Source organism: Rothia sp. HMSC072B03 (genome assembly GCF_001809565.1).
GTDB classification, from domain to species: Bacteria; Actinomycetota; Actinomycetes; order Actinomycetales; family Micrococcaceae; genus Rothia; species Rothia mucilaginosa_A.
Genome location: NZ_KV797963.1, coordinates 1 through 54429 on the forward strand (window position 1 = coordinate 1; position 54429 = coordinate 54429).

At 63.6% G+C, this 54429-nt stretch carries 43 protein-coding genes; 5 read left to right on the forward strand and 38 right to left on the reverse strand.

Going from position 1 to position 54429, the window contains the following annotated elements; all coding sequences use genetic code 11:
- Positions 1–394 precede the first annotated feature (394 nt).
- From tyrS to infC, 19 genes are all read right to left on the reverse strand, one after another.
- Positions 395–1699: a tyrosine--tRNA ligase gene (tyrS, locus tag HMPREF2630_RS00200; RefSeq protein WP_049344455.1), complete on the reverse strand. Its 1305-nt coding sequence runs from the start codon at positions 1697–1699 to the stop codon at positions 395–397.
- 120 nt (positions 1700–1819) lie between these two features.
- The gene (locus HMPREF2630_RS00205; RefSeq protein WP_371440185.1) at positions 1820–4045 is read right to left on the reverse strand and encodes a HelD family protein; all 2226 of its coding nucleotides are present in this window, start codon (positions 4043–4045) and stop codon (positions 1820–1822) included.
- Positions 4046–4333: 288 nt separating this feature from the next.
- A complete protein-coding gene (locus HMPREF2630_RS00210; RefSeq protein WP_049344450.1) occupies positions 4334–4885 on the reverse strand; it encodes an adenine phosphoribosyltransferase in 552 nt (183 codons plus the stop codon).
- Positions 4886–5158: 273 nt separating this feature from the next.
- Positions 5159–6775, reverse strand: a complete 1617-nt coding sequence (locus tag HMPREF2630_RS00215; protein ID WP_049344448.1) for an AMP-binding protein — start codon at positions 6773–6775, stop codon at positions 5159–5161.
- 171 nt (positions 6776–6946) lie between these two features.
- The gene (locus tag HMPREF2630_RS00220) at positions 6947–7432 is read right to left on the reverse strand and encodes an arginine repressor (RefSeq protein ID WP_049344446.1); all 486 of its coding nucleotides are present in this window, start codon (positions 7430–7432) and stop codon (positions 6947–6949) included.
- 369 nt (positions 7433–7801) lie between these two features.
- Complete coding sequence (locus HMPREF2630_RS00225) at positions 7802–8590, reverse strand: hypothetical protein (RefSeq protein WP_049344444.1); 789 nt, start codon at positions 8588–8590, stop codon at positions 7802–7804.
- 212 nt (positions 8591–8802) lie between these two features.
- Complete coding sequence (pheT, locus tag HMPREF2630_RS00230) at positions 8803–11373, reverse strand: phenylalanine--tRNA ligase subunit beta (RefSeq protein ID WP_049344442.1); 2571 nt, start codon at positions 11371–11373, stop codon at positions 8803–8805.
- Positions 11374–11376: 3 nt separating this feature from the next.
- On the reverse strand, positions 11377–12504 hold the full coding sequence (pheS, locus tag HMPREF2630_RS00235; protein WP_049344440.1) for a phenylalanine--tRNA ligase subunit alpha: 1128 nt from the start codon (positions 12502–12504) through the stop codon (positions 11377–11379).
- 317 nt (positions 12505–12821) lie between these two features.
- Positions 12822–13343, reverse strand: coding sequence for an ABC transporter ATPase (locus tag HMPREF2630_RS00240; protein ID WP_049333108.1), 522 nt, complete (start codon positions 13341–13343; stop codon positions 12822–12824).
- 185 nt (positions 13344–13528) lie between these two features.
- Entirely contained in the window at positions 13529–14869 is a 1341-nt protein-coding gene (gene efeB / locus HMPREF2630_RS00245; protein WP_049344438.1) for an iron uptake transporter deferrochelatase/peroxidase subunit, read from the reverse strand.
- Between the two features lie 146 nt (positions 14870–15015).
- Positions 15016–16239 (reverse strand): iron uptake system protein EfeO, encoded by a 1224-nt coding sequence (gene efeO / locus HMPREF2630_RS00250; protein ID WP_049344436.1) that lies wholly within the window; start codon positions 16237–16239, stop codon positions 15016–15018.
- A gap of 124 nt (positions 16240–16363) precedes the next feature.
- Positions 16364–17245 (reverse strand): iron uptake transporter permease EfeU, encoded by an 882-nt coding sequence (efeU, locus tag HMPREF2630_RS00255; RefSeq protein ID WP_049344434.1) that lies wholly within the window; start codon positions 17243–17245, stop codon positions 16364–16366.
- 414 nt (positions 17246–17659) lie between these two features.
- Positions 17660–18154 (reverse strand): (deoxy)nucleoside triphosphate pyrophosphohydrolase, encoded by a 495-nt coding sequence (locus HMPREF2630_RS00260; RefSeq protein WP_049344432.1) that lies wholly within the window; start codon positions 18152–18154, stop codon positions 17660–17662.
- 16 nt (positions 18155–18170) lie between these two features.
- Positions 18171–18986 (reverse strand): DUF421 domain-containing protein, encoded by an 816-nt coding sequence (locus HMPREF2630_RS00265; protein ID WP_049344430.1) that lies wholly within the window; start codon positions 18984–18986, stop codon positions 18171–18173.
- Between the two features lie 18 nt (positions 18987–19004).
- Entirely contained in the window at positions 19005–19931 is a 927-nt protein-coding gene (locus tag HMPREF2630_RS00270) for a cation diffusion facilitator family transporter (RefSeq protein ID WP_049344429.1), read from the reverse strand.
- Between the two features lie 172 nt (positions 19932–20103).
- The gene (locus tag HMPREF2630_RS00275) at positions 20104–21018 is read right to left on the reverse strand and encodes a TrmH family RNA methyltransferase (protein WP_239663173.1); all 915 of its coding nucleotides are present in this window, start codon (positions 21016–21018) and stop codon (positions 20104–20106) included.
- A 201-nt stretch (positions 21019–21219) separates the two neighbouring features.
- The gene (gene rplT, locus HMPREF2630_RS00280) at positions 21220–21600 is read right to left on the reverse strand and encodes a 50S ribosomal protein L20 (RefSeq protein WP_005507127.1); all 381 of its coding nucleotides are present in this window, start codon (positions 21598–21600) and stop codon (positions 21220–21222) included.
- 114 nt (positions 21601–21714) lie between these two features.
- The gene (gene rpmI, locus HMPREF2630_RS00285; protein WP_004006287.1) at positions 21715–21909 is read right to left on the reverse strand and encodes a 50S ribosomal protein L35; all 195 of its coding nucleotides are present in this window, start codon (positions 21907–21909) and stop codon (positions 21715–21717) included.
- Positions 21910–22107: 198 nt separating this feature from the next.
- Positions 22108–22833, reverse strand: a complete 726-nt coding sequence (gene infC / locus HMPREF2630_RS00290) for a translation initiation factor IF-3 (RefSeq protein WP_371326325.1) — start codon at positions 22831–22833, stop codon at positions 22108–22110.
- A gap of 268 nt (positions 22834–23101) precedes the next feature.
- On the opposite strand from infC, the gene HMPREF2630_RS00295 reads away from it, so the two are divergent.
- Positions 23102–23524, forward strand: coding sequence for a DUF1844 domain-containing protein (locus tag HMPREF2630_RS00295; RefSeq protein WP_049332734.1), 423 nt, complete (start codon positions 23102–23104; stop codon positions 23522–23524).
- A gap of 160 nt (positions 23525–23684) precedes the next feature.
- On the opposite strand, the gene HMPREF2630_RS00300 is transcribed toward HMPREF2630_RS00295, so the two are convergent.
- From HMPREF2630_RS00300 to HMPREF2630_RS00310, 3 genes are all read right to left on the reverse strand, one after another.
- Positions 23685–24467, reverse strand: coding sequence for a HisA/HisF-related TIM barrel protein (locus tag HMPREF2630_RS00300; protein WP_049344427.1), 783 nt, complete (start codon positions 24465–24467; stop codon positions 23685–23687).
- A complete protein-coding gene (locus HMPREF2630_RS00305; RefSeq protein WP_049344425.1) occupies positions 24467–25207 on the reverse strand; it encodes a type 1 glutamine amidotransferase family protein in 741 nt (246 codons plus the stop codon). The genes HMPREF2630_RS00300 and HMPREF2630_RS00305 overlap by 1 nt, the downstream gene beginning before the upstream one ends.
- Before the next feature lie 91 nt (positions 25208–25298).
- Positions 25299–25871, reverse strand: coding sequence for a LysM peptidoglycan-binding domain-containing protein (locus HMPREF2630_RS00310; RefSeq protein WP_246822715.1), 573 nt, complete (start codon positions 25869–25871; stop codon positions 25299–25301).
- Between the two features lie 720 nt (positions 25872–26591).
- Here HMPREF2630_RS00310 and lexA point away from each other — a divergent pair.
- The gene (gene lexA / locus HMPREF2630_RS00315) at positions 26592–27254 is read left to right on the forward strand and encodes a transcriptional repressor LexA (RefSeq protein WP_049332741.1); all 663 of its coding nucleotides are present in this window, start codon (positions 26592–26594) and stop codon (positions 27252–27254) included.
- Between the two features lie 239 nt (positions 27255–27493).
- On the opposite strand, the gene HMPREF2630_RS00320 is transcribed toward lexA, so the two are convergent.
- On the reverse strand, positions 27494–29566 hold the full coding sequence (locus HMPREF2630_RS00320) for an ATP-dependent DNA helicase (RefSeq protein ID WP_070482790.1): 2073 nt from the start codon (positions 29564–29566) through the stop codon (positions 27494–27496).
- A 12-nt stretch (positions 29567–29578) separates the two neighbouring features.
- Entirely contained in the window at positions 29579–31258 is a 1680-nt protein-coding gene (hflX, locus tag HMPREF2630_RS00325; RefSeq protein ID WP_070482792.1) for a GTPase HflX, read from the reverse strand.
- A gap of 198 nt (positions 31259–31456) precedes the next feature.
- Between hflX and HMPREF2630_RS00330 the strand changes: the two genes are divergently transcribed.
- Positions 31457–32080, forward strand: a complete 624-nt coding sequence (locus tag HMPREF2630_RS00330; RefSeq protein ID WP_049332745.1) for a class I SAM-dependent methyltransferase — start codon at positions 31457–31459, stop codon at positions 32078–32080.
- Positions 32081–32245: 165 nt separating this feature from the next.
- Here the strand turns inward: HMPREF2630_RS00330 and dapF are convergent, their stop codons facing one another.
- The 3 genes from dapF to miaB form a co-directional block, all read right to left on the reverse strand.
- The gene (gene dapF / locus HMPREF2630_RS00335; RefSeq protein WP_049344416.1) at positions 32246–33181 is read right to left on the reverse strand and encodes a diaminopimelate epimerase; all 936 of its coding nucleotides are present in this window, start codon (positions 33179–33181) and stop codon (positions 32246–32248) included.
- Positions 33182–33278: 97 nt separating this feature from the next.
- On the reverse strand, positions 33279–34199 hold the full coding sequence (gene miaA / locus HMPREF2630_RS00340) for a tRNA (adenosine(37)-N6)-dimethylallyltransferase MiaA (RefSeq protein WP_049344411.1): 921 nt from the start codon (positions 34197–34199) through the stop codon (positions 33279–33281).
- Positions 34200–34284: 85 nt separating this feature from the next.
- Positions 34285–35799 carry a tRNA (N6-isopentenyl adenosine(37)-C2)-methylthiotransferase MiaB gene (miaB, locus tag HMPREF2630_RS00345; protein WP_049344409.1) on the reverse strand — a complete coding sequence of 505 codons (1515 nt, stop codon included), beginning with the start codon at positions 35797–35799 and terminating at the stop codon, positions 34285–34287.
- 35 nt (positions 35800–35834) lie between these two features.
- Between miaB and HMPREF2630_RS00350 the strand changes: the two genes are divergently transcribed.
- Positions 35835–37292: a hemin ABC transporter substrate-binding protein gene (locus HMPREF2630_RS00350; RefSeq protein WP_246822717.1), complete on the forward strand. Its 1458-nt coding sequence runs from the start codon at positions 35835–35837 to the stop codon at positions 37290–37292.
- 151 nt (positions 37293–37443) lie between these two features.
- Here the strand turns inward: HMPREF2630_RS00350 and HMPREF2630_RS00355 are convergent, their stop codons facing one another.
- The 11 genes from HMPREF2630_RS00355 to dapB form a co-directional block, all read right to left on the reverse strand.
- The gene (locus HMPREF2630_RS00355; protein WP_070482795.1) at positions 37444–39381 is read right to left on the reverse strand and encodes a regulatory protein RecX; all 1938 of its coding nucleotides are present in this window, start codon (positions 39379–39381) and stop codon (positions 37444–37446) included.
- Positions 39382–39588: 207 nt separating this feature from the next.
- Positions 39589–40695 carry a recombinase RecA gene (recA, locus tag HMPREF2630_RS00360; RefSeq protein ID WP_049332756.1) on the reverse strand — a complete coding sequence of 369 codons (1107 nt, stop codon included), beginning with the start codon at positions 40693–40695 and terminating at the stop codon, positions 39589–39591.
- Between the two features lie 405 nt (positions 40696–41100).
- Positions 41101–41322 (reverse strand): DUF3046 domain-containing protein, encoded by a 222-nt coding sequence (locus tag HMPREF2630_RS00365; RefSeq protein ID WP_049344463.1) that lies wholly within the window; start codon positions 41320–41322, stop codon positions 41101–41103.
- Positions 41323–41498: 176 nt separating this feature from the next.
- On the reverse strand, positions 41499–41903 hold the full coding sequence (locus tag HMPREF2630_RS00370) for a helix-turn-helix domain-containing protein (protein WP_049332759.1): 405 nt from the start codon (positions 41901–41903) through the stop codon (positions 41499–41501).
- A 300-nt stretch (positions 41904–42203) separates the two neighbouring features.
- Positions 42204–42797 carry a CinA family protein gene (locus HMPREF2630_RS00375; protein WP_049344404.1) on the reverse strand — a complete coding sequence of 198 codons (594 nt, stop codon included), beginning with the start codon at positions 42795–42797 and terminating at the stop codon, positions 42204–42206.
- 143 nt (positions 42798–42940) lie between these two features.
- A complete protein-coding gene (gene pgsA, locus HMPREF2630_RS00380; RefSeq protein WP_049332762.1) occupies positions 42941–43597 on the reverse strand; it encodes a CDP-diacylglycerol--glycerol-3-phosphate 3-phosphatidyltransferase in 657 nt (218 codons plus the stop codon).
- Between the two features lie 210 nt (positions 43598–43807).
- Entirely contained in the window at positions 43808–46945 is a 3138-nt protein-coding gene (locus HMPREF2630_RS00385; RefSeq protein WP_049344402.1) for a DNA translocase FtsK, read from the reverse strand.
- A 240-nt stretch (positions 46946–47185) separates the two neighbouring features.
- The gene (locus HMPREF2630_RS00390; protein WP_049344400.1) at positions 47186–48901 is read right to left on the reverse strand and encodes a ribonuclease J; all 1716 of its coding nucleotides are present in this window, start codon (positions 48899–48901) and stop codon (positions 47186–47188) included.
- Between the two features lie 503 nt (positions 48902–49404).
- Entirely contained in the window at positions 49405–50340 is a 936-nt protein-coding gene (dapA, locus tag HMPREF2630_RS00395; protein ID WP_049344398.1) for a 4-hydroxy-tetrahydrodipicolinate synthase, read from the reverse strand.
- A gap of 245 nt (positions 50341–50585) precedes the next feature.
- Positions 50586–51254: a tetratricopeptide repeat protein gene (locus HMPREF2630_RS00400; protein ID WP_070482798.1), complete on the reverse strand. Its 669-nt coding sequence runs from the start codon at positions 51252–51254 to the stop codon at positions 50586–50588.
- 9 nt (positions 51255–51263) lie between these two features.
- The gene (dapB, locus tag HMPREF2630_RS00405; protein WP_070482801.1) at positions 51264–52022 is read right to left on the reverse strand and encodes a 4-hydroxy-tetrahydrodipicolinate reductase; all 759 of its coding nucleotides are present in this window, start codon (positions 52020–52022) and stop codon (positions 51264–51266) included.
- 294 nt (positions 52023–52316) lie between these two features.
- On the opposite strand from dapB, the gene HMPREF2630_RS00410 reads away from it, so the two are divergent.
- Complete coding sequence (locus tag HMPREF2630_RS00410) at positions 52317–54284, forward strand: acyltransferase family protein (protein WP_070482804.1); 1968 nt, start codon at positions 52317–52319, stop codon at positions 54282–54284.
- Positions 54285–54429: the final 145 nt, after the last annotated feature.

The following is a 54429-nucleotide window of genomic DNA, read 5'->3' on the forward strand; positions in this document are numbered from 1 at the left end:
CCGAATACAGGTGAAGTAGAACACAAATAAGGCCTTGAATGGGCGTCAACCACCCTCTTGAGTAACAAAATACCTAGTCAGAACGTTTTAAGGGTGCCCAAAAAATTTCTGAAAAACCTCAAAATCTGCGATATTCCCCTCTCTGGAGCCCCAAAACAGGGTCGAAAGGTGCCCAAAGCCCTCGCGAACAAAGACAAACCAAGAAAACCCAGAGCCAGAAGAGGGCAGCAGAACGATACAAGAAGAGCCCCTCCTGACGGATGGGCTCTGTATATAAAGGGAACGTATATAGGGAACAGAAAAGGAGGGGCACTCCCCCACCGAACATTCAGTAATGAATACTTCAGCAGAGAAGAACCCCTCCCCCTCTATGTATAGAGAAAGTCAGAAGAGACTAGACCAGCTCAACCGCGCCCTGGTTCTTCTTGCCACGGCGAACCATCGCAAAACGACCGTGCAGCAGGTCATCCTTGGAGATGGTGGCGTCCTCACCCTGAACCTTCACGCCGTTCACCGAAGCGCCGCCCTCCTTCAGAATGCGACGAGCCTCAGAGTTAGACTTCGCAAAGCCCAGCTCGGTCAGCACCGAAATCAGGTCCAGGCGGTCCTCGGTCAGCTTCGCCGAAGGAAGCTCCGCAACCACAGATTCCAGGGTAGCCTCGTCCAGAGCAGCGAAATCGCCCTTGCCGAACAGAGCCTCCGAAGCAGCCACGGCCTGATCGGTAGCCTCGGTGCCGTGCACCAGCGAAGTCACCAGGTACGCCAGAGTCTTCTGAGCCTCACGCTTAAACGGTTCCTTCTCAACCTTCTCGGCAAACTCAGCAATCTCAGCGCGAGTCAGGAAGGTGAACACCTTCAGACGATCCACAACATCCGCATCCGCGGTGTTCAGCCAGAACTGGTAGAACGCGTACGGCGAGCACATCTGCGGGTTCAGCCAAATAGCGTTACCCTCGCTCTTACCGAACTTGGTGCCGTCAGAGTTAGTAATCAGCGGGGTACCAATAGCGTGAACGCTCTTACCCTCGACCTTACGGATCAGCTCGGTACCGCTGGTCAGGTTGCCCCACTGATCAGAACCACCGGTCTGCAGAGTGCAGCCGAAACGACGGTTCAGCTCCAGGAAGTCCAGGCCCTGCAGAATCTGGTACGAGAACTCGGTGTACGAAATGCCCTCGTCGGAGTTCAGGCGCTTCGCCACAATCTCCTTCTTCACCATGGTGCCCACGCGGAAGTGCTTACCAACATCGCGCAGCAGCTGCAGAGCAGACATCTGACCGCTCCAGTCCAGGTTATTCACCATCCGAGCAGCGTTCTCACCCTCGAAAGACAGGAAACGCTCAATCTGTGCGCGCAGGGACTTCACCCACTCAGCAACAACATCAGGAGAGTTCAGCACACGCTCAGACGTCTGACGCGGATCACCAATCAGACCGGTGAAACCCCCCACCAGGCCCAGCGGCTTGTGACCTGCCAGCTGCAGACGACGCATCACCAGCAGCTGCACCAGGTGGCCCAGGTGCAGCGAAGCCGCGGTCGGATCATAACCCGTGTAGAAAGTCAGGGTCTCCTCACTCAGCGCCTTCTCCAGGGCAGCCTCATCGGTGCTCACGTGCACCAGGCCGCGCCACTTCAGCTCCTGCCAAATATTCTCGAAGGTATCGTCATTATGCTGCGCGTTGAGGATCTCGGCAGACATGCTTCTCCCATTCACAAGGTAACGACGCACGAGGCGTCCGAACAAAATATGTACTAAGCCTAACACCGCACCGGCACAAACGCTCAGAACAAGCGCCCGGCGGCGGGTGCATGGATGCGGCTACAGGCCCGCGGGCATGCGCGAGCCCACCAGATACAGGCGCTGGGTGGGACGGGTCATCGACACGTACACGTCACCCACCGCGCCATCCGCATCATCAATCAGCTGCTGCGGTTCAACAATCACCACAACGTCGAACTCCAGGCCCTTCGCCTCCCACGGGGTCAGCACCAGCACCTGGTTTTCCAGAGCCGTCTGCGCGGTACCCGTGCGGTCGGCGTGCGCACGAGCCACCGCCCGAGCCGTCTCAAGGTACAGGCTCGACGGGCAAATCACGCCAATCAGCGCGCCGCCGGACTGGGCAACCTCATCGCTCACCACGGACACGGTCTGCTCCACCACGGCATCGGGGGCAACCTCGCGAATCAGTGGAGGCCACTGACCCTCACGAACCGCGCGAGGAGCCGACACCTCGTAGCCGGCAGCCCGAGCCACCGAAGCCGCCGCCTGCGCAATCTGCGCCGGAGTACGGTAGTTAATCGTCAGCTCGTCCAGGGTGAAGCGCTCCCCCACGAACGGTTCCAGGGCCTGCGCCCACGACGAAGCCGCCGCCGGCGACGAAGCCTGCGCAATATCGCCCACAATCGTGAAGGACTTCATGGGGCAGCGTCGCATCAACAGACGCCACTGCATCGGCGAGAGCTCCTGCGCCTCATCCACCACCACGTGACCGTACGCCCAGGTGCGATCAGCCGACGCCGCGGCCGCCGCGGTCATCCGCTCGCCACGCACCTCGTTCATCATCGCAATCTGCTCGGGGGTAATCACGCCATCGGCGCCAATATCCTCCAGGGACTGATGTACGTTCTCCAAAGCCTTCGTCGCGTTCTCAAGGTTCGCGCGATGCTCGGCTGCCGCACGCGCCGCCGCAGCGGCACCCGTCACCTTCGAGAAATCGCCCAGCAGCTCCGCGGCCTCATCCAGCAGGGGGACATCGGCCTCGGTAAAGGGAGCATCCGCAGGACGGGTCAGAAGCTCTCGCTCCGCCTTCGACAGACTACGGGTAGCCGACTCCAGGTAGTGCGGCTTCGAATACAGCGAGCGCAGCAGGGTCTCGGGCGAGAGCGGCATCCACGCCAGGTTCAAGGCGCGACGCACGTCCATGGAGGCGCGCACGTCATCCTGCAGGTAAGGGCGCTCCACCACGCGGCCCGCCGCGCGGTTCAGCTGCTCATCAAGCTTGGCCGTCAGTTCCTTCAACAGAATCTTCACGAAGGTTTCGCGGGCCTCGTTGTGCGGCTTACCAGTCGAGCGGGCGCGGGAACGAGCCGAACGCACCATCTCGGGGGTCAGCTCGACGTCCGTTCCCTCAACGTTCAGAAGCTGCGCCCGTGCGGGAACCTTCTGACGGTCCGCCACAGCGCGCTTGATGACCTTGACCATACGCAAATCGCCCTTAAGGGCGGCCACCGCGCGGTCTTCCTCGGGCACGGCGCGCAGGCCCGGGTACAGGGTCGCCAGCGAAGCCATCACCACGCCGGTTTCGCCCAGCGAAGGCAACACACGCTCGATGTACCACATGAAAGAATTCGAGGGGCCCACCACGAGCACACCCGCCTTCGACAGGCGCTCACGATTTGTGTACAGCAGATAGGCCGCGCGGTGCAGAGCCACCGCGGTCTTACCGGTACCGGGACCACCCTGGACCACGCGCACGCCCGGCAGCTCCGAGCGGATGATTGCATCCTGCTCGGCCTGAATGGTCGCCACGATATCGCCCATGCGGCCGGTACGCTTCTTATTCAGCGCAGCCAGCAGCGCTCCCTCACCGTGCAGGGCGTCCGAGTCCTCCAGCATGGCCTCGTCGAAGACCTCGTCCTCAATATTTACGACGGTGCGGCCCTCCAGCATCAGGTGACGACGGCGACGCACGCCCATCGGCTGAAACGCGGTGGCCTGGTAGAAGGTACCCGCCTCGGGGGCACGCCAGTCCATGAGAAGGCGACGCTGGTTATCGTCGGTAATGCCGATGCGGCCGATGTAGCGCACAGCATCCGCACCCTCGCGGTCCATGTCCAGGCGGCCGAAGGTCAAGCGAGAATCCACGGCGTTCAGCTGAGCCAGGCGATCCTCGTAATAGGTTGCGAAGGAATCACGCTCCGAACGGTTCTGGTGCCCGCCCACCGCCTGGTTCTTGCGCACATCCGCCAGCTTCTGAGCGGTCTCTTCGCGTAGCTCGTCCAGACGAGCGTATACGCGGGACACGTACTCGCGCTCAGCAGCCATCTGCTCTGCAAATAGCTGCTCAGCCTTCGACGATTCCTCAGGCCGGTGGGACAGGGGTTCAGATGACACGCAAGCTCCTTAAACATAGTGCGTCTCAGTGCGGCACCGTGAGCGGCACCTAAAAATACGGGTCACTATTCTACAGGATGGGCTCTCGAGCCCAGAAATATGACGGCTTCCGGTAGCACCGGTCAGACAGCGAGGTGCCCCTCCCGAAAGCATCGGAAGGGGCACCTTTGGTTCTACCCTACGGCAGGAAGAAATAATGCGGAATCCGCTATCGGGCCGCTACTCGGAGACCAGGCTCAGGGTCTCAACGCGGTAACCGGCCAGCGCATCGCGGCCGCCCAGGCCTTCCAGCTCCAGCAGGGCAGCCACGCCGGCAACCTTAAGCTTGGCGCGCTCCACGAGCTTCACCGCGGCCTCCAGGGTACCGCCGGTTGCCAGAATATCGTCAAGAATCAGCACTCGGGTACCCGGCGCGAAGTCGCTGCAGTGAATCTCGACGGCCGCGGTACCGTACTCGAGCGCGTACTCCTCACGGTAGGTTTCGCGGGGAAGCTTGCCGGCCTTGCGAATCGTCATGATGCCCTTGCCCGTAGCGTAAGCCAGGGCCGATGCCAGCAGGAAGCCGCGGGCCTCCACACCGGCGACCACATCAAACTCGCCCTCGAAGCGGTGGGCCAGCTCATCGATGCAGGCCTTGAATACCTCGGGATTGGCGAAGAGAGTCGTCACATCGTAGAAGAGGATGCCCTCGTGCGGGTAATCCTGAATCGTGGCGCAGGCCGCGGGGATGCGCTGTTCGATGGGGGTAGCCTCAGAAGCGGGAACGCTCATGCTCTCTCTTTCGTGGGGTGGCGTCGGGCCCGAACGGCCCGGAATCGTCTGCGGCGGCACAGGCCGCCTAGAGAATTCTACTCTGTTCCAGCGCTTTTTTCCTCTGTACACCCGCCGGTCACCCACATTAGCCCGCATCAACGCGAGATTGACGCGAGGTTCACGCGTAAAGCCCCAGCCGTTTCCTCATTTCGAGGGGCCGGGGCTTTGAAGCGCGGGAAGCATCGGAGGTTAGGGCCCCGCGTTCTAGGACTCTACGCTCTCAGTATGCTCTTAGGACTCCGCCAGCTTCGAACGCAGGTCCCGCTTCAGAATCTTTCCGGTCGGGCCCAGCGGCATCGCATCCACCGCAATGTAGCGGCGCGGGTACTTGTAGGCCGCAAGGCGGGTTCGGGCCAGGGCGTTGAGCTCCGCCTGCACCACGCCCCAGTCGGCTCCGGCCCGCGGCACGACGACGGCGACGATCTCCTCGCCCACGCGTTCATCCGGCACGCCCAGCACCGCCACGGACTGCACCAAATCATGGGTGTACAGCACATCCTCAATCTCGCGCGGGTACACCGAGTAGCCGTTGCGCAACACCATGTCCTTGATGCGGTCCACGATAAAGATATTGCCGTCGGCATCCACGCGAGCCACGTCCCCGGTCGCAAACCACTCACCGTCGAACACTCCGGCGGTTGCCTCGGGGTTATTCCAGTAACCGAGCATCACGTTCTCGCCGCGCACCCACAGCTGGCCGCTCTCCCCCGTCGGGCGCTCAACGCCCGCCGAGTCGCGCACCTGAACCTGCACACCCGGCAGGACGCGGCCCACCGAACCCAGCACCATGCCGAAGGCCGCCTGGTTGAAGGAGACCACGGGCGAGGTTTCGCTCAGGCCGTAGCCCTCGTACACGGTACAATCGGCCAGCTCCTTCCAAGCCTCGTGCACCGGAGCGGGCAGAGCCGAACCACCCGAAATGCCGAAGCGCACCGTACCGCGCAGGTGGGCGCAACGCTCCGGCTGCTCAGCCATGAGGGCCGCAAGAGAGATGTACATGCTCGGCACGGCCGCCAGGACCGACACCCGGGCCGCCTCAATCAGGCTCAGCGCGTGATCGGGCGTAAAGCGCGGAAGCAAAGCCACCGTCGCGCACGCGGCAAAAGCCGCGTTCATCGACACCGTCTGGCCGAAAGCGTGGAATAGAGGGAGGCCGCCAAAGATGACGTCCTCGGCGGTGAAACCAAAAACCTTCACGCAGCTGCGGGCGTTCGAGAGGATATTCGCGTGGCTGAGGGTGGCTCCCTTCGGGCGGCCGGTCGTGCCCGAGGTGTACAGGATAACCGCGGGATCCTGCTCTTTCACCACGGCGGGTGCCAGCGGAACGTCCACACCGTCAAAGGGGGCCAGGGGCGAGGCGGAGGGCTCAAAAATTTCGCACCGCACCGAACCGTTCTTCACCGGCACCGTCGAGGCGGCCTCCTGCGCCAGGCGAGTGCCGGCAAAGGCGAAGAGAACCTTTGCGCCGCTGTCTTCAAGGTGGTACTCCAGCTCCGCACCCGACAGCAGGGGGTTGAGCGGCACGCAAATCGCACCGCGCGCGGCAATACCGTAGTAGAGGGCGGGCATCAGCGGCACGTTCGGCATGGACAGGGCCACTCGGTCACCGGGTTCCACGCCCAGGGTTCCCAGGTATCGCTGCACCTCTGCCGCGGCGGAGGCCAGTTCGCCGTAGCTAATATTCAGCAGCGAGGAGGACTCTGCGGAGTCCCCCGCGGCGGGCAGTGCGAGCGCGACCTTGCGTGGGGAGGCTGCGGCCGCCTCCGCCAGAATTGAGGCGGTATTATTCCGGGCCGAGGGCTCGGCCTGCGAGGGGTGACGGGGCGCAGAGCTGGGTGTCGAAGTCATCGTTGAGTTCTCCTGCGGTATTGTTCGAATCGTCTTCGTCTGTAGGCGAGAGGCCCTCGTGCGGGCGGCTCCCGCTGCCCGGAGTCGCTTGCCGCGGCGTGGGCACACAACAGGGGTGCGTCCGGGACCGCCGATTCTTCATCGGACGGTCCGGGGCGCACCCCTCGCACGCTACTGGGCTGCCGACCAGTCCAGGAAGCTTTCAGCCAGCGCAGCCCCGCCATTGGGGTCGCGGGTAACCACCATCACGGTGTCGTCTCCGGCAATCGTACCCAGGATGGCGTCCATGCCACTCTGGTCAATCGAGGAAGCCAGGAACTGAGCCGCACCCGGCGGGGTACGCAGCACCGTGATGTTCGCCGAACCCTCAGCGGTAATCAGTAGCTCCTTGAACAGGGAAATCATGCGGGCGTCCGGCGCGGTGCCGCCACCGCGGCGAGCCGGATAGTTCGGAACAGCGTAAATCAGACCGGCGCCCTCATCGCGGATGCGCTCGGCTCCAATTTCAACGAGATCGCGGGAAAGGGTGGCCTGAGTAACCTTCATACCGTCATCGGTCAGGTACTGCGCCAGTTCAGCCTGGGAACGTACACGTCGGGTCTGCAGCAGCTCAACGATGCGGGCCTGACGCGCGATCTTGGTCGAGGGGAAAGGCATGTTATCTCTTCTTCCTACGGTGCCAATCACGAGTACGGACCTTCCCGTCCGTCGGTGGAACGGGTAGCGTCCTCTCTACCCAAGATAATACATATGCACATAAATATGCGTCATAAATATGGATTATTCTCATATTTATAGGGAAATCCGCCCCGGAATCTCACGATATGTACGTTCCAGCCGCCGTATCTCCGCGTGCAAATACGCACCCGGACGTATAACCTCGCGTGCTATGCATAGGCGCCGCCCCCTCTTTGGGGAGCATCTTCCGGGAGCACAGCGAAAGCCCGCCTACCGCACCGACTACGCTCATCACGTACCGGCGCGGGAGGCGGGCCCCCACAAAATCGTTATGGAAGGACTGATCGGTTAGTCCTCGTTATCCACCAGACCGTCCAGGTCCTCGTATTCCACGTTACGGGAACGGCGGTTCAGCCACACGGCGAACACCATACCGCCCAGCAGCACCAGGATCGCGCCGATAATGCTTGCGATGCCGGCCACGCGATGACCGGTCACCTGCCCCTCGGTTACGGGCTTCAGGGTGCCCTTCTCTGCGGTGTAAACAACCTCCAGCTGACCGTTGTTTTCAACCAGTAGGCCATCCACCTCACGCGGGAAATCGGCCGGAACGTCACCGGTCTGCGAACCGCGGAACTCCACCGTAGCGCTGGAATTGACCTTGTACTTATCCTTCAGATTCGACACGTACGTCTTGCCGTTGAGCGCATCATCGGCGGGGAGGTTGCCCTTATAGCGCGCCACGTTCTCCTTGGTAATCAGGTCGGGAGTCAAATCCTGGTAGGTGCCCTGCACAACCCAGCTGTGGCCGGCGTAGTCGGCATTCGCGTTCACCCAGGCGAAGGAACGCACGCCCACGACCGCCAGAATAATGGCCACAACCACCGCGACGACGGCCGAGAGCACCGACAGCCAGTTCACGCCGGGGCGCTCCTCCAGCTCATCCTCGCTCATCGCAAAAAGGGAGGCGTTTTCCTCGTCATCCTCGTCGTCATCGTACTCTTCGTAGTCGTCGTACTCGTCGTACTCTTCATACTCTAGTTCTTCGGGCTCCTCGTAGCGGAAATCCTCGGAATGATTAGTCGCAGAATCCTCGTTCTGCGGACGGCGATCGTGCGAGCTTTCTCGGTTAGCCATTATCTCTCCCTCAAATCGTCTACCTTCTAGGGTACCCATTACCGCGGAGCATCACCAATAAAAGAACAAACTTGTGCTTTATTCTTTATCTGACGAGGCCAAACGCGCATATTCAGATACAAATTCGGCGGATGCGCCGTCGAACGCGCAGGTGTTCACGCAAACGGGGCGGGAGCCGAAGCCCCCACCCCGTCAGCGTCACTTGGTCTCGACTAGACGCGAGCCTCCGCGCCCAGCTGCTCGACGGCGGCCGCCACGGCTGCCTCTCGAGCGGCGGAAGCCTCGTCCGCGGTCAGAGTGCGATCCGGTGCGCGGAAACGCAGCGCGAACGCCAAGGACTTCTTCGACTCATCGATGCCGGTACCGCGGTAATCGTCGAACACGCGGATATCCTCCAGCAGCTCGCCGGCGCCCTCACGCAGCACGCGCTCCACCTCAGAAGCGGGCAAATCGCGGTCCACCAGCAGGGCTACGTCCTGGGTTGCCGCCGGGTAGGTCAGCACCGGAACGGCCTGGTGTACCTCGACGCGGTGCGCGAACAGGGCGGAGAAGTCCAGCTCAAAGGCGCAGGTGCGCTCCGGCAGGTTCAGCTCCTGCAACAGCTTCGGGTGCAACTCACCGGCAAAACCGATGCGCTCGCCGTTCGCGTCCAGGACCTCGGCCACGCGCCCCGGGTGGAACGCGGTATGAACGCCGTTACGCACGGTAATCGGCGCGGATACGGCATCCGCAATCAGACGCACGGCGTCCAAGGCATCGCGCCAATCGTAAGCACGAGGAGCCGCACCGGGCATCACCTCGTGCTCGGTGCCGGCGAACAGGCCGGCAATAAACGAGGGCTGCTTCGGGATGCCAGCGTTCAGGTCCGCCAGAACCTCATCCGAGGGGCGAACGCCCAGCGGCGGGATAGAGTCCGACCCCAGCTTCTCACCCGGGATGAACACGTGGCCGGATTCGAAGATGGCCAGGTTCTTGAAGCCGCGGGAAAGGTTGCGCTTGAGCACCTCGACCAGGCCGGGCAGCAGCGAGCGGCGCATCCAGCCCTCAGCCGAAGAAATCGGGTTCTCCAGGCGAATTGAGGGCACCTCGGTCACGGGGTTCTCGGGGGTGCTGACCCACGGAGCCGACCACAGGTTGTTCGCCTCAGCCGACACGAAGGGGTAGGCGAAGACCTCGGTCAGGCCAGCTGCGGCCAGCGCGTTCAGGGCGCGGCGCTTGCCTGCCTGCTCGGGGGTGTAGCCGCGGCCGGCGGGGGCCACCGGCAGGGTCGAGGGGATGTTCTCGTAGCCGTCGATACGGGCGATTTCCTCGGTCAGGTCTTCCTTCGCGCGCAGGTCGGGGCGCCAGGAAGGAACGGCCACCAGGTAGCCGGACTCGGTGCGCTCCACCGAGCAACCAATCTCGCGCAGGCTGGACTCAATCTGCTCCGGGGAGTAGTCCACGCCGATGCGGCCGGCGGTGTACTCGGCGGGCAGCTCGATGACGACCGGCTCGTAGCCGAGGGACACGTCGGTAACGCCCGGCTCAGCCTGGGCGCCGGCCAGCTCGACCAGTAGCTCCACGGCACGCTGGGCGGCAGCTGCCTGAATCTGCGGGTCCACGCCGCGCTCGAAACGCTTGGAGGCCTCGGAAATCAGCTTGTGGCGGCGGGCGGTGCGAGCCACCGACACCTCGTCAAAGCGTGCGGCCTCAATCAGGATGCGGGTGGTCGAGTCGGTCACCTCGGTCGAGGCTCCTCCCATCACACCGGCCAGGCCGATCACGCCCGAATCATCGGCAATCACGATGTCCTCGGGGTGCAGGGTACGCTCCACGCCGTCCAGGGTCACCAGCTTCTCACCGGCCACCGCGCGGCGCACCACGATTTCGCCCTGAACCTTATCGGCATCGTAGAAGTGCAGGGGCTGACCGGTCTCCAGCATCACGTAGTTGGAGATGTCGACGGGCAGCGACAGCGAGCGCACACCGGCCAGACGCAGACGCGAGGACATCCACGTCGGAACCGGCGCATCCGCCTTCACGCCGGATACCTCGCGCATCACGAAGCGCACGCAACCCGGATTACCGTGAATCGGGGCATCGTCGCGCAGGGCCACCGGGTGACCGGAGGAGTTCGCTTCGGGAGCGCGCTCACCGTAGGCGAGCACGAAGTCCTCGAAGGGGGTTCCGGTAGCGTGGGACCATTCGCGAGCAATACCACGCAGAGAGAATGCGTAGCCGCGGTCCGGGGTCACGTTCACCTCGGCCGCCTGGTCGTACAGGCCCAGCAGCTCCATCGCGTCGGTGCCGACCTCGGGGTCCAGGCCCAGGGTCGAGAGCACCAGGATGCCGCCGTGGTCGTCGCCGATGCCCAGCTCGCGGGTCGAGGCAATCATGCCGGCCGACTTGTGGCCGTAGGTCTTACGGGCGGTAATCGCAAAACCGCCGGGCAGCACGGCGCCGGGCAGGGTCACGACGACCTTGTCGCCGGGCTTGAAGTTGTGGGCGCCGCAGATGATGCCCTGCACGCCGGAGGGCTCGATGCCCTTGCCGGTCAGGGTCTGCTCCCGACCCTCCGGAACCACGCGCACCTGGCACCAGTTCACGGTCTTGCCGTTCGAGTGGGTCTCGGGTTCCATCGAGAGAACCTGGCCCACCACAATCGGGCCCGACATCTCGTCGGTGGGGCGGTGAACGTCTTCTTCTTCCAGACCAACCTTCACCAGGGTTGCCATCAAATCTTCAGCCGAAGCGTCCTCGGCGACCGGCACGAACTCGCGCAGCCATGACAGGGGAATACGCATAATTTAGATCTCCATCCCGAACTGCTCAGAGAAACGGATGTCGCCCTCGACCATGTCGTGCATGTCGGCGACGTTGTTACGGAACATGAGGGTACGCTCAATACCCATACCGAACGCGAAGCCCGAGTACTCCTCGGGATCGATACCGGCGGCACGCAGCACGTTCGGGTTCACCATGCCGCAGCCACCCCACTCGATCCACTGGGGGCCGCCCTTGGCGTTGGGGTGCCACAGGTCCAGCTCGGCGGAGGGCTCGGTGAAGGGGAAGAAGTTCGGGCGCAGGCGAATCTTAGCCTCTTCGCCGAACATGGCGCGGGCCATGTACTCCAGGGTGCCCTTCAGATCGGCCATGGTCAGGCCCTTATCCACGGCCAGGCCCTCAATCTGGTGGAAGACCGGGGTGTGGGTCGCGTCCAGCTCATCGGTGCGGTACACCTGGCCGGGGCACACAATGTACAGGGGCAGCTCACGCGAGAGCATCGAGCGCATCTGCACCGGGGAGGTGTGGGTGCGCAGCAGCAGGTGAGCGTTCTTCGGCTCAACGTAGAAGGTGTCCTGCATTTCGCGTGCCGGGTGGTCCGGCTTAATGTTCAGGGCGTCGAAGTTGTACCACTCGGACTCCAGCTCGGGGCCGTCGGCAACCTCCCAGCCCATGCCGACGAAGATGTCGGTCAGACGCTCCTGCATCAGGGCGATGGGGTGGCGACCGCCCAGGGAGCGGCGAGCGGATGCGGCCGACATGTCCACGGCCTCCTCGGCCAGGATGCGGGCCTCACGCTCGGCCTCCAGCTCCTTGGTGCGAGCCTCAATAACCTCGGTCAGTGCGGCACGGGCCTGGCCCAGCAGCTTGCCCACGGGGCCCTTGTGCTGGTTCTGGAGGTCGCGCATCTGGCGGTTGGCGATGCTCATGATGCCCTTCTCGCCGAAGAAGCTCAGGCGCACCTCCTTGAGGCTGTCAAAGTCTTTTGCCTTCTCGCGAATCTCCTGCTTGGCGCGCTCTCGCTCGGCCTCAAATGCCTCACGAACGGCGTCCAGACCCTTTTCGGGGTTGTTCTCCAGGACCTGCGCGATGTTGGCGAGGACCTGAGCCGGGCCCTTCGGGCCCTCGTGTTCCTGCACGGAATCGGTCATTGTCACTCTTCTCTGCGTACCACCGGCACGTTGGGGCCGGTCGGCTGGTTTGTCACTATGGGGCGGCACCGCGGGGACCGCGAGAGCTCACCAATTGCCCCGGGCACGGCGGGCGCCGAGCGTGTGAGGGGCGGAGCATCCCGGCAGGGTCTGCGGGCGCATATCCTACCCATTCTAGACCAGAGAACCACGCGAAAGCATCAGAGCGCCCGGATAGTCCATCCGGGCGCTCTGATGCTTTGATTAGGTGTGGAGTCGTCAGGTGCGCGCGCCCCGCGGCGGCATATTTGCCGAACGGGTCCCCGCGGGGGCGAGGATTAGGCCAGCGCTTCCTTGACCTCGGGGTCGAAGGAGGAGCGAATCCACAGCACGTTGGCGATAAACCACGCGGCGTACAGCGGCACGAAGCCGTAGCGCTGAGCGTCAATCACGTTGCCAATCAGCGAGAGGACCGCGACGAAGGCGCCGAGAATCGCGAAGATGAGGCCGACGGTCAGGCCCTGGCGCTTACCCTTCTGAATCGTGAAGTACACCCACGAGTACACGATGGCCGAGCCGATGAGCAATCCCAGGCCGCCCGCAACGCCAAACTCCGGCAGGCCCTTCAGCGGGGACAGGTTATCCGGTGCGAACGAAGAAATGATGCCGTGGACAAAGCAGAGCAACGCGGAGACAATCATAATCTCCTGCAGGCGCAGAATCTTAGGGTGCTTGGTCGGCGAGTGGAACAGGATTCCACCCGGCTTGGAGCCACCTTCCTGAATGTAGATGGCCTGGGTGTCTGAAGGTACCGCGTCGGAGCGGTACGCATTCGGGTCGTACGGAGGTTGAGCAGTCATCATTGTCTCCCAATTTGTATGTGATTTCTCCCTCAATACTACCCGGTCGGTAAGAAGTTTCCAAAGAAAATGCTCGTGTCGAACTCATATATGACGATGTGCCGGTGAACCTCCCATCGGGGCGTTCACCGGCACATCGGGCGGTATTGGAGCATCGGGCAGATGCCCAGCTACATCGAGCGCGCCTAGTTAAAGAGGCCCGAGCAGATGTAGTCGTTCTCATCCTTCACCCCGGGCGGCACCGCGAAGAGAGCGTTACCGGTATGGCGCAGGTACTCGCTCATCGCGTCAGAGGCGGTCATCGTGCTCAGCATCGGGATGAAGTGCGTGCGCGGATCGCACACGTAGGCGATGAAGAACAGGCCCGCGTCCAGGCGACCCAGCTCGTCGGCACCATCGGTGTAGTTGAAGCCGCGGCGCAAAATCTGCACTCCCTGGTTCTGATCCGGGTGCATCAGACGCATATGAGAATCCGCCGGAATCAGGGGGCCGGAGCGACCCATCGCCGAAAAGTCGGGCTTCGTGAATTCCTCACCGCCGGAGAGCGGGGCACCGGTCGTCTTCGTACGACCCACGATTTCCTCCTGCTCGCGCAGGCGGGTGCGGTCCCACGTCTCAATGTTCATGCGGATGCGGCGGGTGGCCAGGTAGCTGCCTCCCTCCATCCATGCCGGGCTGTTCGCCGAATTCTGCGAGGAGGTCCACACGTGCTTCTTCAGCAGGTCGGGATCCTCAACCTTCAGGTTGTTCGTGCCGTCCTTGAAGCCAAAGAGGTTACGGGCCGTCACCTGCGTGGTGGTCGTGGAGGCGGTACGCCCGAAGCCCAGCTGCTGCCAGGCCACCACGGCGCGGCCACCGGCGATACGAATCAGGTTGCGAATCGCGTGGAAGGCCACCTGCGGGTCGTCGGCGCAGGCCTGGATGCACAGGTCGCCGTCGCTGCGCTTCGCCTCCAGCGCGTCTCCGGTCATGTGCGGGATGCGCACGAGCGCCTCGGGCAGCTTGCTGGCGAAACCGAAGCGGTCCTTGCCGTTCTCGTCGACAAAGAAGCTACGTCCCAGGCCGAAAGTAATGGTCAGGTGCGCGGCGGAGAGGTCCATGGCCTCACCGGTGTCCTTGGGCGGTGCCTCGTAGGAGCGGTCCTCCCCCACGAGCTCGCCGGCCTGCATCCTTGCGGAGGCCTTCGTCCACTCCTGGAAGAGGGAACGAATCTCTTCGCGGTCGGTGGTCTTCAGGTTCAGCGCCACGAAGTACATGCGGTCCTGCACCTCGGTGGAGATGCCGCTCTGGTGCTCACCGTAGAAGGGGTGAGAGTCGTTCGAGGTACCCGAGGCAGAGCTCGATGCCGAAGCCTGGCTGCTGGAGTTTGACGAGCATCCGGCGAGCGCACCCAACGCGCCCAGGGCTCCTGCACCGGCGAGCGCCGCGCCCAGCGCACCGCGGCGGGTAGTACCGGCGGCGCGGGTAGCCTCGCGGTGAGTCTCCGGGGTGGTCTCGGCGGCCGAAGAATTGTGTTCGGTAAGCATGGGAAGCCTTTCTTCTGTGCTGAATATGGTGTGATGAATCTGCGGAGGGCTCGGGGCCCGGGAAGGCCCCAGCCGGGCGGGGGCTCAACGCTCCCCCACCCGGCTGCCGGTAGCGCATCCGCCCTCGCGGCGTACCGTACGATGCGTTACTTCGCGGCGGAACCGGTGACGACCTCGGTCATCTTCGAAACCGGCTCGGACAGAGCCTCCACGGCATCGGAAAGCTCGCGAATCTGGTCCTTAGTCAGCTCGGTGTAGAGGGCGTAACCGTCACCCTTCTTGTACTTGTTGAGCAGGTTCTGCACGGTGTCGAACTTCTTCTCGATGTCCTGGGCGAGCTTGGGGTCCTTCTGCTTCAGAATCGGCAGAACGCCCTCGTAGGCCACGCGGGCGCCGTCAACATTGCCCTGGAAATCGGAGAGGTCGGTGTGCGACCAGGTCTCTTCTTCACCACTGATCTTGGTGTTGAAGATTTCGTCCAGCAGTTCCTTCGCGCCGTTAGAAATCTGGAATGCCTCCAGCTTGAAGTTGGGAGAGTGCACCTCGTCGTAGAGCTTCTGGGTGTCTTCCACCAGTTTCTTGGCGACCTCCGCGCGCTGCTCCTTGGTCAGCGGAGTGTATGCCTTACCGCCGTTGTTCTCGGCGGTCGGCTGCCACAGATCCTTCTCAATCTTGTGCCAGCCGGTCCATTCCTTGCCCTCTTCCACGTCTGCTTCGCGGGCATCCAGGGCCGGGTCAAGCTCGCCGCCGCCGAAGGATTCTGCCACGGGCTCGATGCGTTCGTAGTGCAGGCGAGCCGAGGAGTACAGGGCCTTCGCCTCGTCGTCCTTACCGGCGGTGTACAGCTCGGCGAACTGCTCGGTCTTGGTCTTCAGCGATTCCACCTGGTCCTTGACGTAGGCAGTGTACTGGGTGACCGCGGTGTCGCGCAGGGCCTGCTCGTCGGCGGAAATCGGGGCGGCGTTCTCGTTCTTGGTCACGGTGAAGTCGCCGCGGATGCCGTCGCCCACCATACCGGGCTTGCAGGCGGTCTTGTAGCTGCCCTCGGGCAGTTCCACGGTCAGGTCGCGGCTGAGGTTCGGGCCAATGTTCTCCACCTCGGAGACGATGCGCAGGCCGTCGGCACCAAGCACGTAGAACTCGTTGACCTTGGTGCCCTCGTTCTTGACCTTGAAGGTCACGGTGCCGGCCTTGGCGGTGGTAGCCGAGAGTTTGCAGGCATCGTCACTTGCGGTGACGTTAATGGTGCCGTCGGAGGATGCGGCACCCGAGGCGGAGGACGCCACGTTCTGGTTGTTGGGGGTGCAGCCGGTCAGGGCGAGCGCACCGGCCGAGAGCAGTGCACCTGCGGAGGCGAGAGTCTTACGCATGGTTTCTCCTTATGTTGTATGTGTATGTGTTTGCGGCGGTTCTTTGTCGCACGTTGAGGGGTGTCCGAAAGAATTATCCGGTGGGTTATTCGGGTAGGTCCGGAGCCGGCCGGCTCCGAGAGCCCTATGCCGCCGTCTTTTCGGCTTCGGTTTTCGCCGCCTGCTTCTTAGCTGAGGACTTCAGGCCCGGGCGCTGCGCGCGGATGAACAGCGGCATCACGATGCCCATGTACAGGACCCAGGCGCCGGCCTCAAGCCAGGTGGTGGTCGAGGACAGGTTGAACACGGCCTTGAGCAGGGTGCCCACGAAACCGCTCGGGTCGATGTAGCGGTAAGATTCGAATGCGGTGCTGTTCAGGCCCGGCAGGATACCGGCCTCCTGCAGGTCGTGAATACCGTAGGAGAGCACGCCGGCCGCCACGATAACCAGGAACGCGCCGGTGATGGTGAAGAAGCGGGAGAGGTTGATGCGCATCATGCCGCGCATCATGGCCCACGCCATGAGGATGGCGACCAGGATGCCGACGAGGGCACCGAGCATGGGGGTCGCGTTCGCCTCCTGACCGGCTGTGCGGGTGGCCGACCAAATGAACAGGGTGGTTTCGAGACCTTCACGGCCCACGGAGAGCGCGGCGAGCAGGACGACCGCCCAGGCGCTGGTCTGCGCGGCATCCAGCTTGTCCTTGAGCTCGGCAGAGAGCATACGGGCGTTTTCTGCCATCCAGAAAATCATCCAGGTGACGAAGCCGACCGAGATGATGGAAAGGGAGCCGCCGATGGCTTCCTGCGCCTCGAAGGTGAGGGTTTCGGGGCCGAAGGTGAGTAGCGCGCCGAAGCCGAGGGAGACGATAACCGCGACCGCCACACCAAGCCACATCGGTGTGAGCAGGTGGGTTCGCTTTGTCTTGCGGATGTAGGCCAGGAGGATTCCGACCACCAGGGCCGCTTCGAGACCCTCGCGTAGGCCAATCAAAAAGTTTCCGAGGAAGGCTCCCCAAAAATTCATGTCAGTATCACCAAATCAACATATTTTTTTATCCTAATTGACCCCTTAAGACTACGGGGAAACCGGCTCGTTTGACGACACTACCGCGCGTTCTGTCTGTGCGGCTCGAAGGCCTATCGAGCCTTTATTCGCTCAGAATCTCCCCGATAGACACAGATTGTCAGCATATCTTTACGACATTTGAATACCTGGCTAATAAAAAAGGCAGGTTGGGCTTAGTTACAGGTTATGTTTCACGCATAAAAATACACGCGGGGTGGGGGTCCGTATCGGACCCCCACCCCGCGTGGACTTTTAAAAAAAGCTGAGAAAAAACTATTCGGACGAAAATATTACGCCGCGTGAATGCCGTTACGTTCCGTCAAGGTGCCGCAACGGCTACCGGAGTGTCCTCGGCACGCGAGGTGCGCGCCCTTAGCTTTCGTCGCCCGACCCAGACCGACCGAGCTGACGCAGGAGTGCCTCCACGATTGGGAAGTCCGCGGGAATCCACGGCAGCGCCAGAATCTCGGCGGCTTCCGTGGCCTCGAGGATTCCCTCCCCCGCTGGGGGAAGCGGCATCCACCGCAGGGCGCTGTGATCTTCCAAAGTATCCGGTGTACCCGAAAGAATCTCCGCAAAGAACACGCGCATCGCCAGACGCTCGCTCAGACGCCAGCCCTGCGGGTACGCGCCGAGCACCTCAGCACCCAAACGCGCCTGCACGCCCAGCTCCTCCTTCAGCTCACGCACCAGCGCCTGCTCGCAGCTCTCCCCCGGCTCGACCTTACCGCCCGGGAACTCCCACATCCCGGCAACAGTCTGCGGCTCAGAACGCTGAGCCACCAGCATACGGGTCGGAGCCACCAAAGAATCAACCACGGCGGCGCCAACCACCTGAACCTCAAACGAGGGCGACACTTCACTCATCTTTCTCTACCTTCTTCTACGCTTTAGAATCCTTCATCGGATGCGCATCCTCAGCAGCGTGCTCCGCTACTTCCTGCTCTGCATCCTCGGTATCATCAGGCTCGGGAGCGTCCTCCACGCCTTCCTGCCACTCTTCTTCCTCATCATTCATATTCGAGGCCTCTGCTACCTCACGGCGAATATTAGTGCCGTCATTCAGCAGAATCAGAAGGCGGTTACCGTTCTTGAACTCCATGAGGAAGACATCCTCAAGCTCGACCTCAGCGGCACGCAACTGTAGGTACACCCAATCCTCGGTCTTGTGCGCATCCGCGATATCGCGAGTGACCAAGCTACCCTTCACAATCAGAGCAAAGTTCGGCACACCGTCACCCTTACGGATCACGCTCAGCGCACCGTTCGGTTCAATCTGAGCGAACTCAATGTCTTCCAGGTCGTAAATACCCTGCGCACGAAGGTCAGCAATCAGGCGCATCGGATCAAGAACCACATCTGCCTGCTGGAAGCTCTTAATATCGATATCACCATCCGTAATGACCGGCACGCGCTGCTCACGCACCGCCATATGCAGAAAACGAATCTTCGTGGTCGCCACGTTCAGCAGCTGAATCATGCACAGCGTAAACACCATGTAGATGACAAAGTAGAACAGGCTAATCTGCTTGCTGTACAACACGCCACCGAACACACCACCGATGACAAAGTTACCGATGGTATCAATCGGGGTCTGGTGCCCCGCCTGAGAACGGTGAGTCAGACGCAGGTACACCAAAAGAATGATCAGGCCAACGAAAATCTTTAGCAAACCATCAACGATCATCTCAACGGTCATAACAAAAATCTCCTAGAACTAAGCCCGGAAAATATCCGGCTCCAGATAAATGATGCGTGCCGCAGGAACAGCCTCGCGAATACGCACCTCAGCCGCGTCAATCTCATCAGCCACAGCGCGGCCGGTATCAGCATCGTGAATACGAATCTTCGCCGCCACCAGAATCTCCTCGGGACCCAGGTGCACAGTCTTAATGTGGATAATACGCTCGCTGTCGCCATCCTCAATCGCCGCGCGAATCTTCGCCAAATCCTCCGGCGAAGCCGCCTCACCCAAAATCAGCGACTTCATCTCCACCGCAAGGAACGCCGCGATGAAGACCAGCAGAATACCGATAGCCAGGGTGCCGAAAGCATCCCACAGGCCATTACCGGTCAGTAGGGTCATTCCCACACCAATCAGGGCCAGCAGCAGACCGACCAGTGCGCCCGCATCCTCAAGCAGAAGCACCGGAAGCTCCGGGTTCTTCGAGGTGCGCAGGAAACGCAGCCAGCCCTGCTTACCCTTCAGGCCGCTGGATTCCTTGACAGCCACGCGGAACGAGTTACCCTCCAGCAGAATCGAACCCACCAGAACGGCCACCGGAACCCACTGCCACTCGGTAATACCGTGCGGGTCGTGAAGCTTCTCGAAACCCTCATACAGGGCGAATAGACCGCCCAATGCAAAGATGATAATCGAGACGATGAACGCGTAAATGTAACGGTTACGGCCGTAACCGAACGGGTGCTCCTCGTCGGCCTGCTTGCGGGAGGCGCGGCCACCCAAAAGAAGCAGCACCTGGTTGCCGGAGTCAGCCAGCGAGTGGATACCCTCGGCCAACATCGAGGAGGAACGGGTCAGGGCAAAAGCCAAGAACTTCAGGACGGCGATACCGAGGTTCGCCCCCAGGGCGGCAATAATCGCCCCGGCTCCCGAGTGGCCGGAATGACTGGATTGAGACATATTTACCTTTCTGCAGGCCGCGCTAACCCGAAAAGCACGGAACCATCGGGGGCGACACTATTCAAAAGTTTGTAAAAGGCCCGCGGCGGGCACGACCAAACCTCGGCCCGATACAGCCACGACGAACACAGCTCGCCGGGAGAGTACACCACGGGATGATGGGCTTACGGTATTAGCCCAGAGCGTTCGAGCGTTGTGCCATCGCCGAGGCGTACAGGCAGACCGCCGCGGCGGTACCCACATTCAGGGACTCCGCCGAGCCGTACACCGGCACAGCCACTCGCATCGTAGCGGCAGCCTTCTCTTCAGCGTTCAAGCCCTGCGCCTCATTCCCGAAAAGCCACATCGTCGGCTTAGAAAGATCAAAATTACCCTTCACGCCGGAGGGGGCGCTCGCCTCCACACCGGCACGACGAGCCGCAGTGTACTCACTCAGCTCCTGCAGATCCACCGCACCGTAGCCGTCAGCAGCCAGCACCGCGGTCCCCTGAGACTTCACATCCTCCGCGAAATCCTCCAGCTGCACGCCCTGAATAATCGGCACATGGAACAGCGAACCCGCGGTGGAACGCACCGTCTTCGGGTTGTACAAATCCACCGAGCCCTTGGTGGTAATCACAAGATCGGCGCCGGCGGCATCAGCCACACGCAGGATCGTGCCCGCATTACCCGGATCCTGCACACGAGACAGCACAGCAATCAACTTCGGGTTCAACGCGCCCTCACCCCAGAGCAGCGAGAAGGAAGCATCCACCATAAAGGAAACCGCAATAATACCCTGCGGGCTCACCGAATCAGCCATGGCCGCCAACACCTCTTCGGTCACCACTCGCATGAAAACGCGGCGGCCCTCCTCGGGGGTGGGGGTGCCGTACACCTGCTCCAGCAACTCGGCAATATCCTCATGACGGTCGAACGCGGCCTCCGTAACGTACACGGCGTCCAGGATGGGGCTCTTCAGGTGCGCTTTCAGGGCCTCGCGCACAGCCTGCGGGCCTTCCACCAGGAACTGGCCCTTCTTCGTGCGAGCAGCGCGGGTACGCAGCTTCGCAATATCGCGCACACGATCTGCCTGCGGGTTGGACATCACAACGGGGGTACTAATACGTTCAAAAAAGTTCACTCTTAAAGGGTACAGGCAAAGGCACACCCAAAAACGCAGAACAGTCACAACCCCAGGTACGCAGAAAGCGGCCGCCCACACTCAAAAGTGCAGACGGCCGCTCACGACGCTTAAGCATCCTACCCCGAACCTAGATCTTCGAGGTAAGAACACAACCTAGGCTAATTAAGCCTTGGGAGCCGAGGTGTCCTCGGGCAGGTTGTTCTTAGCAATCTCAACCAGTGCGTTGAAGGCAGCGGGCTCGTTAACAGCCAGCTCAGCCAGCATACGGCGGTCAACCTCAACACCAGCAGCCTTCAGGCCCTGGATGAAGCGGTTGTAGGTCAGGCCCTGTGCGCGGGAAGCAGCGTTGATACGCTGAATCCACAGGCGACGGAAGTCACCCTTCTTCTTACGACGGTGGTCGTAGCTGTAAACCAGCGAGTGAGTGACCTGCTCCTTAGCCTTACGGTACAGGCGAGAACGCTGACCGCGGTAGCCGGATGCACGATCGAGAATAGTACGGCGCTTCTTGTGCGCGTTAACCGCGCGCTTCACACGTGCCACGTGTGTCTCCTTCGTCTTATGTCCTGAACAGCTCACATATCACGCTGAACAGGAGCGAGTCTTTAATCAGTACGCACCACTATCGGTGCGCCAGGTGCAGAGAGTAAGCGTTGCTTACTTACCCAGCATCTTCTTGACAACCTTTGCCTGGCCGCCGGTAACGATCTGGTCAGAAGCCAGACGACGGGTCAGACGAGAGGACTTGTGCTCCAGGTAGTGGCGGCGGTTCGCCTGCTGGCGCTTAACCTTGCCGCTACCGGTGAGCTTGAAGCGCTTCTTAGCACCAGAGTGGGTCTTCTGCTTCGGCATAGCTGCCGTTCTCCTTACATTCATCCCCCGCCACAGTGGCGGGGTAGCTTAGTGGGGTTGCGTACGCGAACGCATCAGCCCCAAGGACCAAAGGTGAGGCACCCCTCGCGAGGTGCCTCGGAACCGGCACCGGGTGAACCCGCAACACCCACCGAGCGGTGGAGGCGCGTGCCCATCCTAAAGTGACGACCCGGTTCCCTACTCGGCGGAAGCCTGTGCCTTCAGCTCGGCAGGCATAGCGTCTGCCAGAGAATTAGTTACGGGCTTCGCCTTGGTCGTGTCAATACGCTCGCGACCCTTGCGACCGCCGGCGCCCTGCTCACGGCGAGCCTCTGCCTTACCGCGAAGCGGAGCCAGAACCATCACCATGTTGCGGCCATCCTGACGGGGGCGAGACTCAACGGTGCTCACCTCGGCCAGCTCAGCCGCCAGACGCTCCAGCAGGCGCACACCCATCTCGGGGCGCTGCTGCTCACGACCACGGAACTGAATCATTGCCTTGACCTTGTCACCACCGGAAAGGAAACGACGAGCGTGTCCAACCTTGGTTTCGTAGTCGTGGGTATCAATCTTCAGGCGGAAACGGATCTCCTTCAGAACGGCATTAGCCTGCTTCTTGCGGGATTCACGAGCCTTGATTGCGGCTTCGTACTTGTACTTGCCGTAATCCATGAGCTTGCACACGGGCGGCTTCGCGTTCGGGGCAACCTCGACCAGGTCGAGTTCGGCGTCCTCAGCCAGGCGCAGAGCGTCCTTCAGAGGGACAACGCCTACCTGCTCGCCACCGGGGCCGACGAGTCGGACCTCGGGAACGCGGATACGATCGTTAATGCGTGGTTCGCTAATGACTAGCTCCTGTGCTCTGTGGGTTTCCCCGTGAATACTATCCGTTGCGGGCGCTAAAAAGCCCCCGCAGTTACACAAGCGGAGGCACAAACCAGCGTACGCCGAAATCGGCGGACGAACCCGTTCACCTCAAAACTCGCAAACAAACGCCTGCGGCGGTCAACCGGGTGGGAGGCATGCTCCACTTGCAAACTGCCTACAACCATACCGCAGAATCCCCGACAGACGCAAGGAAATAGACGCAAAACACCATAAAAATTGCGGGGGCTCCCCCAGAAAGTCCACAGAAGCACCCACTCTTAAGGACGCATTTACCGAAATAAACGAAATGTGAGATTCTAGGGTTATGAGCACTGAAAACAATAACTTCCGCTTTACCGCGGGAGAAGAAACCCCCGTCCACGGCCACACCGAGCTCACCGAGGAGCAGGTCGAGGCCGTTAATGAGCAGCTGCGCGATATTGCAGACGTTCCCGCCATCGAAATCATTAGCTCCGCGGCCATCCACATGATGAGCGCCGCAGCCGTCAAGTGCGGCCTGGCCTCCGACGAGAACGCAGACGATCTCAAGGACCTCGATGAAGCGCGCAAGCTCATCACCGCCCTGGCGGGCCTGGTCACCGCTGCCGCCCCCGAAATCGGTTCCCAGCACGCAGCACCCCTGCGCGATGGCCTGCGCACCCTGCAGTTGGCATTCCGTGAGGCTTCCCCCTTCCCGGACGAGCCCGGCAAGGGCCCCGGCGAGAAGCTGACCGGCCCGGTGTACTAAACCGATCTCTCGAACCGGCCGGCCTACCATGTCGCCCCCAATCTATTCACGGTAAAGCCCCGTCTCCCTCGGTTGAAGGAGGCGGGGCTTTACCGTATGTATTCTGCATATATTCTGCGCGGACTGGCGGGAGCCGACAGCCTTATTAGAAAGGAGAGATTTAGCGGGAGCCAGCGGCCTCGAGTGCCTGCTCAAAGCTAAAGTTCCCCACGTATAGCGCCTTGCCCAGCACCACGCCCTCCAATCCGTAAGGCACCATGGCGCGCAGCTTCTCAAGGTCCGCCAGCGACGCCACGCCACCGGACGCCACCACCCGACAGACGGTCTGGGCCAGCACCTCATCGAGCAGTTCCGCGCCGGGACCAGCCAGCGAGCCATCCTTACTCACATCGGTGACGATATAGCGACGCACGCCCACGCTTTCTAGCCAGGCCAGCGCCTCCGCCACCTCGGGGCCCGACCAGTCGGTTCCGCGAGCCACCGTCACCCAACCCCGCTCGGGGTCGTAACGGGCGTCGAGCCCCAGGGCTAGAAGATCAGAATCGGCGTAACGAGCCAGAGTGCCTTCAAGCCAGGCAGAATCCGCCAGCGCCGCGCTGGTCACGTTCACGCGGTCCGGGTTGAGACTCAGGGCTCGCTCCAGGCTCTCAGCATTACGCACACCGCCACTGACCTGAATACGAACCGGGGCAGAGCTCCGGGCGCTCTCGGCACGGACGGCGGCGGCAACCTCCGCCAGAACATCCGTATTCGTACCGCGGCCAAAGGCTAGGTCAAGATCAACCAGATGAATCCAGCGGGCGCCAGCCTTCACCCAGGTGAGCGCCGCCTTGACCGGATCGAGACGCTGCTCGCCACCGGACAGGGTGCCGCCCACAGGGCGTACCGCGTAGCCCTCGGAAATATCGACGGCCGGCAGAAGTTCGAGGATGGGTTTAGCCATTATGATTCCTCCCCACCGGTAGCGGATTCACCCGCGGCAGGCGACAGCCGGCCGGTCACCGCGAGGGACCCAACCCAGCGGCGCATAAATTCCGCACCCAGCTCACCGGATACGACCGGGCAGAACTGCACAGCGGTCAGCGGGCCGTTCTCCACCGCGGCAATATAGGGAGGTTCGGTTGCCGTCCAGCTCACCGCGGGAGGAGCGATATAGTCAATGCTCTGGTCAAAGACCCACTCAAAAACACCGTGCTCGGACTTGAAACGGGCCTCGCCCTCAATATCTTTGAGCAGTCGACTGCCGGTCGAGGGGGACACCGCGGAGGAGCCGGGCACCAGGCCCCGGGTGGAAAGCTCCACGCTCTCGCCGGGCCACTCCCCCATACCCTGAACCTGCACGCTGCCCAGCTGCGGGTGGTTCACCGCGACGGATTCAAAAAGGCAGCTCAGGGCGGCACCGGCCGCGAGCACCGGACGGCCACCGGCCACGCGGCGCCCAATCACGCGCTCAGCGTCCTTGGCTTTTAGCTCGTCGAACGCCTCAAGGGAACCGGCAGGACCGGCAACCACCATGCCGTCAGCCTCGCGGAGCTGATGCGGGTCAGCGGTGACGATGACCTCCGCACCCGAATCCCGAAGAAGCTTTACCATGGCGCCGTGAGTTCCGGAATCTCCCAGAACGGCGACCACGGGGCGCGGTGAGGAGACCGCGTCCTGATGGGACTGAGAGGGTGTTGACATCGCGTGCTCCTTGAGTAGTGCGGTAGGCGGTTCGTAGCCGATTCATAATCCGCTGACGAGTGAGCCGAAGCTCTCGCCTCGACAGCTTTGCCTAGTGGCGCGGCTTGGGAACCTCGAGGCGCTGACCGGCGTCGACAGCGGTGCTCGTCAGCGAGTTCATCTCCATAATACGCACCACGGTATCACGGACATCACCGCCGGGGTTCACCGACTGGGCGATGTCCCACAGTGTCTCGCCGTGCTTAACGGTCACAGTGGCTTGGGTAGCCGATGCGTTCTCAACACGGGGGCCGAAGGAAGGGCCGAGGAAGGTAATGGCGCCCAGCACCACGAGCGCGGCCAGGGTCAGCAGAGGCAGCCCCTTGAAATTGCGCAGGGGGTTGAAGCGTTCCAGGCGAGACGATAGGGAGCGAAGACCCGAGATAGCGGAGGGCACAAGGCCCGCACGGCGGGAAGACGATTCCCTCCCCTGCCCGGAGAGGTGCGCCGAACCGGAGCGTTCATTCACCGGAGCGGAGGGGGCCACAGGCCGAGCAGCCGCCGCGGTGGGAGAGACACTGCGGACGGGCGCCGGAGAGGCAGAAGACTGAGGAGCGGATGCGCGACGGGAGGAGCCTCGAGCGATGCGCGCGGACTGCCGTGCGTGCGCGGGGTGAAGTACCACCAAACCTTCCGGAAGGGTAGCAGACGCAGAGGCACGGTGAGGGGCCAAAGAAACTGCGGTCATAATTGTGGTTCCTTTCTCTCAAGCTCACTCCCGCGGTAATCCGCCGGGGTGAACGGTGCCAGCTCTCTCGAGACTCGGCGGGTGAGTTGAGTGTGGTTGTTCGTTTTTCTGCCCGGGACCCGACACGTCGGGTCAAGGAACGTTCGGGGTTTTGTCTTGCAGACGCATTCCCCAGAACTCCCCTTCGGCATAAGGAAGGTCATTCGGTTTCTCGTTCGAATACTCTCGAACATTCGACAACCCCCTTCCAGACCCGCAAGGCAGAACGAGTATTCGAATTACATGGAGAATACCCCGTTTGCGCCCCGAAAATCGGGAGGGTTTTCCACTGTATCCGAATCCGTGTTCTAAAGTCTAGCAGATACATACTAAAAATTCCTCCGGTTTCGAAGAAAAAATCTAGTATATTTGTTTGAATTTGTCGGTAGAGTGTTCTACACTTGTGTCAAGAGATGTTCCACACGCTCGTGATGATTTCCATCATGGCGGGGCGTGACTCGCGACGGATCTAGAATCTAATCCACCCCTGACGAGATAAGGGGTATGTTTCACCTAAGCCGTGCGATATACGTCACCGTATGACGAACACGTGGACAACCCATCCGTGCTCCGCCGAAGGTACAGCAGCCTTCGGCGACACAGACCAAAGGAAGAGATATGGCAACAGCACCCCGCCCGGCGCTGACCGCGCGCCAGCAGAAGATTCTTGACGCGATCCGCACCGAGATTGAACAGAAGGGCTATCCGCCGTCCATGCGCCAGATTGGCGATATGGTGGGTCTTGCGTCTCTCTCTTCGGTCACCCATCAGCTTGGCCGACTCGAAAATATGGGCTACATTCGCCGCGATCCCAAGCTCCCGCGTGCCATCGAAGTGCTCGACGAAAACGGCGCCGGCATGCACACTCCCCTGCCTGAACTTCCGAACTTTGAGGTTGGCGAGGACGACCTCGTACCCGTCCCCCTCGTCGGTCGCATTGCCGCGGGCGGCCCCATCACCGCCGAGCAGTCTGTGGAAGATGTACTCGCCCTGCCGCGCCAGCTGGTCGGCAACGGCAAGCTCTTTATGCTCAAGGTCAAGGGCGATTCCATGATTGACGCCGCTATCTGCGATGGCGACTGGGTCGTCGTGCGTGAACAGCACACCGCCGACAACGGCGACATCGTGGCCGCCCTGCTGGACGATGAGGCCACCGTGAAGGTCTTCCGCCAGGTTGATGGCCACACCTGGCTCATGCCGCGCAACGCAAGCTACGAACCGATTATGGGTGACCGCGCCACCGTCATGGGCAAGGTTGTTTCGGTATTGCGTAGCCTCTAATCCCCGCTCTTCGCGAGAGCATCATGGGGTGCTATGCCTCCCGGCGCCAACGCCCCGATCTGGTAGCTACGTCCTTTGAGACTTCAGCGCTTCCAAAGCCCATAACGAACAAAGCCCCCGGCACTCGCAAGTTTGCGAGTGCCGGGGGCTTTTCTCTGACTCTACGGGGAAATAGCCCTGCGGGGAAAACGCGCCGCCCGCTCAATACACGATGGCCCGCTCAGCACACGGTAGACGGGCTACCTGTCGATGGATTCCGATAGACGGGCCAGCGCACCCACCACGGCCTGCTTATTCTGGGTGGGCCACATCGGCGGCATGGCCCTCATCAGGTAGCCGCCGTAGCGCTTCGTTGCGAGTCGCGAATCCAGAACCGCCACGACCCCGCGGTCATTCACCGAACGAATCAGGCGACCCGCGCCCTGCGCCATGCGGATAGCCGCGTGATGCGCAGAGACGGCCATGAACCCGTTACCGCGGTGACGGTTCACCGACTCCGTGCGGGCCTGCGCAATCGGATCGTCCGGTCGCGGGAACGGGATGCGATCCATCACCACCAGACGGCAGGAGTCTCCGGGGACGTCAACGCCCTGCCACAGGCTCATCGTGCCGAACAGGCACGAGTCAACATCCTCGCTAAACTCCTCCACCAGGGCCTTCAGCGAGGATTCACCCTGCAGAAGAATATTCAGATCGCTTTGCTCACGCATATACTCTGCGGCGCGCTCGGCTGCACGCTTCGAGGAGAACAGCCCCAGGGCACCTCCCTCGGACGCCTCGCACAGCTCGCGAAGTCGCTCCAGCTGGCCCTCGTGCACGCCAAATCCCGGGGGCTTCAGATCCCCGGCAACGTACATGATGCCCTGCTTGCGGTAGTCGAAGGGCGAACCCACATCGATGCTCGTCCAGCGGGGAGCCCCCTCCCCCTGCAAACCCAGGGCGCCGGCGGCCACATCGAAGGAATCGCCCACCGTCAGGGTCGCGCTCGTTAGGATTACGGTGCGGTCGGCAAACAGACCGTCGCGCAGCTGCAGGCCAACGCTCAGCGGGGCGATATTCAGGGTCGCCGGGTCGGTATCGGAGGCGGCCACGTAGCGGCCGTTCTCCCAGCCGCCCTGACGCGAAACCCACAGCACATCCTGCTCAGCCGAAGCCTCCAGGATGCGGTTGCTCACCTCGTGCACCTCCGAGACGCGGGAACGGGCCATCTGCAGGCCGGCGTCGGCCTCCTGGCCGTCCGGTTTCGTATCGGAGAGCGCGGCGCGGGCCGCATCGTTCACCGCGGATAGGGCCGTGAGCAGGCGACCGTCGAGGCCGTTGAGCAGCCCTTCGGGCAGGCCCTCCAGTGCGGTTTCCAGGGTTCCGGCGGCCATCTCCAGGGCCCCGGAATCGGCCTTAGAGTGTTTCTTCACGCCTCGAGCGGCGCGGCGAACCATCGCAACGGTCAGCGATCCGGAAACCGCACCGGTCACTCGGTCCACCAGCTCGTGGGCCTCGTCGATGATGACGGTCTCGTGCTCGGGCAGAACCTTCATACCCTCGAAAGCGTTAATGGCCAGCAGGGCGTGATTCGTGATGACGATATCTGCCTCGGCGGCACGACTACGCGCCATCTCGCTAAAGCACTCCTCCACCAGCGGGCAGCGGCGGCCCAGACATTCGGCCGCGCTCACCGAGACCTGAGCCCACGCGCGATCGGACACACCGGGCTTGAGCTCATCGCGGTCGCCGGTCTCCGTGCGGTCAGCCCACTCGCGCAGGCGCACGACTTCCTCGCCCACGCGGGAGGTCGAAGAAGGCATGTCGAAGAGGGCATCCTGTTCCTCTTCGGGGTAGCCGCCCTCAAGCTTGTGCAGGCACAGGTAGTTGTTGCGGCCCTTGAGCAGGGCCACCTGCGCCTGCGACTCCGGGCGCGGCTCCAGTGCTTGCAGAAGACGCGGAATATCGCGGTTCACGATCTGTGCCTGCAGGGCCAGGGTCGCGGTAGCCACCACGATAGGCTGGTCGGACTCCCCCACGCGAGCGAGAGCCGGAACCAGGTAGCCCAGAGACTTACCGGTGCCGGTGCCGGCCTGCACGAGCAGATGTCGTTGCAGTTCAAGGGCCTGCGCTACGTGCGCCGCCATCGTGCGCTGACCGTCACGTTTCTGCCCGCCCGTGGCCTCCACAACCTCGTCGAGCAGGTTCAGGGCATCCTTCGCACCGGGCAGGGTCTCAAGCTCCTGCCCGGTGAATCGGGTGCCCTCGGCTACGGGTACAGTCCCAGAGGCGTTTTTGGGCGCGCTAGTGCGTCCCGTCGTCTTCTGCGTCACGTTAATCGGTTCCTAGCGAGTCTCGGCGCTATCGGCCTCGGCGGTGAGGGCGCGGGCCTCGGCCAGCTCCTCTTCCAGAACCTCCAGCAGGTCACCCTCCAGCACGTACTCGGCCAGGTCCGAGGCGACGTCCTCGCGGACCAGTGCCGTCACGAAGGTGCCGTCCGATACGAAGTCGGTGCTCTTAATCTCTGCGTCCCACTCGTGCAGGCGCGAAATAATCTCGCCGTGGTTGTAGGGAATCAGCAGCTTGACCTCAATCGAGGGGCGCGGAATCGTGTCCGCAATCTTCTGCTTGAGCTCCTCGATGCCCTCGCCGGTGCGTGCCGATACGATGACGTGCTCGGGCTCGCGCTGGCGCATCCGCTCCAGCACGAAGGGGTCGGCCGCGTCGGCCTTGTTCAACACAATGATTTCGGGGATGTGGCGGGCGTCCACCTCGGCAAAGACCTCGCGGACGGCGCGAATCTGGCCCTCCGGGTCCGGGTGAGAGGCATCCACCACGTGCAGGATGACGTCGGCGTCGGCAACCTCCTCCAGGGTGGAGCGGAATGCCTCCACCAGCTGGGTCGGCAGCGAGCGCACGAAACCCACCGTGTCGGAGAGGGTGTAGCCGATGCCGTCGGGGGTCTGCGCCTTGCGCACGGTCGGGTCCAGGGTTGCGAACAGGGCGTTCTCCACGAGCACGCCCGCGTCGGTCAAACGGTTCAGCAGGGAGGACTTACCGGCGTTCGTGTAACCGGCAATAGCCACCGAGGGCACGCGGTTGCGGCGGCGGTTCAGGCGCTTCGTCTCACGCGCCGGCGCCATCGCGGCAATTTCACGCTTGAGCTTGGCCATGCGGGCGCGCAGGCGGCGGCGGTCCATCTCAATCTTGGTTTCACCGGGACCGCGCGAGCCGATACCCTCACCGGAGGCGGCACGGCCACCCGCCTGACGGGACAGGGAGGCGCCCCAACCGCGCAGACGCGGCAGCATGTACTCCAGCTGAGCCAGCTCAACCTGCGCCTTACCCTCGCGGGACTTAGCGTGCTGTGCAAAGATGTCGAGAATCAGGGCGGTGCGGTCGATGACCTTCACCTTGACGATATCCTCGAGGGCGCGGCGCTGGGAGGGAGCCAGCTCGGAGTCGACAATCACTGTGTCGGCGCCGGTGGCCTCCACGATGTCCTTGAGCTCCAGGGCCTTGCCGGAGCCGAGGAAGGTGCCCGGGTCCGGCTTGAGGCGGCGCTGAACCAGGCCGTCCAGCACCTCGGAGCCGGCGGTCTCGGCCAGCGCGGCCAGCTCACGCAGGGAGTTTTCGGCGTCCTCGACGGTGCCTTCGGTCCACAGGCCGGCCAGCACCACGCGTTCCAGGCGCAGCTGGCGGTACTCGACCTCGGTGACGTCCTCCAGCTCGGTGGAAAGGTTAGCTACTCGGCGCAGGGCGCGGCGCTCGGCGAGGTCTTCCTGATCTCCATCGAACTCGGAGTGCTCACGCTGAACATCGGAAATTTCACGCGCGCGGGTGTCGAGCACGCGGCGGCTACCGCGCGTCGGCGCGCTCTCGTGATGCGCGGTGCCCGCGGCATCGTAGGTGGTCAGTGAGGAGGCGGACTGGGAGCGGCCCAGAACGCGGTCCACGGTGCGGCGCAGCTGCTCGTCGCTCGGCAACTTCTCGGCCTCAGATACGGAATTATTCTTAGAAGTCATACGCCTTCCATTCTACCGCCGTTGCCCCGCTCGGGTAGGGGGTTTGGTCACCTGTGCGCTCAGGGCGTGCAGGCGGGCACAGCACCGTTCGGGCCAGGAACGCTGGGCCGTGCGGGCCAGGAGCGTCAGGCGGGATCGGGACGCCGTTCTGCCCCCCGGGAACCGGGCCGGTGCGGGCCTCCCGGTACACTGGATAGCATGAGCGAGCAGCATTACTTTTCTGAGACCCCCGAGACGGAGTTCAAGCCCCGCCCCGTGCAGGTGGAGCTGGCAGGCCGCAAGGTCACCGTCACCACCGCCAACGGCATTTTCAGCCCCTCCGGCATCGATAAGGGCACGGCCATCCTGCTTCAGGAGGCCCCCGAACCCCGCGGCGAGCGCCTCCTCGATATCGGTTGCGGTTGGGGCCCCATCACCCTGACCCTGGCGATGCTCGCCCCGCAGGCTCAGGTACACGCGGTGGACGTCAACTCCCGCTCTATCAGCCTGACCGAGCGCAACGCCGCCGCGCTCGGGCTGCCGAACGTCACCGTGGGAACCCCCGACTCGGTGGATCCCGAACTGCGCTTTGACACCATCTGGTCGAACCCGCCGATTCGCGTGGGCAAGGAGGTTCTGCACGAAATTCTGCTGACCTGGCTGCCGCGCCTGGCCCCGGAGGGGGACGCGTACCTGGTGGTGCAGAAGAACCTCGGCTCCGACTCGCTGCAGAAGTGGCTGGATGCGAAGCTGGAGGAGCTGTACCCCGGCGAGTTTGAGGTGTCGCGCTACGCAACGGCGAAGGGCTTCCGTATTCTGCTGGTGCACCGCCACGGGGCCTAAACCGCCCGGCGAAAGCCACCCGGCTAAAACCGCTCGGCGAATGTCGCCAACCGTTTAAGACATAGCGGCGGGTGTTTTCTGAAAGGATCTCAGAAAACACCCGCCGCTTTTCTATATCAAGTCTCTGCGCGCTCCGGTTCCGGGGCAGTACCTTAGCTCGTTCCCCTAGCGTAGCACCACGGTCGAAACCATCTGCGCCGGGCCGGCCAGCACCACGTGCTCGAGGTCGTCCGGGCCGAGCACGAAGGTGACGGCCAGGGTACCGCCGGGCACGTGCACGAGCCATTCGTCCGGCGCCTCCTCGCCGCCCCAGAACCGGGTGGCTGCGGCAGCCGCACAGGCGCCGGTACCGCAGGAGAGGGTCTCGCCCACACCGCGTTCGTGCACGCGCATCCGGATAGCGCCCACGTGGGTGCTGCCGTCATTTTCCAGCTCGACCGGCACCACGAATTCGACGTTCGTGCCATCTGCGGGTGCGGGGTTAACCTGCGGCTGGCTGTACAGGTCCAGGCCGTCCAGCTTGCCCTCGGAGCCGAGCATGACCACAGTGTGCGGATTGCCCATCGAGATGGACAGGCCGGCGCGCGGGGTCTTCAGGCCGCGGGCGGACACCAGGCAGTCCTCGCCTCCCTCGCGGGCGGCGTCACCGTGGATGAAGCTCCAGGGGCCCATGTCGACGGCGTAGCCTTCCTCGGTGCGGGCGACGGTCTTCACTCCGGCGCGGGTGGCAATCTGCACGGTCTGGCCGACCTCAAGCTCGATCAGGCCCTCGGTGCGCAGGTAGTCCACGAAGGCGCGCACGCCGTTGCCACACATCTCGGCGATGGAGCCGTCACCGTTGCGGTAGTCCATGAACCACACAGCGTCGGGGTATTCCTCGAGGAGCTTCTGGCCGCCGCGGGAAGAGGTGCTTCGGGCAGCGCGAATGAAGCCGTCCGCACCGATACCGAAGTGGCGGTCGCAGGCGCGGGCGACCAGGTCGGGGGTGAGGGCAATCTCTGACTTTTCATCCGTCACGAAGATGAAATCGTTGCCGGTGCCGTGACCCTTGGTGAGGGTCAATCCTGCCAGCTCGCCCCAGGTGGAGGGGTTCTCGCTCATATGCTGTCCTTAAACGTCGGGGGCCTGTCCGTCTATGATTTTACCGCGCCGACCGGTTCGAGGGGGTATCTGTTCGGCGGCGGCTCGTTATTGTGGCTTATCGGGTGCTTTCGCGGATGATGGCTTCCGCTTCATCGGCAAGGGTGGGTGAGAGCGCATCCAACCAGTGCACACGCTCATCTCCCCTGAACCAGGTCAGCTGGCGGCGCGCGAACTGGCGGGTGGCAATTGTCGTGTCCTCAATCGCCTGCTCCACGCCGTAGTCTTCGTCCTCAAGGGCGCGGGCAAACTGCGCGTAACCAATCGCGCGGGAGGCGGTCTTCCCCTCCTGCAATCCCTGCTCGTTCAGGGCACGCACCTCGTCCAGCAGGCCGCGCTCGTGCATGAGCTCCACGCGGCGGTGCAGACGCTCATGCAGCAGGACACGATCCATATCCAGACCAATCTGCACGCTCTCGGTCACGTACTCGCGCACCGGCATGAACGCAGAAAACGGGCGGCCCGTCACCTCGAACACCTCCAGGGCGCGAATGATGCGGCGCTCATCCTTCACGCGCGCAGCCGACTCAGGATCGACCTCCGCCAGGCGGGCGTGCAGGACCCCGATGCCCTCGGTGCGCGCCTGCTCCTCGAGGCGCTCGCGCACCCGCGCATCCGTGCCGGGAAACTCCAACTTATCCAGGGCGGCGCGCACATACAGGCCCGAACCGCCCACCAGAATCGGGTAGCGGCCACGGCCGCGAATCTGCTCAATCAGCTCGCGGCTGCGCTCCTGAAACTCCGCTACGGAGGCCTCGTCCCGCACGTCCATAATGTCCAGCAGGTGGTGCGGAACGCCTCGCATCTCCTCCGCGGTGACCTTCGCGGTGCCGATATCCATGCCCCGGTAGAACTGCATGGAGTCGGCGTTAATGCACTCACCGTTCAGGCGCAGAGCCAACTCAATCGCGAGCGCACTCTTACCGGTGCCGGTCGGGCCCACAATAGCGATAACGGGCAGAGTTTCGGAGATAGTCATGCGCCCCATTCTACCGGTTCCCACTGCCCCACTCGCGGTGAGGATGAGGACCCGAAGAACGGGGCGCACGACTCGCTATGAAAGATTAGGGGCGCAGGCCGATGGTAGGCATGCCCAGACCCACCGGCGCACCGGGAACCTGGGTGGTGCCGGTACCGCAGGAATCCGCCTGGGAGCGGTCCCACGCGTCGCCGGCGCGGGTGCGGCGCAGGCTGTACTGCTCGGCGGTCGGATCGGAAATCAGGTGGAAGGAGCCGGCCTCGGTAATCGGCACGGTCACCATGTCGCCGGGGCGGGGAGTCTCGCATCCCTCGGGCACCGAGAAGTGCACGAGGCGCTGGTCCGGGCCGCGACCCGAGAGGCGGTGGGTCTGCTCGGCCTTACGACCGGCCTCCGCCACGACCATCAGCTCAACGGTCTTGCCGAGCTGCTTGCGGTTTTCCTCGCCGGCGATGCGGTCCTGCAGGGCAATCAGGCGCTCGTAGCGTTCCTGCACGACCTCCTTCGGGATCTGGTTCTCCATGGTCGCCGCCGGGGTGCCGGGGCGAATCGAGTACTGGAAGGTGAACGCGGAGGAGAAACGAGCCTGCTCCACAACCTTCAGGGTCTCCTGGAAGTCCTCCTCGGTCTCGCCGGGGAAGCCCACAATGATGTCGGTGGTAATCACGGCGTTCGGGATGCGCTCGCGCACCTTCTCCAGAATGTTCAGGAACTTCTTGGAGCGGTAGGAACGGCGCATGTCCTTGAGCACCTTGTCGGAACCGGACTGCAGCGGCATGTGCAGCACGGGCATGACGTTCGGGGTTTCGGCCATCGCGTCGATCACGTCGTCGGTAAACATGGCCGGGTGCGGGGAGGTGAAACGCACGCGCTCCAGGCCCTCAATTTCACCGCAGGCGCGCAGTAGCTTGGAGAACGCCTGGCGGTCGCCGAACTCCACGCCGTAGGAGTTCACGTTCTGGCCCAGCAGGGTCACCTCGATAGCGCCGTCGTCGACCAGCGCCTGAACCTCGGCGAGCACGTCGCCGGGGCGGCGGTCCTTCTCCTTACCGCGCAGCGAGGGCACGATGCAGAAGGTGCAGGTGTTGTTGCAGCCCACGGAGATAGACACCCAGCCCGAGTACACGTGATCGCGCTTGGTCGGCAGGGTCGAGGGGAACACCTCGAGGGATTCGAGCAGCTCGGCCTGCGCTTCGTGGTTGTGGCGGGCACGCTCCAGCAGGGCCGGCAGGGAGCCGATGTTGTGGGTACCGAAAACGACGTCCACCCAGGGCGCTTTCTCGATGATGGCGTCCTGATCCTTCTGCGCCAGGCAGCCGCCCACGGCAATCTGCATGCCCTCATGGCGGCGCTTGACGGGGGCCAGCTGGCCGAGGTTACCGTAGAGGCGGTTGGCGGCGTTTTCGCGCACCGCGCAGGTATTGAAAACAACCAGGTCGGGTTCGACGCCCTCCTCAGCGCGAACGTAGCCGTTAGCTTCGAGCAGACCCGACATTCGTTCGGAGTCGTGCACGTTCATCTGGCAGCCGAAAGTGCGCACTTCGTAGGTGCGGGGGCTGGTTTCGGTGGTCTGGGCGGAATCGCTGAGGGTCGAAGTCATGCCCTATAGGGTATCCGATGGGGGATAATGGCTCTATGCAGGTTTCCCTTAGTAGTAACTTTTCGCGTTTTTCACCGAACGATTCCTCTGGTTCTTCCGATGCCCCCGCGCGACAGGCGGAGGCTCCCGAGGTGCTAAACCCGGAGGAGGTCGCCCCCGAGGCCGGGCGCTCCCCTAGCGCCGAGGCCGGCTCTACCGACGATGCTCTCATCGAGGCTCTCATCGAGGAGGCCATCGCCCTCTACACCCCCGTGCCGCCCCAGGCGAGCGCAGACTCCGCCGCGATGCGCCGCAACCTCTCGCGCATGTTGGCCTGGGCGAAGGGCCTGGAGCAATCCGGCGGCCGCGACCTTGCGAGCGTACAGATTCTGGGCACCGGCATGCGCTCGGTCGTGGTGCGTGTGAACTTTGAGGCAGCCGACCCCGCGGAGGCCGCCGAGGCCCTGCCGTCCTCCCTGATTCTTAAGCGCTACCGCCGCAAGGATTCCACGCAGAACGCCGGCGGCTTCGGGTACCTGCGCGAACGCTACGGCCTGCCGGCCCTCAACGAGCAGGTGCCCGGGCTCTTCCCGCGGTTCTACGGTGCCGATGCCGAGCTGCGGGTCATCGCGCTCGAGGATGTAAGCGCCGGAACCGCCGAGGGTGAGCAGTACTCGGTCGCCCACGCCCTGACGGAGGGCACCAAAGAGCAGGCCCTGAACGCGTTGGACTACTACGTGGGGGCCTACCGTTCGCTGGCGCGCGCCGGCATCATGGGCGAGGCCGTGGAAAGCTACCGCGCGAACCTGGCCCGCGCCGACCGCAAGGCGCAATTCCCCGGGGCCATCGCATCCCCGGCGCTGGCCGAGCGTGGCCTCAAGCGAATTTACGGCGTGGACGAGCAGGAACACCCCGAGAACCACGAGGGTTTCGAGCTTCCCGAAGACCTCGAATCGCGCAGCACTCTGCCACCCGCCGTGGAGGAGCTCTCCTTCCGCTTCCGCCGCGTGGTGCAGCCCTTCTTCACCAAGCGTCCGCCCGTTCCCGAGCAGTTCAAGCTCAACCGCGGCAGGGTGTATATGCTCTCTTCGGGCGATTTTTCGCCGCAGAACGTGCTCATCGGCCCGGCCGAGGAGGCACCGGTGCGCATCGTGGACGCTGAGGGCACCTGCCTGCATCACCGCGGCTTCCCCTTCGTCGAGGCCATGCTGGGCTTCCCCTCGTCGCCGGAATACCCGCGCTACCGGGTGGACCGTCAGCGGGCCCTGCCGGCGCTGTACTCCGCGCTCTTCGATGATGCTCCGCTCGAGGCGCACCTGGCCGAGGATCTTGCGGTGTGCACCGCGGTCACGGTGTGCGTGCTCGTGGAGCTCTACTCCGCTTCCCCGCGTGCGGTTCTGCTCCCGATGATTCGCCGCGAGGGCGCGCAGCTGATGCGCCTGCTCCTGCAGATTTCGGGTTCGCAGGATGCAACCCTGGCCGAATGTGCCGAGCGTCTGGACGCGCCCGAGTAGGGAACGGCCATAGGCCTTCGACAGGGGGCTTTATAGGGTTTTAAAAGGGTGAGCCCGCCACAGAGTATTTCGGTGGCGGGCTCACCCTTTTGCTCGTCATAGTGCCGAGCGTAGCTGCGCAGTCCTCCTGCCGGCTTCCTACCGCAGGCCCCTACCAGAGGTCGTCCTCCGCGCCGTAGGCGGCAAGCTCCTCGCGGATTACCGACATCGATACCGAGGAGGAGTAGCCGCGGCGCGCAAGCATCCCCAGCAGGCGACGGGTGACCCTATCCTTCTCGGCGCGGTCACTCAAATCCATGCCGGGGCGCAGCTTCTTACGCACCAGCTCGGCGGCGTCCTCACGTTCCTGCTCGTCGGTACGCTGGGCCAGGGCGTTCTCCGCTTCCTCACCGCGCACCCCGCGTTCAGCGAGCTCGCGGCGTAGCGCGGCGCGGGAGAGCTTCTTGGTGCGGCTCTTCTGCCGCACGAAGGTCTCGGCGTATTCGGCGTCGTCGATGAGCTTGGCCGCCTCGAACTTATCGAGCAGCGGCTCGATGAGCTCGGCTTCGAAGCCTTCTGACTGGAGCTTCTTGCGCAGCTGCCCCCTGGTCTTTGCCGAGTAGGCCAGCTGGTTGTACACGATGGTCTTGGCGCGGGTGTAGGGGTCGGCTTCCTCGGCTGCACGGTCGGCGCGCACCTTCTGCTTCCAGGAGGGGCCCTGCCCGCCCATCCCGTCGGAGCCGTTCCCGCCGTTTCTCGGCGCGCGAACCCCGGAGGCTTGAGAGGCTCGGGGCGCGGCCGGGCGCTTGCCGCTGCCGATACCCTGAGCCTCCTCCTCGGCGATACCCCGAATAAAGGCTTCCTCGGCCGCGGTGAGCTTCTCGTTCAAGCTGCTTCCCTCCCTGAATAGGTTGCTCCCCGAGCCGCGACCCGCGGGGCTCTTACGGGTTTCCTCTTCCTCGCTCCGGGCCCCGAATGCGGGCGCGTAGGGCGAGCGCTTCTGCATCTTTTCCCGCTGCGCCGGGCTCATGCGACGGAATCCGCGCTTGTACTCGCTCGGCTTCTGCCGGTTCGAGCGCTTCTTCTGCTGTTTCTCCCGCTGCTGCGCCTGGCGCTCAATCTCTTCTTTTTCTTCTGCGGTGAGCCCCGACCCGATGGATGCGGCCCCGGCCCGGCTCATGCGGCCGGCCGCCATGGGGCGGGGCTCCGCGCCTCCAGGCGTGAAGGCCCGCACGGGGGCCTCGTCGATGGAGACGGCCGGCAGGTTCGGATCCACCCGCAGGCTACGGCGCGGCGAGCCCTCCGAAGATTCCTCGGAGCCTTGCCCTGCTCCCCCGCCCGGTGCGGGTTCAAGAGGTGCCGCGGGCACCGGAAAGTAGCCTGGGTAGTCGTCCCCGAGATCGCGGGCGATGGGCTCCTCGCGGAAGCCGTGGGCCGCCGGATGCCAATCGGGGAACTCTTCGGTTGCCTCTGGGACCGGCATCTTCCAGGAGGTCTTTTCCCCGGAAACCTTGCGCGGGGCTGTGTTTTTCCGGGTTACGTTTTCCTGCGCAGGTTTTGCCTGCGCCAGTTTTTTGGGCTCGAATCCTACCGCCCGCGATGCTTGGGGCGCGGAGGTCTTCGGAGATGCTTCCGGCGGCGTTTTCGCGGGCATGTTCGCCCCGGGCTTCTGCTCTACCGGCTTTTGTGCCCCGGATTTTTGTGCCCCGAACTTTTGCGATACGGGCGCTTCAGATGCCTGGCTCGTCACGGCGGGCGCGCCAGGCTCCGCGGATGCGGACCGCGGAGCCCCCCAGTCGAGGACGGGCTCGGCCAGGGGCGCGGGTGCTTCAAAGGCCAGCGCCTCGAAAGCTCCCAGCTCGGCCGGGGCAGCGGGTGCCTCAAAGGTGAGGGGTTCAAAGCCTCCGCGAGCCGTGATATCGCCGTCCGCCGATTCAAAACCTGAAAAGCCGTCGGTGCCCGACACCGCGCCACCGAGGTTCTGCGCCGGAGAGGACCCGAAGAAAGGCTCAGTTGCGTCCAGGGCGGCGAAACCGGTGTCGTCCTCGCGCATACCGTCACGCTCGCCGCCGCGCGCGTTCTCGTCTTGGCCGAATACGCTTCGTTCCATCTGCCTGTCCCCTCCTCTCTTTCTAACCCGCCGGAGCCCGTGTGCCTCCGGTTGGAGGCGCTCCCCCATTGTATCGAGCCGCACCTCCGCCGGTTCCGGCTTAAACGGCAATCGCCGCGCACCGTGCGAAAAGCACAGCGCACGGCGATTACCACGCGTTGTCGAGCGGGCCGCACATCCTATCAGGGACGGCCCACGGGCGAGGGTTTAGAACTCCTCGGCCAGCTCGTCCAGCGGATCGTTCTCGGTGCCCTCGGCCTCTGCGGCCTCCTCGGCGGGCTCCTCCTCGATGATGCCCAGCTTCACCAGAACCTTGTACTGCAGTTCCTCGGTCAGCTCGGGGTTGTCCTTGAGAAGCTTACGAACGTTTTCGCGGCCCTGGCCCAGCTGCTCACCGTCATAGGTGAACCATGCACCGGACTTCTTGACGATATCGTTCTCCACGGCCAGGTCGAGAATACCGCCTTCGACCGAGATGCCCTCGCCGTAGAGGATGTCGAACTCTGCCTGCTTGAAGGGCGGAGCCATCTTATTCTTCACGACCTTGGCGCGGGTGCGGTTACCAATCGGGTTCGCGCCGTCCTTCAGAGTCTCAATACGGCGAATGTCGATGCGCACCGAAGCGTAGAACTTCAGGGCCTTACCACCGGTGGTGGTCTCGGGCGAGCCGAAGAACACGCCAATCTTCTCGCGCAGCTGGTTGATGAAGATCGCGGTGGTGCCGGTTGCGGAGAGGCGACCGGTAATCTTACGCAGAGCCTGGCTCATCAGGCGGGCCTGCAGACCAACGTGGGAGTCGCCCATGTCGCCCTCGATTTCGGCGCGGGGCACCAGCGCGGCCACGGAGTCGACCACCACGATATCCACGGCGCCGGAGCCGACCAGCATATCCATGATTTCCAGGGCCTGCTCGCCGGTGTCGGGCTGAGAGACCAGCAGCTGGTCGATATCCACGCCCAGCTTAGCGGCGTAAATCGGGTCGAGGGCGTGCTCGGCGTCGATGAACGCGGCCACGCCGCCGGCCTTCTGCACATTAGCGACGGCGTGCAGGGCCACGGTGGTCTTACCCGAAGACTCGGGACCGTAAATCTCAATCACGCGACCGCGGGGCAGACCGCCGATGCCGAGAGCGGCATCCAGGGCAATGGCACCGGTAGAGATAACCTCGGTGGTGGTGGTTTCCTTATCACCCAGGCGCATCACGGCGCCCTTACCGTAGTTCTTATCAATCTGTGCCATGACGGCTTCAAGTGCCTTGGCGCGACCCTCTTCGGGAACGCGAGCTACGCTCTGAGACTTGGTGCTCTTAGCCACGTTAGTACCTCGTTCTTTGTGGTGTCAGTGATGACGTCAATAATGTTTCTAGGAATCGGCGGGGCTCGTCGCCCCAGCTTTTCGCCTGCCGGTTCCTTCTGAGACTACTCTAGGGTCACGGCCTGACAGGATAAGGCCATTTTCACGATTTGTGGAAAAATCCCGCGGATTTTTCGAAAAATTCTCGATGTGGAAAAGTCTAGCACGAATCGAACAAAATTACGAGGCATTTTCGAATACCTCGCATAAGATTTCGGCAAATATTTTCGAATATTCGAAACCCGCCCAAGGATACCTCAATCGGTTCGCGCACACCTTTCGGGGCCTGGGGCGCACCGTAACCCGGCCGCCACGCTCCCCCGTAGCGCATCCCCGCGGCACTTAGACGCACCGCCATACACCGAGCTAACGCAACGGTTCCTTATCCGGGCCCCAGCGGCGCTCCTGCGGGATCTCCTGTTCCTCGCAGATGGCAAACCAGACCGTCTTCGGATTGACACCGGCATCCAGCGCCTCCGCCGCCGTCCGGTGGCCCAGGGAACCCAACACCAGATCCCGAGCCAGCACCGGGGCGTATCCTGCGCCAAATTCGTGCTCCATGAGCGCCCAAAACTCACTCAGCTTCATCGCGACCTCCTTCATCGTACCCAACGGCAGCGTGCCCATTGGCGGAGCACCCACCCGAGTTCTTCATTCTCACAATTCCGTCTCGCCATTGCTCGACAAAGAACCGATGCCGCACACCCGTTCGGGGTGTACGGCATCGGCCCAATAGCGGTGCGGAGCTTCCGCACCCTCACGTCTTAGAGAGAGACGTAGTAGTCGTTCTTGTAGCGCTCGGACAGCTCAGCCGGAACGGTATCCGGAATCTGAACGCCCTCGGCGACGGCCATACGATCGGCAACCTCGCGCAGCATCTGGGACATCGGGATGTCCAGGGCCTGGCAAATCCAGGCCAGCAGCTCGGAGGAAGCTTCCTTCTGACCGCGCTCAACTTCACTCAGGTAACCGAGGGAAACGCGGGCACGCTGCGAAACCTCTCGCAGGGTGCGGCCCTGACGCTGGCGGACATCGCGAAGAACCTCACCGATGGCCTGGCGGAGGGGAACAACTCGTGCTTCCTCAACGACCGGAGCCACCTGCTTGGGGGTCTCGTCGATTTCCTTCCACTTCGTAATACCGTTGATCGATACGCGCTGCTTAGCCATGAGCTTCTTTATCACTTTCCTGAGTAGTTCCTCCCGACGCGCGGGACTGTACAGAGTTAAGCCTAACTGATTTTTGGGATGCGAGCTACAAAACTCGCTGTTTTCGTCATCTTCTTCAGACTTGTATCCATTCAAACAGACCAAGCTATGTGTTTATTCCCTTGAAGCTGGGAGAAGACTGGGAAATTCTTTGAATCGTAAAATATCCTCCCCGAGTCTTTCCCCTGTGCCTTCCCCAAAGCTTCACGAGCACCGCCTCACGTGCCTCAGTGCCACCGGGACGCGCCGCGGGGCTGGGCCCTAGAGGATCTCCCTCAAGGAGCCGGAGGCGCTCCCCCGCACCGCGCGGGCCAGCAGCGCAATCGCATCCGCACTCGCCGCCGCGCGAACCCGGGCGCGATCCCCGTCGTAGTGGCGCTCGAACACCTCACACCCACCCGGGGCGTGCACCCCGATAAACACGGTGCCCACCGGCTGGCCATCCGCGGGGTCGGGCCCCGCCACACCCGTGGTCGACACCGTGTAATCGGCACCGCACACCCGCGCCGCGCCGGCCGCCATCTGAGCCGCCACCTCCGGATTCACCGCGCCCTCGGTCGCAAGCAGCTGAGCGTCCACGCCCAGCACCCGCGCCTTCACCTCGTAGGCGTAAGAAATCACGCCGCCGCGATAGTAGGCCGATGCGCCCGGCACCGTGCAGATCGCGCCGCCTACGTCCCCGCCGGTCAAGGACTCAGCAGTGGCCACCTGCACCGGACGTTCCTGGGATGCGCACGAGCGCACCGCATCGCGCAGCAGCAGGGCCGCCGCCTGCGGGGTACCCGAAAAAACCTCAGCGCGCGCCAGCTCGGGCGAAGCCGACTGGGTGCCTTCGTTCAGAAGAGGAACCATGATTCATCCTTTCCCGGCGGCCGGGCCGACCCGACCGCCCGTTCACGCGCCCGCTCCTTCCGCGAGCGCCCCGGTGCTCGAGCGCCACTAACGCTCACCCCGGGTACAGTTCGGGGGAGCGGCATGAGCCACTCCCCCATCAACGTCTATTGAGCGCGCTGCTTCTGCGCGGCCTGGTTCTGCAACCAGGTGCGACGCAGGTTGTAGGCATCGCGCACGTACACCAGGCCGGTCCACACGGTAATCGCCGTGACCGCGCCCATCAGCACCCAGCCCGGCACCAGCCAGCCCAGGCCCAGCTGACCCAGCGGCAGGAGCATCAGCACCAGCGCCACGGTCTGCAGTACCGTCTTGATTTTGCCGCCCTTGCTGGCCGCCATCACGCCGTACTTGATGACGAACAGGCGCATCACCGTGATGCCCCACTCGCGCAGCAGAATCACGATGGTCACCCACCACCACAGCTCGCCCAGGGCCGAGAGCACAATGAACGCGGCACCGGTCAGGAACTTATCGGCAATCGGGTCGGCGATCTTGCCGAAGCTCGTGATGAGGTTGCGGGAACGCGCCAGGTAGCCGTCGGCCCAGTCCGTGAGCATCGCGAGGATGAAAATCACCCAAGCGAGCCAGCGGTGGGTCGGGTCGTCGGCACCAAAGGTACCGCCACTGACCAGCGCCACGATGAAGAAGGGCACCGCGATGATGCGCAGAACCGTCAGCACGTTGGGAACGTTCCAATTCGACGTGCGAGGCTGCACCGCCCGGACCTCACCGGTGGGGGCTGGGGTGTGAGCGTCGCTCATGGGTGCTCCTTAGAATCGGCGGGCTCGACGGGTGAGCCCGGTGTTGCAGTTTCGATGCGGGCCGTACACCGCGCGAGGCACGCGCACAGCCACCGTCAAATATTGGCACCGAAGGGTATCGGGAACGCACAAACGCCCCGTACGTCCATTATACGGGTGCCTCATCGGGCACCGCCGAACGTGCGGGGCGCTTGTGGATAACGCGTGAGCTTAGCGGCCCGTCAGCTGCCAGGCGTCCTCCGAGCCCTCGTCATCGGATTCGTCGTAATAATCGGTAACCGGCTCCCCCGGATCCACCGCGTTCGCGTACGGGTCGGCCGCCGGGGGCTCCTCGCCGCGAATACGCGCCAGGGTGGCCTGCAGGTCGTCGGGGCGGACCAGCACCTCGCGGGCCTTCGAGCCCTCCGAGGGGCCCACCACGCCCTGCGACTCCAGCAGGTCCATGATGCGTCCGGCCTTCGCGAAGCCCATGCGCAGCTTACGCTGCAGCATCGAGGTCGAACCGAACTGCGTGGTAATCACGATTTCGGCCGCCTGCAACAGATCGTCGAGGTCGTCGCCGATTTCCTCGTCAATCTGCTTCTTCGCGGCAGAGACCATCACGTCCTCGCGGTAGATGGTCGGGGCCTGCTTCTTCACGTGCTCAACCACGGCGTGAATCTCGGATTCGGAAACCCACGCACCCTGAACACGCATCGGCTTCGAGGCGCCCATCGGCAGGAAGAGCGCATCACCCTGACCGATCAGCTTCTCCGCGCCGGGCTGATCCAGCACCACGCGGGAGTCAGTGACCGAGGAGGTCGCAAACGCCATGCGGGAAGGAACGTTCGCCTTAATCAGGCCGGTCACCACGTCCACCGAAGGACGCTGGGTAGCCAGCACCAGGTGGATACCGGCGGCGCGGGCCAGCTGCGTGATACGCACGATGGCCTCTTCCACGTCGCGCGGGGCGACCATCATCAGGTCGGCCAGCTCGTCCACGATCACCAGCAGGTACGGGTACTCGTGAATCGTGCGCTTGCTGCCGGGCTCGGGCTGGACCTTACCCTCGCGCACCGCCTTGTTGAAGTCGTCCACGTGCTTGTAGCCGTAGTGGGCGAGGTCGTCGTAGCGGGCGTCCATCTCGCGAACCACCCACTGCAGGGCCTCGGCGGCCTTCTTCGGGTTCGTGATGATGGGCGTAATCAGGTGCGGAATACCCTCGTAGGCGGTCAGCTCCACGCGCTTGGGGTCGACCATCACCAGGCGCACTTGGTCGGGGGTTGCGCGCATCAGAATCGAGGTAATCATCGAGTTCACGAACGAGGACTTACCGGCACCGGTCGCACCTGCGACCAGCATGTGCGGCATCTTGGCCAGGTTGGCCAACACGAAGCCGCCCTCAACGTCCTTGCCCACGCCCATGACCATCGGGTGGTGGTTCGCGTGAGCCTGCGGGGAGCGCAGCACGTCGCCCAGGGCCACGGTCTCGCGGTCGGTATTCGGAATCTCAATGCCGATCGCGGACTTGCCGGGAATGGGCGAAAGGATGCGCACGTCCGGGCTGGCCACCGCGTAGGCGATGTTCTTGCTCAGCGCCGTCACGCGCTCCACCTTCGTGGCCGGTCCCAGCTCAATCTCGTAGCGGGTCACGGTCGGGCCGCGCGAGAAGCCGGTCACGTGGGCGTCCACCTTGAACTGCTCCAGCACGCTGGTGAGGGCCTCGACCACGTGCTCGTTGACCTCGGAGGATTCCTTGGCGGGCGGGCCGGAAACCAGCATCTCCTCCGAGGGCAGCACGTAGGCGCCGCGGGAGGACTGCACAACCTGCTCGCCACGAGCCTGCTCGGTGGTCGCGGTCTGGGTGTTGTTCTGCAGGGGGCGGGACAGGCCGCCGCCGGAGCGCGCCGCCTGCTGGGACGCGCCCTGGTTCGTACTCTGGTTTGCGCCCTGATGCGCGCCGGCCGAATGCATGCGGGTCGGAATCGGAGCCTGACCCGCGGCGGCACCTCGGCCGGCCTCCTGAGCGGGTGCGCCCGCGGGCGGAACCACATCGCGGGGCCTGGTCTGCGGGGCGGGCTCGGAGGGAGCCTGCTGCGAGGAGTCGCCGCCGAAACCATCGTAGGCTTCCACGTCGAAGAGGGGCTCCTCCCCCGGGATGCGGCCGTGCGCCACCGCGGCGCGCTGCACCTGATCCAGGCGGGCGGCGGGAGCCTGAGAGGCCTCCACGTCAAAGAGGTCGGGGCCGCTCGAAGCCGCGGCGGGAGCCTGGTTCAGGCGACCGGGCAGGCGACTCAGGCGGTTCGGCTTGGCGCCGGTGCGCGCGCCGGGAGCGGGGTTAGCGGGCTGCACGGGCATCTGGGTGGTCTCGGGGTGGGCATCGTCCACCACGGCGTTCACGAAGGCCTCGTCACCGGCGTACTCGTCGAGGGGGCCGTCATCGCCCTTGGAAACGCCAAAGCCCAGCCAGCCGCGCAGGCGCGCCATCAGGCCACCGCCCGAAGAAGAGGCTCGGGCCGGCTTCTCGTCGTCACCGTACAGGTAGCTGCGGTCGTGCTCCTCGGCGTTCAGGTCCACGGTCTGAGTTGCATCATCCGAGGAGGAGCGCTCGCGGGTGGTGCCGTTGGGCTTCTCGCCCAGGGCCAGGCCCACCAGGTGCCGGGTGCGGGGCACAATCTGGCGAATCGGGGTGTTGGTCATAACCAGCAACCCTGCGAGCGCCAGCAGCAGGTGAATCAGAATCTCCACCGCCGCGATACCTCCGCTCAGGCGAACGATGGGGGTGCCGAGGATTACTCCCGTGACGCCGCCTCCGGCCCATACGGCCTCGAAACCGTCCGCAAAGGTCGGGTGCCCGGCGTGGCGGGCGAAGAAGAGGGAGGTCGCAATCAGCAGAATCAGGGAGCCCAGAGTCACCCGGTTATTGCGTTTGACCAGGTCGGGGCCTCGGAAGACGCACCAGGCCAGCACGAAGCTGAGCACCGGAATCAGCAGGGCACCCTGGCCGAAGATGCCGCCGAGCATCGTGTGCCAGGCGTCCAGGGGCGCGCGCAGCAGACCGAGAGAGGTGTGGGCGCGCCAGTTGTACCACTCAACGCCGGCGCTGATGAGGCCGAAGAGCAGCAGTACGAGCGCGCCGCCATCACGACGCTGTTCGGGTTCCAGGTCGGTGCGCGCCGTGCCAATCGAGCGCACCGCGCCACCGATAGCGTGAGCGATGCTCAGCCAGACGGAGGCGATGGCGCCGGCGACAGGATTCGTCGCCTCGGCACCGCGACGGGCACCGCCCCTCGAGGAGGTGGTGCGCTTGCGGGTGGTTTTCTTTGACTTAGCGGTCGTACTACGACCCTTTGTGGTCCGTGGAGCCATACCTTTTAGAGTATCAACCTTCCCGTTAATCTAACGATTTCTTCGTTATCAGTGAGCGCAGCGGCTGCGATGGGGCGTCGCACGCGGGTGCTGGGCCCGCCGAAACCCGCCGAGCCCGGCCGGATGCGCAGGGGGCGGGGCCGACACTCGGTATCGACCCCGCCCCCTGCGTTTCAGGTAACCCGTTTCAGCCTCGGCCCGAAAGCCGATGCCACCTGCGGGAGGCGGCCGCGCTGATATTTAGTTCTTAGCGTCCGGAGAGGTGCTCTCGATGACCACGGGCACGATCATGGGCTTGCGGCGCAGGCGGCGAGAGATCCACGCGCCGATGGTGCGGCGCACAATCTGCTGCAGCTGCTGCACGGTGTGCACCTTCTCGGGTGCGCGGTGCAGTGCGTCTTCCAGGGCGGCGGTAATCTTCGGGACGATCTCGTCGAAGACGGCGTCGTCCTCCGCGATACCGCGGGCGTGGATGTCCGGGCCGGTCACCACGCGCTTGGTCGCGCGGTCAATCGCGGTCACGATGGACACGAAGCCTTCCTCACCCAGGATGCGGCGGTCCTTCAGGTCGCTCTCGGTCACCTCGCCGACGGAACGGCCGTCAACGTAGAGGTACTCGCAGGGAATCTCGCCGACCACGGTGGCCACGCCGTCGCGCAGATCCACGACGGTGCCGGACTCGCAGAGCAGCACGTTCTGTGCGGGAACGCCGGTCTCAATCGCCAGGTCGCCGTTGGCAATCAGGTGGCGCACCTCGCCGTGAACGGGCATGACGTTCTTGGGCTTAAGGATGTTGTAGCAGTACAGCAGCTCGCCGGCGGCCGCGTGGCCGGACACGTGAACCTTCGCGTTGCCCTTGTGCACCACGTGGGCGCCCAGCTTCATGAGGGCGTTGATGATGCGGTACACGCTGGTTTCGTTACCGGGAATCAGCGAGGAGGCCAGCACCACGGTGTCGCCCGGCTCAATCTGAATCTTGTGGTCGCCGTTAGCCATACGCGAGAGCGCTGCCATGGGCTCGCCCTGCGAACCGGTGCACATCATCACGATCTGGTCGGGGCGGTAGTCGTCGACCTTCTTCAGGTCCACGAGCACGTTGTCGGGCACCTTCAGGTAGCCCAGCTTCTCGGCGATGGTCATGTTGCGCACCATGGAGCGGCCCACGAGCACGACCTTGCGACCGCGTTCGGCGGCGGCGTTCAGCACCTGCTGCACGCGGTGCACGTGCGAGGAGAAGGAGGCCACGATGATGCGGCCGCGAGCGTCACGGAAGACGTTCGAGAGCACCGGGCCGATGTTCTTCTCGGTCGGGGTGAAGCCGGGAACCTCTGCGTTGGTGGAGTCCGGCAGGAACAGGTCCACACCCTCCTCACCCAGGCGGGAGAAGTGGCGCAGGTCGGTCAGGCGACCGTCCAGAGGCAGCTGGTCCATCTTGAAGTCACCGGTGTGCAGGACCTTACCTGCCTTGGTGCGGATGTAGACGGCCAGCGCATCCGGAATCGAGTGGTTCACTGCCACGAACTCGCACTCGAACGGGCCGAAGCGCTCCACCTGGTGTTCCTTCACCGCGAGGGTGTAGGGCTTGATGCGGTGCTCGGCCAGCTTCGCCTCGACCAATGCCAGGGTCAGCTCGGAACCGACCAGGGGGATGTCGGGGCGGCGGCGCAGCAGGTAGGGAACCGCGCCGATGTGGTCCTCGTGACCGTGGGTCAGCACCATGGCGACCACGTCGTCCAGACGGTCGACAATGTAGCTGAAGTCGGGCAGGATCAGGTCCACGCCGGGCTGGGACTCTTCGGGGAAGAGCACGCCGCAGTCGACAATCAGCAGCTTGCCGTTAATTTCGTACACGGTCATGTTACGACCGACTTCGCCCAGGCCGCCCAGGGGCACCACGCGCAGGGTGCCCTTCTTCAGGCGGGGAGGCAGGGGAAGATTCGCTTCAAAGACGCTCATCGTGTGTCTCCTCTTTCTATTTTCTTACTATCTGTTGTGTCGTGATTCGTTCGAGGGGCTCAGGCGCCGGGCCTTAGCGTGCGGGCCTGCGTTCGCATCCTCGTTCGTCACGGGAAGTCTAGTGATATGCGTTCCGGGGCGAGTTTCGCTCCGAATACGGGTCTGGAGTGTTCCAAATGTTGTGGAGTTTCCAGGTATTCCGGGTATTCCGAGTGTTCCGGGGTTTCCGTGGGTTACGCGACGTGTTTCTGCGGCCTATCGGTGCCGCGGCGGGTCATGGTCGTTTCGGACACCTCGGGAAATACACCAGAGCGGACCCCTCGCCGTCGTAACGGCGAGGAGCCCGCGTTGGGGGCCGCGTTCCACGCGTGCTGAAAGCATGCGTCACGGTAATTCGCTATGAGCGGCCAAATTACCGCGTGGGCGGCCAAAAGTCTCTCTTAACCTGCTTCACGCCGCCCGGGCACACTAGCCCGGACGTATAAAAGAAGCTGAATAAAAGTTTATGCGTTTTTCAGGGTGTGGGCAAGGCTGGAGGTCATCAGGTCCTCGCGCATGGCGGCCAGCACCTCCGGTTCGGAGAGCACGTGCGGCAGTCGAACGACCGGCTGGCCCAGCACGCCCTGCCAGGCGAGAATCTCCTTGGCGGCCACGCAACCGGGGGCGCGACCCATGGTGGCGCGCACGATCGGAGCCAGCTCCAGGTGCAGGCGCTGCGCTTCCACGAGGTCCTGGGCCACCACCGCGTCAATGAGCGCGCGGAAGAGGTTCGGGGCCACGTGCGCGGTCACAGACACCAGGCCGACGGCACCCATCGCCATCCAGGGCAGGGTCAGGCCGTCGTCGCCGCTGTAGTAGTGCAGATCGGTGGTTGCCATGACCTCGGTTGCGGCGCCGAAATCAGCCTTGGCGTCCTTCACGGCGACGATGCTGTCAATCTCGGCCAGGCGGCGGTAGGTTTCGGGGGCAATCGGGATGCCCGCGCGGCCCGGGATGTCGTAAAGCATCACGGGAGTGTCGGTGGCCTTGGCCACGGTGGAGAAGTGGGCGTACACGCCCGGCTGGGTCGGCTTGTTGTAGTAGGGGGTCACGACCAGCAGGCCGTCCACGCCGACCTTCTCTGCACGGTGGGCCAGCTCAATGGTGTGCGCGGTGTCGTTTGAACCCACGCCGGCAATGATCTTGGCGCGAGAGCCGACGGTGTCCTTCACAATTTGGAAGACGCGCTCGTTCTCGTCGTCGGTCATGGTCGAGTACTCGCCGGTGGTGCCGCAGACCACCAGGCCGTCGTGACCGTTATCGACCAGGTAGTTCGCCAGGTCTGCCACCTGCTTCTCGTCCACGGAGCCGTCCTGCGCGAAGGGGGTGACCATCGCGGTCAGCAGGCGGCCGAAGACGGGCTCAACAAAGGTACCGGGGTTAGATAGGTTCTCAGACATATTTCCAGGGTACCCCCGAAATGCAGATTTTTACTACATAACGCATAAATTTTCATATAGTGTCGCGCGGCACCCCACTCCCCCCGCACGCCGCGGCGGGTCCCCGAGGTGCCTCCCGCGGGCCTCAGCCCGATAGACCGCCCCGGCTCGCCGAACTAATACTCATATGGCAAAAGGGCCGCCCCGGGTACTCCCCCGGCGCGGCCCCTCAACCTTCGGGAGCGCAACCGCTCCTCCCGATGCTTCTAACGCATTTCCTTCGCGGCGCCACCCGAGCGCAACGACCACGCGTTACGCATCGCCGCGCGGGCGCGCTTGCGCTCACCCACCGCATCGTACATGCAGGCCAGGTTGAACCAGGCCTTCCAGTTCTCGGGCTCCTGCTCAACCGCCGCCGCGAAGGACTCAAACTCCGCCGCGGCCGCCTCGCGGTCCACCTTACCGCTCGGGGTGCGCGGCAGGTTATCCTCCGCCAGGTCCCCTGAATCGGACAGCTGCTGAGCCATCATCTGAATACGTGTTCCAAAGAGAATCTCACGCACCAGGGCCCACGCGCCGAGCACGGGCAGCAGAATCATGCCGAGCCCCAGCACCATGCCGGCCACCGAGCCCGAAAGGAGCAGGGACACGCCACGATCGGCCGTGTACACCAGGTACAGCGCCAGCAGCGTGCAGGTCAGCGCGGCGAAGGTCTTGCCGAACCCGCCGGCATCCACGGTCACGAAGACCGCGCTAAAAATCAGCACGCCCAGGATGAAGGCGCGCACCACGATGGGCAGCGGCAGGATGAGCACCGTCACCACCAGCAGAACGCACGCGCACGCCGTCCACAGGCGCAGCGAAGCCCACCAGGGGCCGCGGTTTCGCGCCTCGGCGGGAGCCGGCGAACCCTCGGAAGAAGTCTGTTCAGACATCGTGCCCTCCTAAGACAGGTCCATATAGGCGTCCAGGCCCACGCTCAGGCCCGGATGCGCCGCCACCTCGCGCACACCCAGCAACACGCCGGGCATGAAGGAGGCGCGGTCGAAGGAATCGTGGCGAATCACCAGCTGCTGGCCGGGGTCGCCCAGCAGAATCTCCTGGTGAGCCACCATGCCGCGCAGACGCACCGCGTGCACGTGCACGCCGTCCACCACCGCGCCGCGCGAGCCCAGCGGATCGGATGTCGTGGCGTCCGGGCTCGGACCCACGCCGGCCTCGGCACGGGCGGCCGCCACCTTGCGGGCAGTGTGAACCGCGGTGCCGGAGGGGGCATCCACCTTGTTCGGGTGGTGAATCTCAATGATTTCAACCGAATCGAAGTAGCGGGCGGCCTTGGCCGCAAACTCGGTGGCCAGAATCGAACCGATCGCGAAGTTCGGAGCGATCAGCACGCCCACGCCCGGGTGCTCGCCCAGCAGCTCGCGCAGGGAGTCCAGGCGTTCGGGGGTCCAGCCGGTCGTGCCGACCACCGCGTGCATGCCGTGCTCAACCGCGAAGCGAACGTTGGCCTCACTCGAATCCGGAACGGTCAGGTCAATCACGATTTCGGCGCCGGAGTCGTCCAGCTCCTGCAGGTCGTCACCGCGGCCCAGGGCCGCCACCAGGTCCATATCCTCGGCGGTGTTGACGGCGCGAACCGCCTCCGACCCCATGCGGCCCGCGGCTCCAAGAACCGCTACCTTCCAAATCTTCTCGCTCATGCTCTCTCCTCGCTTCTTCCTGGTGGCTTCTTCCGTGGCGGTAGGCCCGTTGTGGGGCGGCCCGTCACCGTTTCTTCTCCTCCATTATCGCCGATGCGCTACCGCGCGACCCTCCGGGGGCCTCTTCTCGTCTCTCGGCCGGCCTTCCCGGGGCGCCCGCTCGCGCCCCAATCCCGGCGCTGACGTGCTGGCTTTCGGTGTCATATAACCAATCCGCTACGTCATCTAATGGAATCAAACCTATAATAGGTTGGTATTTAATTTTCAATCCGTCCCTCGGAGCACACAGACCGTATGAAGTCCCTCTTTACCTCCTCTGTACGCCCTTATGAAGCAAACCGGCGTTATATTCTGCCTGGTTTGGACGGTTTGCGCGCCATCGCAGTGCTCCTGGTGATCGTGTACCACTTCTGGCCCACGGTCCTGCCCGGCGGCATGATTGGCGTGGATATCTTCTTCGTCATCTCGGGTTTTCTCATCACTTCGCTCCTGCTGCGCGAGGGTGCCCTGAACGGCCGCATCGCGCTCGGTAGCTTCTGGATTCGCCGTGCCCGCCGTCTGCTACCGGCCATCGCCCTCATGATTCTCGTGCTGGGTCCCGTGAGCCTCATCGTTGGCGGCGATATCCAGGTCAACCTGGGCCGCCAGCTGCTGGGCGCGGCAACTTTCTCCTCCAACTGGATTTCCATCTTCGCCGGAAACGACTACTTCGCGCAGACCTCCCCGGAGCTCTTCACGAACTTCTGGTCCCTGGCGGTGGAAGAGCAGTTCTACGTGGTCTGGCCGCTGCTCATTGTTGGTTTTGGCCTGTTGTTGCGCCGTTCGTGGCGTCGTTTTAGCGTGGTCATGGTGTTGGGCATTATTGCGTCACTGAGCGTTGCTACCGCTCTTCTGATGTCCGGCGCACCCATTAGCCGCGTCTACTACGGCACCGACACTCACCTGTACGGTCTGTTGCTCGGCGCCCTGCTGGCGTTTGCGCGCCCCTGGTCGCTGTACCCGCCGTTGCAGCAGTCCGTGCTGTACCGCGTGGCTCAGCCCTTTGGCGTGGTTGCTTTCGCCCGCGTCATGATTAGCTGGCTGTCCCTGTTCGCGCTGATTCCCTACGCGGTTCTCGTGCCCGAATCGGCACCCGGTGCGATTCCCTGGGGCCTGTTCGGTGCCTCTCTGTTGGCGCTCGGCGTGATTCAGGGCATGCTGCCCGATATGCTTGCCGGTGCCTCCGAGGCCCTGCGACGCCTGCTGAACTTTGCGCCCCTGCGCTGGGTGGGTGAACGCTCCTACGGCCTGTACCTGTGGCACTGGCCGCTGGCCGTGGTCATGCACTACGTGCTCGGCGCGGACCGCTCCCCGCTGGTGAACGTCGGCGTGCTGGTGGCGACTTTCGCCATCGCCGAGATGTCCTACCGCTGGGTTGAGACCCCGATTCGACGCCACGGCTTCCGCGGAAGCGCCAACCGCGTTATCGCCTCCTTCCAGAACGCCACCGTTAAGGCCCTGCCCATCGCCCTGACCCTGCTCGTGATTGCGGCCGCCGGCGCGACCGGCGTGGCCGTACGCACCGCGCCGGCCATGACCACCGCCCAGCAGTCCGTTGAGGACGGCAAGCGTGCAGCGGCCGAACGTCTGAAGGCCCGACAGGAGGCGCGCGCCAGCGCCTCCGCGAGCGCTTCGGCCAACCCCACGGCCAAGGACGGAAAGGATGCGAAGGCCACCGCCTCAGCAAGCGCCTCGGCCTCCCAGGAGGCCACCGGCCCCATTGACTCCTCACAGGTGACCGTCGTGGGTGACTCCATCGTGGTGGCGACCTCCCCCGATCTCTACGACAAGATGCCCGAGGCCCAGATTGATGCGGCTGAGGGACGCACCATCGCTAACGCGCTGCCCATTATTAAGACCATGGGCGCCAACGGTCAGATTCGAAAGACCCTGGTGCTGTCGGTGACCGCAAACTCGACCATTCTGGACGGTCAGCTCGATCAGGTGCTGGCGGCCATGCCCGCCGATTCGAAGCTGGTGCTCGTGACCGGTTACGGCCCGCGCAACCTGAGCTGGATTGAGTACTCGAATACGAAGATTCGAGAGTTTGCTTCCCAGCACTCCGACCGCGTGATTATCGCGGATTGGAACTCGGCGATTCGCCAGGCCCTGCAGACCCAGAGCGGCCTGCTCGCTTCCGACGGCGTGCACCCCGAGGCGGCCGGCCAGGAGCTCTACGCCCGGGTCGTGGAGCAGGCCATCGCCAAGGCACAGAAGAAGTAGCGGCGTCGCAGCTACAAAGCGCAAGTACCCGCGTCGAACCGACCCGAACCGGCTGGCCCGGTGACGCTAACCCGGTGACGCTGGTTGGAGCAATGCATAGGCGGTTCTGACGCGCTGAAAGGCCCGTTGGTCACTCTCATGAGAG

Coding starts and splice junctions, on each gene's coding strand:
- HMPREF2630_RS00205 (WP_371440185.1), bottom strand. CDS start 4,045: ATGGCTGCTGAGCGCGAGTACGTGTCCCGCGTATACGCTCGTCTGGAC.
- pheT (WP_049344442.1), bottom strand. CDS start 11,373: ATGCGTATTCCCCTGTCATGGCTGCGCGAGTTCGTGCCGGTCGCCGAG.
- HMPREF2630_RS00220 (WP_049344446.1), bottom strand. CDS start 7,432: ATGCCTTTCCCCTCGACCAAGATCGCGCGTCAGGCCCGCATCGTTGAG.
- HMPREF2630_RS00225 (WP_049344444.1), bottom strand. CDS start 8,590: ATGGCTAACCGAGAAAGCTCGCACGATCGCCGTCCGCAGAACGAGGAT.
- HMPREF2630_RS00385 (WP_049344402.1), bottom strand. CDS start 46,945: ATGGCTCCACGGACCACAAAGGGTCGTAGTACGACCGCTAAGTCAAAG.
- hflX (WP_070482792.1), bottom strand. CDS start 31,258: ATGACTTCTAAGAATAATTCCGTATCTGAGGCCGAGAAGTTGCCGAGC.
- HMPREF2630_RS00370 (WP_049332759.1), bottom strand. CDS start 41,903: ATGGCTAAGCAGCGCGTATCGATCAACGGTATTACGAAGTGGAAGGAA.
- dapF (WP_049344416.1), bottom strand. CDS start 33,181: ATGAGCGAGAACCCCTCCACCTGGGGCGAGCTGGCAGGATTGACCCTC.
- pheS (WP_049344440.1), bottom strand. CDS start 12,504: ATGACCGATTCCGTGCAGGAACACGAGGGCCCGAAGGGCCCGGCTCAG.
- pgsA (WP_049332762.1), bottom strand. CDS start 43,597: ATGAGCGACGCTCACACCCCAGCCCCCACCGGTGAGGTCCGGGCGGTG.
- HMPREF2630_RS00410 (WP_070482804.1), top strand. CDS start 52,317: ATGAAGTCCCTCTTTACCTCCTCTGTACGCCCTTATGAAGCAAACCGG.
- HMPREF2630_RS00390 (WP_049344400.1), bottom strand. CDS start 48,901: ATGAGCGTCTTTGAAGCGAATCTTCCCCTGCCTCCCCGCCTGAAGAAG.
- lexA (WP_049332741.1), top strand. CDS start 26,592: ATGGCAACAGCACCCCGCCCGGCGCTGACCGCGCGCCAGCAGAAGATT.
- HMPREF2630_RS00210 (WP_049344450.1), bottom strand. CDS start 4,885: ATGAGCGTTCCCGCTTCTGAGGCTACCCCCATCGAACAGCGCATCCCC.
- HMPREF2630_RS00270 (WP_049344429.1), bottom strand. CDS start 19,931: ATGTCTCAATCCAGTCATTCCGGCCACTCGGGAGCCGGGGCGATTATT.
- HMPREF2630_RS00260 (WP_049344432.1), bottom strand. CDS start 18,154: ATGAGTGAAGTGTCGCCCTCGTTTGAGGTTCAGGTGGTTGGCGCCGCC.
- tyrS (WP_049344455.1), bottom strand. CDS start 1,699: ATGTCTGCCGAGATCCTCAACGCGCAGCATAATGACGATACCTTCGAG.
- HMPREF2630_RS00265 (WP_049344430.1), bottom strand. CDS start 18,986: ATGACCGTTGAGATGATCGTTGATGGTTTGCTAAAGATTTTCGTTGGC.
- HMPREF2630_RS00275 (WP_239663173.1), bottom strand. CDS start 21,018: ATGTCCAACCCGCAGGCAGATCGTGTGCGCGATATTGCGAAGCTGCGT.
- HMPREF2630_RS00400 (WP_070482798.1), bottom strand. CDS start 51,254: ATGTCTGAACAGACTTCTTCCGAGGGTTCGCCGGCTCCCGCCGAGGCG.
- HMPREF2630_RS00330 (WP_049332745.1), top strand. CDS start 31,457: ATGAGCGAGCAGCATTACTTTTCTGAGACCCCCGAGACGGAGTTCAAG.
- dapA (WP_049344398.1), bottom strand. CDS start 50,340: ATGTCTGAGAACCTATCTAACCCCGGTACCTTTGTTGAGCCCGTCTTC.
- miaA (WP_049344411.1), bottom strand. CDS start 34,199: ATGACTATCTCCGAAACTCTGCCCGTTATCGCTATTGTGGGCCCGACC.
- HMPREF2630_RS00295 (WP_049332734.1), top strand. CDS start 23,102: ATGAGCACTGAAAACAATAACTTCCGCTTTACCGCGGGAGAAGAAACC.
- rpmI (WP_004006287.1), bottom strand. CDS start 21,909: ATGCCGAAGCAGAAGACCCACTCTGGTGCTAAGAAGCGCTTCAAGCTC.
- dapB (WP_070482801.1), bottom strand. CDS start 52,022: ATGAGCGAGAAGATTTGGAAGGTAGCGGTTCTTGGAGCCGCGGGCCGC.
- HMPREF2630_RS00350 (WP_246822717.1), top strand. CDS start 35,835: ATGCAGGTTTCCCTTAGTAGTAACTTTTCGCGTTTTTCACCGAACGAT.
- HMPREF2630_RS00215 (WP_049344448.1), bottom strand. CDS start 6,775: ATGACTTCGACACCCAGCTCTGCGCCCCGTCACCCCTCGCAGGCCGAG.
- HMPREF2630_RS00355 (WP_070482795.1), bottom strand. CDS start 39,381: ATGGAACGAAGCGTATTCGGCCAAGACGAGAACGCGCGCGGCGGCGAG.
- HMPREF2630_RS00240 (WP_049333108.1), bottom strand. CDS start 13,343: ATGACTGCTCAACCTCCGTACGACCCGAATGCGTACCGCTCCGACGCG.
- efeU (WP_049344434.1), bottom strand. CDS start 17,245: ATGAATTTTTGGGGAGCCTTCCTCGGAAACTTTTTGATTGGCCTACGC.
- efeB (WP_049344438.1), bottom strand. CDS start 14,869: ATGCTTACCGAACACAATTCTTCGGCCGCCGAGACCACCCCGGAGACT.
- efeO (WP_049344436.1), bottom strand. CDS start 16,239: ATGCGTAAGACTCTCGCCTCCGCAGGTGCACTGCTCTCGGCCGGTGCG.
- HMPREF2630_RS00305 (WP_049344425.1), bottom strand. CDS start 25,207: ATGTCAACACCCTCTCAGTCCCATCAGGACGCGGTCTCCTCACCGCGC.
- miaB (WP_049344409.1), bottom strand. CDS start 35,799: ATGACTTCGACCCTCAGCGATTCCGCCCAGACCACCGAAACCAGCCCC.
- HMPREF2630_RS00365 (WP_049344463.1), bottom strand. CDS start 41,322: ATGAAGCTGAGTGAGTTTTGGGCGCTCATGGAGCACGAATTTGGCGCA.
- HMPREF2630_RS00300 (WP_049344427.1), bottom strand. CDS start 24,467: ATGGCTAAACCCATCCTCGAACTTCTGCCGGCCGTCGATATTTCCGAG.